The sequence below is a fragment of the Streptomyces sp. AM 4-1-1 genome (genome assembly GCF_029167625.1).
GTDB lineage: Bacteria > Actinomycetota > Actinomycetes > Streptomycetales > Streptomycetaceae > Streptomyces.
Genome location: NZ_CP119145.1, coordinates 1,204,120 through 1,261,790, shown reverse-complemented (window position 1 = coordinate 1,261,790; position 57,671 = coordinate 1,204,120). Strand labels below are relative to the sequence as shown.

48 protein-coding genes and 2 pseudogenes (2 of these 50 only partly in view) are annotated in these 57,671 nt (G+C 72.0%); 20 read left to right on the top strand and 30 right to left on the bottom strand.

The annotated features are described in order from the left end of the window. The 4 genes in view from opcA to tkt are tightly spaced (at most 33 nt apart) and all read right to left on the bottom strand, a layout consistent with a single transcriptional unit that may run on beyond the window. Positions 1–737 carry the 5' portion of a glucose-6-phosphate dehydrogenase assembly protein OpcA gene (gene opcA, locus PZB75_RS05230; protein ID WP_275534108.1) on the bottom strand. The gene continues 352 nt to the left of window position 1, outside the view, so 737 of the gene's 1,089 nt are visible here — the first part of the coding sequence; its start codon is at positions 735–737; its stop codon lies beyond the left edge, outside the window. After that, positions 734–2,266 (bottom strand): glucose-6-phosphate dehydrogenase, encoded by a 1,533-nt coding sequence (gene zwf, locus PZB75_RS05225; protein ID WP_275534107.1) that lies wholly within the window; start codon positions 2,264–2,266, stop codon positions 734–736. Before zwf ends, opcA begins: the two co-directional genes overlap by 4 nt. Before the next feature lie 5 nt (positions 2,267–2,271). Further along, entirely contained in the window at positions 2,272–3,390 is a 1,119-nt protein-coding gene (tal, locus tag PZB75_RS05220) for a transaldolase (protein ID WP_275534106.1), read from the bottom strand. A gap of 33 nt (positions 3,391–3,423) precedes the next feature. Further along, positions 3,424–5,526, bottom strand: a complete 2,103-nt coding sequence (tkt, locus tag PZB75_RS05215; protein ID WP_275534105.1) for a transketolase — start codon at positions 5,524–5,526, stop codon at positions 3,424–3,426. 284 nt (positions 5,527–5,810) lie between these two features. On the opposite strand from tkt, the gene PZB75_RS05210 reads away from it, so the two are divergent. Then, positions 5,811–6,764, top strand: a complete 954-nt coding sequence (locus PZB75_RS05210) for a heme o synthase (protein ID WP_275534104.1) — start codon at positions 5,811–5,813, stop codon at positions 6,762–6,764. A 99-nt stretch (positions 6,765–6,863) separates the two neighbouring features. Continuing rightward, a complete protein-coding gene (locus tag PZB75_RS05205) occupies positions 6,864–7,220 on the top strand; it encodes a hypothetical protein (protein ID WP_275534103.1) in 357 nt (118 codons plus the stop codon). A gap of 38 nt (positions 7,221–7,258) precedes the next feature. On the opposite strand, the gene PZB75_RS05200 is transcribed toward PZB75_RS05205, so the two are convergent. From PZB75_RS05200 to PZB75_RS05190, 3 genes are all read right to left on the bottom strand, one after another. Continuing rightward, positions 7,259–8,275, bottom strand: a complete 1,017-nt coding sequence (locus PZB75_RS05200; RefSeq protein WP_275534102.1) for a COX15/CtaA family protein — start codon at positions 8,273–8,275, stop codon at positions 7,259–7,261. 120 nt (positions 8,276–8,395) lie between these two features. Further along, positions 8,396–9,163 (bottom strand): ABC transporter permease, encoded by a 768-nt coding sequence (locus PZB75_RS05195; RefSeq protein WP_275534101.1) that lies wholly within the window; start codon positions 9,161–9,163, stop codon positions 8,396–8,398. After that, positions 9,160–10,086, bottom strand: a complete 927-nt coding sequence (locus PZB75_RS05190; protein ID WP_275534100.1) for an ABC transporter ATP-binding protein — start codon at positions 10,084–10,086, stop codon at positions 9,160–9,162. Before PZB75_RS05190 ends, PZB75_RS05195 begins: the two co-directional genes overlap by 4 nt. 162 nt (positions 10,087–10,248) lie before the next feature. Here PZB75_RS05190 and PZB75_RS05185 point away from each other — a divergent pair, with 162 nt between their 5' ends. Genes PZB75_RS05185 through PZB75_RS05150 form a run of 8 tightly spaced genes read left to right on the top strand, consistent with a single transcriptional unit; the run spans position 10,249 to position 16,837 of the window. Beyond that, positions 10,249–11,010, top strand: coding sequence for a metalloregulator ArsR/SmtB family transcription factor (locus PZB75_RS05185; RefSeq protein WP_275534099.1), 762 nt, complete (start codon positions 10,249–10,251; stop codon positions 11,008–11,010). Further along, a complete protein-coding gene (gene sufB / locus PZB75_RS05180) occupies positions 11,007–12,428 on the top strand; it encodes a Fe-S cluster assembly protein SufB (protein WP_275534098.1) in 1,422 nt (473 codons plus the stop codon). The genes PZB75_RS05185 and sufB overlap by 4 nt, the downstream gene beginning before the upstream one ends. 60 nt (positions 12,429–12,488) lie before the next feature. After that, the gene (gene sufD, locus PZB75_RS05175) at positions 12,489–13,670 is read left to right on the top strand and encodes a Fe-S cluster assembly protein SufD (protein WP_275534097.1); all 1,182 of its coding nucleotides are present in this window, start codon (positions 12,489–12,491) and stop codon (positions 13,668–13,670) included. Continuing rightward, a complete protein-coding gene (locus tag PZB75_RS05170) occupies positions 13,670–13,999 on the top strand; it encodes a non-heme iron oxygenase ferredoxin subunit (protein WP_275534096.1) in 330 nt (109 codons plus the stop codon). Before sufD ends, PZB75_RS05170 begins: the two co-directional genes overlap by 1 nt. A 7-nt stretch (positions 14,000–14,006) precedes the next feature. Then, positions 14,007–14,771 carry a Fe-S cluster assembly ATPase SufC gene (gene sufC, locus PZB75_RS05165; protein WP_275534095.1) on the top strand — a complete coding sequence of 255 codons (765 nt, stop codon included), beginning with the start codon at positions 14,007–14,009 and terminating at the stop codon, positions 14,769–14,771. Continuing rightward, the gene (locus PZB75_RS05160) at positions 14,768–16,036 is read left to right on the top strand and encodes a cysteine desulfurase (RefSeq protein WP_275534094.1); all 1,269 of its coding nucleotides are present in this window, start codon (positions 14,768–14,770) and stop codon (positions 16,034–16,036) included. The genes sufC and PZB75_RS05160 overlap by 4 nt, the downstream gene beginning before the upstream one ends. 10 nt (positions 16,037–16,046) lie before the next feature. After that, positions 16,047–16,502: a Fe-S cluster assembly sulfur transfer protein SufU gene (gene sufU / locus PZB75_RS05155; protein WP_275534093.1), complete on the top strand. Its 456-nt coding sequence runs from the start codon at positions 16,047–16,049 to the stop codon at positions 16,500–16,502. Further along, positions 16,499–16,837 (top strand): metal-sulfur cluster assembly factor, encoded by a 339-nt coding sequence (locus PZB75_RS05150; protein ID WP_275534092.1) that lies wholly within the window; start codon positions 16,499–16,501, stop codon positions 16,835–16,837. Before sufU ends, PZB75_RS05150 begins: the two co-directional genes overlap by 4 nt. Before the next feature lie 93 nt (positions 16,838–16,930). Here PZB75_RS05150 and PZB75_RS05145 read toward each other — a convergent pair whose 3' ends face one another. Further along, a complete protein-coding gene (locus tag PZB75_RS05145) occupies positions 16,931–17,926 on the bottom strand; it encodes a hypothetical protein (protein ID WP_275534091.1) in 996 nt (331 codons plus the stop codon). A gap of 488 nt (positions 17,927–18,414) precedes the next feature. Between PZB75_RS05145 and dapD the strand changes: the two genes are divergently transcribed. Both dapD and PZB75_RS05135 read left to right on the top strand, forming a co-directional pair. Then, positions 18,415–19,404 (top strand): 2,3,4,5-tetrahydropyridine-2,6-dicarboxylate N-succinyltransferase, encoded by a 990-nt coding sequence (gene dapD / locus PZB75_RS05140; protein ID WP_275534090.1) that lies wholly within the window; start codon positions 18,415–18,417, stop codon positions 19,402–19,404. A 173-nt stretch (positions 19,405–19,577) separates the two neighbouring features. Further along, positions 19,578–20,291 (top strand): antibiotic biosynthesis monooxygenase, encoded by a 714-nt coding sequence (locus PZB75_RS05135; RefSeq protein WP_275534089.1) that lies wholly within the window; start codon positions 19,578–19,580, stop codon positions 20,289–20,291. A 22-nt stretch (positions 20,292–20,313) separates the two neighbouring features. On the opposite strand, the gene PZB75_RS05130 is transcribed toward PZB75_RS05135, so the two are convergent. Further along, a complete protein-coding gene (locus PZB75_RS05130; RefSeq protein WP_275534088.1) occupies positions 20,314–22,215 on the bottom strand; it encodes an endonuclease/exonuclease/phosphatase family protein in 1,902 nt (633 codons plus the stop codon). 198 nt (positions 22,216–22,413) lie between these two features. Between PZB75_RS05130 and PZB75_RS05125 the strand changes: the two genes are divergently transcribed. The 3 genes from PZB75_RS05125 to PZB75_RS05115 all read left to right on the top strand — a co-directional run bounded on the left by PZB75_RS05125 (position 22,414) and on the right by PZB75_RS05115 (position 26,349). After that, a complete protein-coding gene (locus PZB75_RS05125; protein ID WP_275534087.1) occupies positions 22,414–23,874 on the top strand; it encodes a hypothetical protein in 1,461 nt (486 codons plus the stop codon). 660 nt (positions 23,875–24,534) lie between these two features. Further along, the gene (locus PZB75_RS05120) at positions 24,535–26,016 is read left to right on the top strand and encodes an alkaline phosphatase PhoX (RefSeq protein ID WP_275534086.1); all 1,482 of its coding nucleotides are present in this window, start codon (positions 24,535–24,537) and stop codon (positions 26,014–26,016) included. Positions 26,017–26,118: 102 nt separating this feature from the next. Then, complete coding sequence (locus PZB75_RS05115) at positions 26,119–26,349, top strand: hypothetical protein (RefSeq protein WP_014156926.1); 231 nt, start codon at positions 26,119–26,121, stop codon at positions 26,347–26,349. A gap of 93 nt (positions 26,350–26,442) precedes the next feature. Here PZB75_RS05115 and PZB75_RS05110 read toward each other — a convergent pair whose 3' ends face one another. Both PZB75_RS05110 and PZB75_RS05105 read right to left on the bottom strand, forming a co-directional pair. Then, complete coding sequence (locus tag PZB75_RS05110; protein ID WP_275534085.1) at positions 26,443–27,663, bottom strand: TerD family protein; 1,221 nt, start codon at positions 27,661–27,663, stop codon at positions 26,443–26,445. 97 nt (positions 27,664–27,760) lie between these two features. Further along, positions 27,761–28,175 (bottom strand): annotated as a pseudogene (locus PZB75_RS05105) (penicillin-binding transpeptidase domain-containing protein); the annotation flags it as partial. Between the two features lie 401 nt (positions 28,176–28,576). Here PZB75_RS05105 and PZB75_RS05100 point away from each other — a divergent pair. Both PZB75_RS05100 and PZB75_RS05095 read left to right on the top strand, forming a co-directional pair. Next, positions 28,577–29,299 carry a DsbA family oxidoreductase gene (locus tag PZB75_RS05100; RefSeq protein WP_275534084.1) on the top strand — a complete coding sequence of 241 codons (723 nt, stop codon included), beginning with the start codon at positions 28,577–28,579 and terminating at the stop codon, positions 29,297–29,299. Between the two features lie 102 nt (positions 29,300–29,401). Further along, positions 29,402–30,463: an aminotransferase class V-fold PLP-dependent enzyme gene (locus PZB75_RS05095; RefSeq protein WP_275534083.1), complete on the top strand. Its 1,062-nt coding sequence runs from the start codon at positions 29,402–29,404 to the stop codon at positions 30,461–30,463. Between the two features lie 154 nt (positions 30,464–30,617). Here PZB75_RS05095 and PZB75_RS05090 read toward each other — a convergent pair whose 3' ends face one another. The 6 genes from PZB75_RS05090 to PZB75_RS05065 form a co-directional block, all read right to left on the bottom strand. After that, positions 30,618–31,691 carry a VOC family protein gene (locus PZB75_RS05090; protein ID WP_275534082.1) on the bottom strand — a complete coding sequence of 358 codons (1,074 nt, stop codon included), beginning with the start codon at positions 31,689–31,691 and terminating at the stop codon, positions 30,618–30,620. Positions 31,692–31,834: 143 nt separating this feature from the next. Beyond that, positions 31,835–32,728, bottom strand: coding sequence for an ectoine hydroxylase (gene thpD, locus PZB75_RS05085; RefSeq protein WP_275534081.1), 894 nt, complete (start codon positions 32,726–32,728; stop codon positions 31,835–31,837). A 3-nt stretch (positions 32,729–32,731) separates the two neighbouring features. Further along, on the bottom strand, positions 32,732–33,130 hold the full coding sequence (locus PZB75_RS05080; RefSeq protein WP_275534080.1) for an ectoine synthase: 399 nt from the start codon (positions 33,128–33,130) through the stop codon (positions 32,732–32,734). A 101-nt stretch (positions 33,131–33,231) separates the two neighbouring features. Continuing rightward, entirely contained in the window at positions 33,232–34,500 is a 1,269-nt protein-coding gene (gene ectB, locus PZB75_RS05075; protein ID WP_275534079.1) for a diaminobutyrate--2-oxoglutarate transaminase, read from the bottom strand. Between the two features lie 75 nt (positions 34,501–34,575). After that, positions 34,576–35,106, bottom strand: coding sequence for a diaminobutyrate acetyltransferase (gene ectA, locus PZB75_RS05070; protein WP_275534078.1), 531 nt, complete (start codon positions 35,104–35,106; stop codon positions 34,576–34,578). Between the two features lie 336 nt (positions 35,107–35,442). After that, the gene (locus PZB75_RS05065) at positions 35,443–36,549 is read right to left on the bottom strand and encodes an aminotransferase class V-fold PLP-dependent enzyme (RefSeq protein WP_275538592.1); all 1,107 of its coding nucleotides are present in this window, start codon (positions 36,547–36,549) and stop codon (positions 35,443–35,445) included. Positions 36,550–36,752: 203 nt separating this feature from the next. On the opposite strand from PZB75_RS05065, the gene PZB75_RS05060 reads away from it, so the two are divergent. Continuing rightward, positions 36,753–37,871, top strand: coding sequence for an amidohydrolase family protein (locus PZB75_RS05060; RefSeq protein ID WP_275534077.1), 1,119 nt, complete (start codon positions 36,753–36,755; stop codon positions 37,869–37,871). Positions 37,872–38,235: 364 nt separating this feature from the next. Next, positions 38,236–39,189: an SCO1860 family LAETG-anchored protein gene (locus PZB75_RS05055; protein ID WP_275534076.1), complete on the top strand. Its 954-nt coding sequence runs from the start codon at positions 38,236–38,238 to the stop codon at positions 39,187–39,189. 128 nt (positions 39,190–39,317) lie between these two features. On the opposite strand, the pseudogene cobC reads toward PZB75_RS05055, so the two are convergent. The 6 genes and pseudogenes from cobC to cobM form a co-directional block, all read right to left on the bottom strand. Next, positions 39,318–40,412: pseudogene (cobC, locus tag PZB75_RS05050) on the bottom strand (Rv2231c family pyridoxal phosphate-dependent protein CobC); the annotation flags it as partial. Continuing rightward, on the bottom strand, positions 40,384–41,298 hold the full coding sequence (locus PZB75_RS05045; RefSeq protein ID WP_275534074.1) for a sirohydrochlorin chelatase: 915 nt from the start codon (positions 41,296–41,298) through the stop codon (positions 40,384–40,386). The pseudogene cobC and the gene PZB75_RS05045, both read right to left, overlap by 29 nt. Positions 41,299–41,371: 73 nt before the next feature. Next, positions 41,372–41,959 carry a precorrin-8X methylmutase gene (locus PZB75_RS05040; RefSeq protein ID WP_275534073.1) on the bottom strand — a complete coding sequence of 196 codons (588 nt, stop codon included), beginning with the start codon at positions 41,957–41,959 and terminating at the stop codon, positions 41,372–41,374. Next, a complete protein-coding gene (cobJ, locus tag PZB75_RS05035) occupies positions 41,956–43,752 on the bottom strand; it encodes a precorrin-3B C(17)-methyltransferase (RefSeq protein WP_275534072.1) in 1,797 nt (598 codons plus the stop codon). The genes PZB75_RS05040 and cobJ overlap by 4 nt, the downstream gene beginning before the upstream one ends. Continuing rightward, a complete protein-coding gene (cbiE, locus tag PZB75_RS05030; protein WP_343286219.1) occupies positions 43,749–45,020 on the bottom strand; it encodes a precorrin-6y C5,15-methyltransferase (decarboxylating) subunit CbiE in 1,272 nt (423 codons plus the stop codon). The genes cobJ and cbiE overlap by 4 nt, the downstream gene beginning before the upstream one ends. A gap of 236 nt (positions 45,021–45,256) precedes the next feature. Then, positions 45,257–46,117, bottom strand: a complete 861-nt coding sequence (cobM, locus tag PZB75_RS05025; protein ID WP_275534071.1) for a precorrin-4 C(11)-methyltransferase — start codon at positions 46,115–46,117, stop codon at positions 45,257–45,259. Between the two features lie 130 nt (positions 46,118–46,247). Between cobM and PZB75_RS05020 the strand changes: the two genes are divergently transcribed. Then, complete coding sequence (locus PZB75_RS05020; protein WP_275534070.1) at positions 46,248–46,973, top strand: ZIP family metal transporter; 726 nt, start codon at positions 46,248–46,250, stop codon at positions 46,971–46,973. A 23-nt stretch (positions 46,974–46,996) separates the two neighbouring features. Here PZB75_RS05020 and cobI read toward each other — a convergent pair whose 3' ends face one another. The 7 genes from cobI to PZB75_RS04985 form a co-directional block, all read right to left on the bottom strand. Further along, complete coding sequence (cobI, locus tag PZB75_RS05015; protein WP_275538590.1) at positions 46,997–47,737, bottom strand: precorrin-2 C(20)-methyltransferase; 741 nt, start codon at positions 47,735–47,737, stop codon at positions 46,997–46,999. Between the two features lie 17 nt (positions 47,738–47,754). Further along, the gene (locus PZB75_RS05010; protein ID WP_275534069.1) at positions 47,755–49,137 is read right to left on the bottom strand and encodes a cobyrinate a,c-diamide synthase; all 1,383 of its coding nucleotides are present in this window, start codon (positions 49,135–49,137) and stop codon (positions 47,755–47,757) included. Between the two features lie 7 nt (positions 49,138–49,144). Further along, positions 49,145–49,744 carry a cob(I)yrinic acid a,c-diamide adenosyltransferase gene (gene cobO / locus PZB75_RS05005; protein WP_275534068.1) on the bottom strand — a complete coding sequence of 200 codons (600 nt, stop codon included), beginning with the start codon at positions 49,742–49,744 and terminating at the stop codon, positions 49,145–49,147. Then, complete coding sequence (locus tag PZB75_RS05000) at positions 49,744–51,792, bottom strand: putative cobaltochelatase (RefSeq protein ID WP_275534067.1); 2,049 nt, start codon at positions 51,790–51,792, stop codon at positions 49,744–49,746. Before PZB75_RS05000 ends, cobO begins: the two co-directional genes overlap by 1 nt. Before the next feature lie 73 nt (positions 51,793–51,865). Next, positions 51,866–55,540, bottom strand: a complete 3,675-nt coding sequence (gene cobN / locus PZB75_RS04995) for a cobaltochelatase subunit CobN (protein ID WP_275534066.1) — start codon at positions 55,538–55,540, stop codon at positions 51,866–51,868. Next, positions 55,537–57,078: a cobyric acid synthase gene (locus PZB75_RS04990; protein ID WP_275534065.1), complete on the bottom strand. Its 1,542-nt coding sequence runs from the start codon at positions 57,076–57,078 to the stop codon at positions 55,537–55,539. Before PZB75_RS04990 ends, cobN begins: the two co-directional genes overlap by 4 nt. Beyond that, positions 57,075–57,671: the 3' portion of a cobalamin biosynthesis protein gene (locus tag PZB75_RS04985; protein WP_275534064.1), read on the bottom strand. The gene runs 384 nt beyond the window's last position; the window shows 597 of its 981 coding nt (coding positions 385–981); its start codon lies off the right edge, out of view — the gene reads right to left on this strand; its stop codon occupies positions 57,075–57,077. The genes PZB75_RS04990 and PZB75_RS04985 overlap by 4 nt, the downstream gene beginning before the upstream one ends.

Sequence of the window (57,671 nt, the reverse complement as noted above, 5' to 3'; positions counted from 1 at the left end):
TCCTTCGTCTCCAGCCGTACGGCCGTCAGACCGGGACCGTCGGAGAACGTACGCGTCACCGGTACGTCGAGCCGGTCCGCGAGCCACATGCCGAGCAGTTCACAGCTCGGGTTCTCGCTCTCGCCCTCGACCGCCGCCGAGACGACCTCGACCGCGTGCTGGTCGAGCGCCGCCGCCAGCATGGAACGCCACGGCGTGATGCGGGTCCAGGAGAGGTCGGTGTCGCCGGGGCTGTACGTCTTGGCGCGCCTCGCCAGCTCGGCGATCGGCTCCGCCGCCGAGTAGGCGTCCGTGATCCGGCGCTGGGCGAGTGCGCCCAACGGGTCCTTCGCCGGCTCCCCGGGCGCGTCCTCCGGCCACCACACCACGACCGGGGCGTCCGGCAGCAGCAGTGGCAGGACCACCGACTGGGCGTGGTTGGCGAGTTCGCCGTGCAGACGCAGGACCACGGTCTCGCCGCTGCCCGAGTCGGAACCGACCTGGACCTCCGCGTCGAGCCGCGCGTCGCGCCGGCTGCGCGGTGAACGGCTGACCCGCTTGATCACCGCGATGATCCGCGACGGGTGCTCGCGGGAGGAGTCGGACGCCGCCTTGAGGGCGTCGTAGGCGTTCTCCTCGTCGGTGACGATGACGAGCGTCAGCACCATGCCGATGGCCGGTGCTCCCGCCGCGCGGCGGGCCGCCACCAGTGCCTGGTTGATCTTGCTGGACGTGGTTTCCGTGAGATCGATCTTCATGGCCGGCGCCAGCTCCGTCCGTCGCGTGCGAGCATCTCGTCCGCCTCGGCCGGGCCCCAGGTACCGGCCGGGTACCGGGCGGGCTTGCCGTGCGTGTCCCAGTACTTCTCGATCGGGTCGAGGATGTTCCAGGAGAGTTCGACCTCCTGGTGGCGGGGGAAGAGGTTGGCGTCGCCGAGCAGCACATCGAGGATGAGCCGTTCGTACGCCTCCGGGCTGGACTCCGTGAAGGACTCGCCGTACGCGAAGTCCATCGTGACGTCCCGCACCTCCATGGACGTGCCGGGCACCTTCGAACCGAAGCGCACGGTCACCCCCTCGTCCGGCTGCACCCGGATGACCAGGGCGTTGCCGCCCAGCTCCTCGGTCGCGCCGGACTCGAAGGGGAGGTAGGGGGCGCGCTTGAACACGACCGCGATCTCGGTGACCCGGCGGCCGAGCCGCTTGCCGGTACGGAGGTAGAACGGCACCCCCGCCCAGCGGCGGTTGTTGATCGTCAGCTTGATCGCCGCGAAGGTGTCGGTCTTCGACTTGGCGTCGATGCCGTCCTCCTCGCAGTAACCGAGGACTTCCTGACCGCCCTGCCAGGCGTGGTCGTACTGCGCCCGGACGGTGTGCTTGCCGAGGTCGTCCGGCAGCTCCACCGCCGTGAGGACCTTCAGCTTCTCGGCGACCAGCGCCTTCGGGTGGAAGGAGCCCGGTTCCTCCATGGCGGTGAGCGCGAGCAGTTGGAGGAGGTGGTTCTGGATGACGTCCCGGGCGGCGCCGATGCCGTCGTAGTAGCCGGCCCGGCCGCCGATGCCGATGTCCTCGGCCATGGTGATCTGGACGTGGTCGACGTACGACCTGTTCCAGACCGGCTCGAACATCGTGTTGGCGAACCGCAGCGCCAGGATGTTCTGGACCGTCTCCTTGCCCAGGTAGTGGTCGATCCGGAAGACCTCGTTGGGCGGGAACACGTCGTGCACGAGCTGGTTGAGCTCCTGCGCGCTGGCGAGGTCGTGGCCGAACGGCTTCTCGATGACCGCGCGCCGCCAGGAACCCTCCTTCTGGTCCGCCAGCCCGTGCTTCTTGAGCTGCTGGACGACCTTCGGGAAGAACTTCGGCGGTACGGACAGGTAGAAGGCGAAGTTGCCGCCCGTGCCCTGCGCCTTGTCGAGCTCCTGGATGGTGGCCTTCAGCGTCTCGAAGGCCTCGTCGTCGTCGAAGTTGCCCTGGACGAAACGCATCCCCTGGATGAGCTGCTGCCAGACCTCCTCACGGAACGGGGTACGGGAGTGCTGCTTCACGGCGTCATGGACGACCTGCGCGAAGTCCTCGTCCTCCCAGTCGCGGCGCGCGAACCCGATCAGCGAGAAGCCGGGCGGCAGTAGACCGCGGTTGGCCAGGTCGTAGACGGCGGGCATCAGCTTCTTGCGGGACAGGTCGCCCGTGACGCCGAAGATGACCAGGCCCGACGGCCCCGCGATGCGCGGGAGCCGCCGGTCCTGTGCGTCACGAAGCGGATTGGCTCCGGGAACACCAGACAAGATGGTCAGCCCTTCGAGGGGGCGAGGCGCTTGAGCTCGGCCTCGGTGGACTTGAGCAGGTCGGTCCAGGACGCCTCGAACTTGTCGACGCCCTCGCGTTCGAGCAGCCGCACCACGTCGTCGTACGCGATCCCGAGCTTCTCGATCGCGTCGAGGTCGGCGCGCGCCTGCTCGTACGTGCCGGCGACGGTGTTGCCCGTGATCCGCCCGTGGTCGGCGGTGGCCTCCAGGGTCGCCTCGGGCATGGTGTTGACCGTGCCGGGCGCGACCAGGTCGTCGACGTACAGGGTGTCCTTGTACGCCGGGTCCTTGACGCCCGTGGAGGCCCAGAGCGGACGCTGCTTGTTGGCGTGCGCCTTGTCCAGGGCCGCCCAGCGGTCGGAGGCGAAGACCTCCTCGTACGCCTGGTACGCCAGACGGGCGTTGGCGAGAGCCGCCTTGCCCTTGAGGCCCTCGGCCTCGGGGGTGCCCAGCGCGTCGAGCCGCTTGTCGATCTCGGTGTCCACCCGGGACACGAAGAACGAGGCCACCGAGTAGATCTTGGAGAGGTCGAGACCGCGTTCCTTGGCCTTCTCCAGACCGGCGAGGTACGCGTCCATCACCAGGCGGTAGCGCTCCAGCGAGAAGATCAGCGTGACGTTGACGCTGATGCCCAGGCCGATGGTCTCGGTGATGGCCGGCAGACCGGCCTCCGTCGCCGGGATCTTGATGAGCGTGTTCGGGCGGTCCACCAGCCAGGCCAGCTGCCTGGCCTCGGCGGTCGTGGCCCGCGTGTTGTGGGCCAGCCGCGGGTCGACCTCGATGGAGACCCGGCCGTCCTGGCCGTCCGTGGCGTCGAAGACCGGGCGCAGGATGTCGGCCGCGTCCCGGACGTCGGCCGTCGTGATCATGCGGATGGCTTCCTCGACGGTGACCTCGCGGGCGGCGAGGTCGGTGAGCTGGCGGTCGTAACCGTCGCCCTGCGAGATCGCCTTCTGGAAGATCGACGGGTTCGTGGTCACACCCACGACGTGCTGCTGGTCGATCAGCTCGGCGAGATTGCCGGAGGTGATCCGCTTGCGTGACAGGTCATCGAGCCAGATCGCCACGCCCTCGTCGGAGAGGCGCTTGAGTGCGTCTGTCATGAGAATGCATCTCCTACTGGTCGTATATGGGCGTCAGCGCGTGCCGTCGGCGAGAGATTCCCGGGCGGCGGAGGCCACGGCGTCGGCGGTGAAGCCGAACTCGCGGAAGAGGACCTTCGCGTCGGCCGAGGCACCGAAGTGCTCCAGCGACACGATCCGCCCGGCGTCCCCGACGTACTTGTGCCAGGTCAGGCCGATGCCGGCCTCGACGGCGACGCGTGCCTTCACGGACCGGGGCAGGACGCTGTCCTTGTACTCCTGGTCCTGCTCCTCGAACCACTCGACCGACGGCATCGACACCACGCGGGTCGGGACGCCGTCGGACTGGAGCTGCTCGCGCGCCTCGACGGCGAGCTGCACCTCGGAACCCGTGCCGATCAGGATGATCCGCGGCTCCGCGGTCTCCCCCTCGGGCCCTTCGGCCTCGAAGAGCACGTAGCCGCCCTTGGCCGTGTTCTCGTTCGCCTCGTACGTCGGCACGCCCTGACGGGTCAGTGCCAGACCGTGCGGGGCGCCCTCGCCGAACACCTTGGTGTGGCGGCGCAGGATCTCGCGCCAGGCGATGGCGGTCTCGTTGGCGTCGGCCGGGCGGACGACGTTGAGGCCGGGGATGGCGCGGAGCGAGGCCAGGTGCTCGACCGGCTGGTGGGTCGGGCCGTCCTCGCCGAGACCGATCGAGTCGTGCGTCCACACGTAGGTCACCGGCAGGTGCATCAGCGCGGAGAGCCGGACGGCGTTGCGCATGTAGTCGGAGAACACCAGGAAGGTGCCGCCGTAGACACGCGTGTTGCCGTGCAGCGCTATGCCGTTCATGGCCGCGGCCATGGAGTGTTCACGGATGCCGAAGTGGATCGTGCGGCCGTACGGGTCCGCGCCCGGCAGCGGGTTGCCCACCGGGAGGAACGACGACGTCTTGTCGATCGTGGTGTTGTTCGAGCCCGCGAGGTCGGCGGAGCCGCCCCACAGCTCGGGAAGGATCTCGCCGAGCGCCTGCAGCACCTTGCCGGACGCGGCGCGGGTGGCGACGGCCTGACCGGGCTCGAAGACCGGAAGCTTCTCCTCCCAGCCCTCGGGCAGCTCGCCCGCGGCGATCCGGTCGAAGTCGGCGGCGCGCTCCGGGGAGGCGGTGCGCCACGCGGCGAACGACTTCTCCCACTCGGCCCTGTCCTCGCGGCCCCGGTCCACCGCCCGGCGGGTGTGACCGATGACCTCGTCGGAGACCTCGAAGCTCTGCTCCGGGTCGAAGCCGAGGACCCGCTTGGTGGCCGCGACCTCGTCGCCACCGAGCGCCGAGCCGTGCGCGGCCTCGGTGTTCTGGGCGTTCGGCGCGGGCCAGGCGATGATCGAACGGGCCGCGATGAACGAGGGGCGCCCGGTCTCCGCCTTGGCGGCCTGGAGGGCCTGGTACAGACCGGCCGGGTCCAGGTCCCCGTCGGGCAGCTGCGCGACGCGCTGGACGTGCCAGCCGTACGCCTCGTACCGGGCGACGGTGTCCTCGGAGACCGCGGTCTCGGTGTCGCCCTCGATGGAGATGTGGTTGTCGTCCCAGAGCAGGACGAGGTTGCCCAGCTTCTGGTGCCCGGCCAGCGACGACGCCTCGGCGGCGATGCCCTCCTGGAGGCACCCGTCCCCGGCGACGGCCCAGACGGTGTGGTCGAAGGGCGAGGTGCCGGGCGCGGCGTCCGGGTCGAACAGACCCCGCTCGTAGCGCGCGGCCATGGCCATGCCGACGGCGTTGGCGACACCCTGGCCGAGCGGCCCGGTCGTCGTCTCCACACCCGCGGTGTGGCCGTACTCCGGGTGTCCGGGAGTCTTGCTGCCCCAGGTGCGGAAGGCCTTGAGGTCGTCCAGCTCCAGCCCGTACCCGGCGAGGTAGAGCTGGATGTACAGCGTCAGGCTGGAGTGCCCGGCCGAGAGCACGAACCGGTCGCGGCCGGTCCACTCGGGGTCGGCGGGGTCGTGCCGCATCACCTTCTGGAAGAGGGTGTAGGCGGCGGGAGCCAGGCTCATGGCCGTCCCGGGATGGCCGTTGCCGACCTTCTGGACGGCGTCCGCAGCGAGTACGCGGGCGGTGTCCACGGCCCGCTGGTCCAATTCGGTCCACTGAAGGTCTGAGGTGGTCGGCTTGGTGCTCACCCTGAGTCAGGGCTCCTCTCACTGTCGTAAACCGGTGACTGGTTACCGCACCGGGCGCTGCCGAGCCTACCTCCGACAGAACCCGTGATATCGCCTGCTTTCCAGGGTGCGTGCCACCCGTGGAGTTCGCCTCCCGGGTACCTGAGTCCCTTCCCCGGGACGGCGCTCCAACACGACCCACCCCGACGGAGAACGGACCATGACCAACGTCTACAGTGGTCTGGTTCGCGCAAGTATTTACCGGGCCCTCGCGCCCGGAGCTTGCTGGGATTTCTCTGTCAGGGGTGTGCGTGACGGCCGTCGAGTCCCGACCCGCAGGGGTCGCCTTGACTCCGAGCCCAGGGGGCCATCGCCCGTTCGGGGCCCGCGTCAAGGCATTCGTGGCGCTTACCAAGCCACGGATCATCGAGCTGTTGCTGATCACCACCGTTCCGGTGATGTTCCTGGCCGCTCAGGACGTGCCCAACCTGTGGCTCGTAGTCACCACGTGTCTCGGTGGATATCTCTCCGCCGGCGGCGCCAACGCTCTCAACATGTACATCGACCGCGACATCGACGCGCTGATGGACCGCACGTCGCAGCGCCCGCTGGTCACCGGCATGGTGAGCCCGCGTGAGTGCCTGGCCTTCGGCATCGGCCTCGCGGTCTTCTCCACCGTCTGGTTCGGCCTGCTCGTCAACTGGCTCTCGGCGGCCCTGTCGCTCGGCGCGCTGCTCTTCTACGTCATCGTGTACACGATGATCCTCAAGCGCCGCACCTCGCAGAACATCGTCTGGGGCGGCATCGCGGGCTGCATGCCGGTCCTCATCGGCTGGTCCTCGGTGACCAACTCGATGTCGTGGGCCCCGGTCATCCTCTTCGCCGTGATGTTCTTCTGGACGCCGCCGCACTACTGGCCGCTGTCCATGAAGGTGCGGGAGGACTACGCCCGGGTCGGTGTCCCGATGCTGCCGGTCGTCGCCTCCAACCGGGTGGTCGCCCGCCAGATCGTCATCTACAGCTGGGTGATGGTGGCCGTCTCGCTGCTGCTGACCCCGCTCGGCTACACCGGCTGGTTCTACACGGCGGTCGCGCTGCTCGCGGGCGGCTTCTGGCTCTGGGAGGCGCACGGCCTCCAGAACCGGGCGAAGGCCGGGGTGACCGGCGGGAAGCTCAAGGAGATGCGGCTGTTCCACTGGTCCATCACCTATGTCTCGATCCTCTTCGTCGCCGTCGCGGTGGACCCCTTCCTGCGCTGACCCTCCGCGATACGACACCTGCCGACGGGCGGGGTACGTGGCCGACGCCATGTACCCCGCCCGTCGCCCGTTGGACTACCCGTCGGTAGCATCCTGTGCATGGCAGAGATCCAGCAGGTTGACCAGGTGGCCGCGAGCAGGCGGGCCGCCCGCGACGCGCGCACGTCGGCGAAGCTCGCCAGGGAGATCGGCGCGTTCGCCGAGGCGCACGGCGGCGCGGAGGGCCAGCTCGCCCACCTGGGCCGAGCGGGCACCCGGATCGTCCTCGTCGGCGAGGACGGCGGCTGGGGCGACCTCGTCGCGCCCTCCCACGAGATCGCCCGGAGCGCCACGGAGCGGGCCGGGATCACCGTGCACGAGTCCCTGGACGGTGACTTCGCGGCGAAGATGCGCACGGGACCGTACGAATGGACCCGGATGGCCGGTATCCAGCTCGGCGGCCCCTCCAACGGCTGAACGGGCCCGTACCGCCGGCATGTGCGGGAGCCGTTCGCTCAGCCCGCCGCCACCGGCTCCTGGCTCTCGGCCGGGGTGGCGGGGCCGGCCGGCGCGACCGCCACCGGGCGCTCGCGCAGCGACAGCAGTACCCGGACGACCGCGATCCACATCAGACACGCGCCGAACATGTGCAGCCCGACCAGGAGCTCCGGGGTGTCCGTGAAGTACTGGACGTAACCGATCACACCCTGCCCCAGCAGCACCAGGAACAGCTCACGGGTGCGGCGGCGCGGCCCGTCCGGTGCGTCGACCGCCCTCAGCACGAACCAGAGCGCCGCCGTCAGGGCCACCACGACCCACGCCAGATCCGCGTGGAGCTGCGTGATCATCGTCCAGTCGAGCGGAATGCGGTGGACCTCGCTGGAGTCACCGGCGTGCCGGCCCGCGCCCGTCACGACCGTGCCGACCGCGATCAGCAGCCCCGCCGCCACCGCCAGCAGCCAGGTCAGCTGCGAGACCGCCCTGCCCACCAGCGGACGGGGCTCGCCGTCGCCCTCACCGACCCGCTGCCAGGTCACCACCGCCACCGAGAGCAGCGCGGTCGAGAGCAGGAAGTGCGCCGCGACGGTGTACGGGTTGAGTCCGACCAGCACCACGATTCCGCCGAGCACCGCGTTGCCCATGACGATCCAGAACTGCGCCCAGCCCAGCCTGGTGAGGGTGCGCCGCCAGGGTTTCGCGGACCGGGCGGCGATGATCGCCCAGCCGACCGCCGCGCACAGGACGTACGTCAGCATCCGGTTGCCGAACTCGATGACGCCGTGCAGGCCCATCGCACTCGTCGTGGTGAGGCTGTCGTCGGTGCACTTGGGCCAGGTCGGGCAGCCCAGACCGGAACCGGTCAGCCGCACCGCGCCGCCCGTGATGACGATGACGACCGCCATCACGACGGCGGACATGGCCGCCCTGCGGACGGTACGGGGGGAGGGAGTCCACCGCTCGGCGATGTGACGGAGCGGGTTCCGCACGGCTTGAGCGACTTCGGCTCGGGTCAGCTTGGGCACGCGCACCATCGTAAGCCGAGGCTTGTGCAAGCTTTCACGAGGGGGACGAGTGGGGTCGAATTCACCCCGGTACGGCGTACCGCGCGCGGCCGTCCCGCGCCGCCCCGCCGAGGGAGGGCGGGACCTTCGTCACTCCCAGCGGAAGAACCTGGCCGCCGCGCCCAGGCCGAGCACCGCCCACACCGCGAGAATCCCGGCCGCGCCCCACGGCATCGGGGCACCGTGCTGGAGCACGTCCCGCAGACCGTCCGACAGGGCCGAGATCGGCAGCAGTTCGAGCGCCGACCGCACCCCGTCCGGGAACTTGTCCAACGGCACGACGACCCCGCCGCCGACCAGCAGCAGCAGGAAGACGAGATTGGCCGCGGCCAGTGTGGCCTCCGCCTTCAGCGTCCCGGCCATCAGCAGCCCGAGACCGGAGAAGGCCGCCGTGCCCAGGACGAGCAGCAGGACGACGGCGAACGGGTTGCCGTGCGGCGACCAGCCCAGCGCGAAGGCGATCACCGTCAGCAGGACGACCTGGAGCACTTCGGTGACCAGCACCGACAGCGTCTTCGCCGTCATCAGCGCCCAGCGCGGCAGCGGGGACGCGCCGAGCCGCTTGAGCACCCCGTACCGCCGCTCGAACCCGGTGGCGATGGCCTGACCGGTGAAGGCGGTGGACAGCACGGCGAGCGCGAGAACGCCGGGGGCCAGGAAGTCGACCGGATCGCCCGCCCCGGTGTCCACGATGTCGACCGCGCCGAACAGCACGAGCAGCAGGGCCGGGATGACGACGGTGAGCAGCAGCTGCTCGCCGTTGCGCAGCAGCATCCGCGTCTCCAGCGCGGTCTGCGCGGCGATCATCCGGGGCAGCGTGGCGGCGCCCGGCCGGGGGGTGTACGTTCCGGCGCTCATGCGCGCAGCTCCTTGCCGGTCAGCTCCAGGAAGACGTCTTCGAGGGTGTGCCGCTCGACCGAGATGCCGTCCGCCATCACCCCGTGCTGGGCGCACCAGGAGGCGACGGTGGCCAGCAGCTGCGGATCGACCCGGCCGGTGATGCGGTACGCGCCCGGCGTGAGTTCGGCGGCCTCCGAGCCGTCCGGCAGCGCCTTCAGCAGGGAGCCGAGGTCGAGCGCGGGGCGGCCGGTGAAGCGCAGGGTGTTCTCGGCGCCGCCGCGGCACAGGGACTCGGGGCTGCCCTGGGCGATGACCCGGCCCGCGTCGATGACGGCGACGTCGTCGGCCAGCTCCTCGGCCTCGTCCATGAAATGGGTGGTGAGGATGGTCGACACGCCGTCGGCGCGCAGTTCCCGTACGAGATCCCAGGTGGACCGCCGGGCCTGCGGGTCGAGGCCCGCGGTCGGCTCGTCCAGGAACAGCAGCTCGGGGCGTCCGACGACCGCCATCGCCAGCGCGAGCCGCTGCTGCTGGCCGCCGGAGAGCCGCCGGTAGGACGTACGGCCGCAGCCGGCCAGACCGAGGCGCTCGATCAGGGCGTCCACGTCCAGCGGGTGCGCGTGGAGCTTCGCCATGTGGCGGAGCATCTCGTCGGCGCGGGCGCCCGAGTAGACGCCACCCGACTGGAGCATCACGCCGATCCGGGGACGCAGCCGGGGCGCGTCGGCGACCGGATCGAGGCCGAGGACCCGGACGGTACCGGCGTCCGGACGGCGGTACCCCTCGCAGATCTCGACGGTGGTGGTCTTGCCCGCGCCGTTCGGGCCGAGCACCGCGGTGACCGAGCCGGCCCGGACGTCCAGGTCGAGGCCGTCCACCGCGGTCCTGGTGCCGTACCGCTTGACCAGGCCGCGGACCTGGACCACGAGGTCGCTCTTCATGGCCGGTGAGTCTAGTGCCGGGGCCGGAGCCACCGGCCGGGCGGGGGCGGCGGTACAGGGCCGTCCCGCCCGGAAATTAGGTGACCCTAAGTGACGAAGCGCACCAAAGATCGTTCCGGACCGTTGTTGTCACTGTCGCCGGAATTACGCAACAATGGCGTTGTGAAATACGTGGGCGCGGCGTCGCAGTCCCCTCAGGGGGAGGCCGCGACCGGGTTGCGTTCGGATCAGTCCACCCGCAACCGGGTCGCGCGCTCCATCCTGGACCACGGCCCGTCCACCGTCACCGAGCTGGCGAAGCGGCTGGGTCTGACCCCGGCCGCCGTCCGCCGCCACCTCGACGCGCTCGTCACCGACGGCGTGGTCCAGGCCCGCGAGCAGCGCGTGCACGGCGCCAGGACCCGCGGCCGGCCCGCCAAGGCGTTCGCCCTGACCGACTCGGGGCGGGACGCCTTCGACCAGTCGTACGACAAGCTGGCGGCCGACGCCCTGCGCTGGATCGCGGAGACGGCGGGGGACGAGGCGCTGGTCGCGTTCGCCCGCGCCAGGTTCGCCGCCCAGGCGGAGACGTACCGCGCGGCGGTCGAGGCCGCCGGGCCCGACGGCCGGGCCGAGGCGCTCGCCAGGGCCCTGTCGGCCGACGGGTACGCTGCTACGGCTCGTAGCGCGCCGGCCCCCCAGCAGGGCGAGCAGCTCTGCCAGCACCACTGTCCGGTCGCGCACGTCGCCGAGCAGTTCCCGCAGCTGTGCGAGGCGGAGACGGAGTTCTTCTCCAGCCTGCTCGGGACGCATGTGCAGCGTCTGGCCACCCTCGCCCACGGCGACGGGGTGTGCACGACGTTCATTCCGCGCGGCGCGGCGCACCCCACCCCACAGACCACCACCTCATCATCCGCAAGCACGGCCGGGAGGAACCCCGCATGACGCTCCCCACGGAGACTGCCCACCCTGAGCTCGATGGCCTGGGCACGTACGAATTCGGCTGGGCCGACTCCGACGCGGCAGGCGCGGCGGCCAAGCGCGGCCTGTCCGAGGCTGTCGTCCGCGACATCTCGGAGAAGAAGAACGAGCCGGAGTGGATGCTCAAGCTCCGGCTCAAGGGACTGAAGCTCTTCGGCAAGAAGCCCATGCCGAACTGGGGCTCCGACCTGTCGGGCATCGACTTCGACAACATCAAGTACTTCGTGCGGTCCACCGAGAAGCAGGCCGAGTCCTGGGAGGACCTGCCGGAGGACATCAAGAACACGTACGACAAGCTCGGCATCCCCGAGGCGGAGAAGCAGCGCCTCGTCGCGGGCGTCGCGGCCCAGTACGAGTCCGAGGTGGTCTACCACCAGATCAACGAGGAGCTGGAGGCGCAGGGTGTCATCTTCATGGACACCGACACCGCGCTGAAGGAGCACCCGGAGCTGTTCAAGGAGTACTTCGGGACGGTCATCCCGGTCGGTGACAACAAGTTCGCGTCGCTGAACTCGGCCGTGTGGTCCGGCGGCTCCTTCATCTACGTGCCGAAGGGCGTGCACGTCGAGATCCCGCTCCAGGCCTACTTCCGGATCAACACCGAGAACATGGGCCAGTTCGAGCGGACGCTGATCATCGTCGACGAGGACGCCTACGTCCACTACGTCGAGGGCTGTACCGCGCCGATCTACTCGTCCGACTCGCTGCACTCCGCGGTCGTCGAGATCATCGTGAAGAAGGGCGGCCGCTGCCGCTACACGACGATCCAGAACTGGTCGAACAACGTCTACAACCTGGTCACCAAGCGAGCTGTGGCCTACGAGGGCGCGACCATGGAATGGGTCGACGGCAACATCGGCTCCAAGGTCACCATGAAGTACCCGGCCATCTACCTGATGGGCGAGCACGCCAAGGGCGAGACCCTGTCCATCGCCTTCGCGGGTGAGGGCCAGCACCAGGACGCCGGCGCCAAGATGGTCCACATGGCACCGAACACCTCCTCGAACATCGTCTCCAAGTCGGTGGCGCGAGGCGGCGGACGCACCTCGTACCGAGGGCTGATCGAGATCGGCGAGGGCGCGCCGGGCGCGAAGTCCAACGTGCTCTGCGACGCGCTGCTGGTCGACACGATCTCGCGCTCGGACACGTACCCGTACGTCGACGTCCGTGAGGACGACGTGTCCATGGGCCACGAGGCGACCGTCTCCAAGGTCTCCGAGGACCAGCTCTTCTACCTCATGAGCCGCGGACTCACCGAGTTCGAGGCGATGGCGATGATCGTGCGCGGCTTCGTCGAGCCGATCGCCAAGGAGCTGCCGATGGAGTACGCCCTGGAGCTCAACCGGCTGATCGAACTGCAGATGGAGGGCTCGGTCGGCTAACGGCCCCGCCCCCGAAGCAGCGACAGATTTCTGACGTAGGAAGAGAGCACAACGACAGCCATGGCTGAGGCTCAGAACATTCCGGCGGGGTCGACCACCGCCGGGTCCATCGCGGTGGCCGCCGAGTCGACCGTCGCCACGCGCATGAGCGCGCCCCCGTCCTTCGACGTCGCGGACTTCCCGGTCCCGCACGGCCGTGAGGAGGAGTGGCGGTTCACGCCGCTGGACCGGCTGCGCGGGCTGCACGACGGCACGGCGGTCGCCACCGGCGGCGGGATCAAGGTCGCCATCGACGCGCCTGACTCCGTGACCGTGGAGACGGTCGGCCGCGACGACGCCCGGCTCGGCCGGGCCGGTACCCCGGTGGACCGGGTCGCCGCGCAGGCGTACTCCGCGTTCGAGACGGCGTCGGTCGTCACGGTGCCCAAGGAGGCCGTGCTGACCGAGCCGGTCCGGATCACCGTGCACGGTGAGGGCGGCGTGGCGTTCGGGCACCAGGTCATCGAGCTGGGGGCGTTCGCCGAGGCCGTCGTCGTCATCGACCACACCGGTGACGCGGTGCTCGCCGCCAACGTCGACTACCTCGTCGGCGACGGCGCGAAGCTGACCGTCGTCTCCGTCCAGGACTGGGACGACACGGCCGTCCACGTCGGCCAGCACAACACGCTGATCGGCCGGGACGCGTCCTTCAAGTCGATCGTCGTCACCTTCGGCGGCGACCTCGTCCGTCTCCACCCGCGGATCGCCTACGCGGGCCCCGGCGGCGAGGCCGAGCTGTTCGGCCTGTACTTCACCGACAAGGGCCAGCACCAGGAGCACCGCCTCCTGGTCGACCACAACACCCCGCACTGCAAGTCCAACGCCGTGTACAAGGGCGCGCTCCAGGGCGACGACGCGCACGCGGTGTGGATCGGCGACGTCCTCATCCAGGCCAGGGCCGAGGGCACCGACACGTACGAGATGAACCGCAACCTCGTCCTGACGGACGGGGCCCGGGTCGACTCCGTGCCGAACCTGGAGATCGAGACCGGTGAGATCGTCGGCGCCGGTCACGCCTCGGCGACCGGCCGCTTCGACGACGAGCAGCTGTTCTACCTGATGGCCCGCGGTATCCCCGCCGAGGAGGCCCGCCGCCTGGTCGTGCGCGGCTTCTTCGCCGAGCTGGTCCAGCAGATCGGTCTGCCGGACGTCGAGGCCCGCCTCCTCGAGAAGATCGAGACCGAGCTGAAGGCATCCGTCTGATGGGCTTCGTCAAGGTCTGCGCGCTGGACGAGCTGGAGGACGACACCCCGAAGCGGGTGGAGATCGACGGCACGCCCGTGTCCCTGGTCCGCACCGAGGGCGAGGTGTTCGCGATCAACGACATCTGCTCGCACGCGAACGTGTCGTTGTCCGAGGGCGAGGTCGAGGACTGCATGATCGAGTGCTGGCTGCACGGATCGCGCTTCGACCTGCGCACAGGCAAGCCGTCCGGCCTTCCCGCGACGCGCCCCGTCCCCGTTTACCCCGTCAAGATCGAAGGAGACGACGCAGCGGCAGCCGTGCTCGTCTCCGTCACCCAGGAGTCCTGAGTCACCCATGGCAACGCTTGAAATCCGCGACCTGCACGTCACCGTCGAGGCCGACCAGGCCACGAAGGAGATCCTCAAGGGCGTCGACCTGACCGTGAAGCAGGGCGAGACCCACGCCATCATGGGCCCGAACGGGTCCGGCAAGTCCACCCTCGCGTACTCCCTCGCGGGTCACCCCAAGTACACGATCACCAGCGGCACGGTGACCCTCGACGGCGAGGACGTCCTGGAGATGTCCGTCGACGAGCGCGCCCGTGCCGGTCTCTTCCTCGCCATGCAGTACCCGGTCGAGATCCCCGGTGTGTCGGTCTCCAACTTCCTCCGCACCTCCGCCACCGCCGTCCGCGGCGAGGCGCCCAAGCTGCGCACCTGGGTGAAGGAGGTCCGGGAGACCATGGAGCGCCTCCAGATGGACCCGGCCTTCGCCGAGCGCAACGTCAACGAGGGCTTCTCCGGCGGTGAGAAGAAGCGCCACGAGATCCTTCAGCTGGAGCTCCTGAAGCCGAAGATCGCGATCCTCGACGAGACCGACTCCGGTCTCGACGTCGACGCCCTGCGCGTCGTCTCCGAGGGCGTCAACCGGGTCCGCGAGTCCGGCGAGGTCGGCACGCTGCTGATCACGCACTACACCCGGATTCTCCGCTACATCAAGCCCGACTTCGTCCACGTCTTCGCCCAGGGCCGCATCGCCGAGTCCGGCGGCGCCGAGCTCGCCGACAAGCTGGAGAACGAGGGCTACGAGGCATACGTGAAGGGTGGCGCTTCCGCGTGACTGACGCCCGACAGGGGCTCCCCGGCCTCCTCGACACCGAGGCGATCCGAAAGGACTTCCCGATCCTGGATCGCACGATCCACGACGGGAAGAAGATCGTTTACCTGGACAACGCGGCGACCTCGCAGAAGCCGCGCCAGGTGCTCGACGCACTCAACGGGTACTACGAACGGCACAACGCGAACGTCCATCGCGGTGTGCACGTGCTCGCCGAAGAGGCCACCGCTCTGTACGAGGGCGCCCGCGACAAGGTCGCCGCCTTCATCAACGCGCCGAGCCGCAACGAGGTGATCTTCACCAAGAACGCCTCGGAGTCGCTCAACCTCGTGGCGAACATGCTCGGCTGGGCCGACGAGCCCTACCGGGTGGACCGCGAGACCGAGATCGTCATCACGGAGATGGAGCACCACTCCAACATCGTGCCGTGGCAGCTGCTCTCGCAGCGCACGGGCGCGCAGCTGAAGTGGTTCGGCATCACCGACGACGGACGCCTCGACCTGTCCGAGATCGACGAGGTCATCACGGAGAAGACGAAGATCGTCTCCCTGACCCTCGTCTCCAACATCATGGGCACGATCAACCCGGTCGAGAAGATCATCCGCCGCGCCCAGCAGGTCGGCGCCCTGGTCTGCGTGGACGCCTCGCAGGCGGCCCCGCACATGGTGGTCGACGTGCAGGCGCTCCAGGCCGACTTCGTGGCCTTCACCGGCCACAAGATGGTCGGTCCGACCGGCATCGGCGTGCTGTGGGGGCGGCAGGAGCTCCTGGAGGACCTGCCGCCGTTCCTCGGCGGCGGCGAGATGATCGAGACCGTGTCGATGCACTCGTCGACGTACGCCCCCGCGCCGCACAAGTTCGAGGCGGGCACGCCTCCGATCGCCCAGGCCGTCGGCCTCGGCGCGGCCGTGGACTACCTCACCGCGATCGGCATGGACAGGATCGCCCGGCACGAGCACGCGATCACCGAGTACGCCGTGCGGAGGCTCCTGGAGGTCCCCGACCTCAGGATCATCGGCCCGGCGACGGCCGAGAACCGCGGCGCGACGATCTCCTTCACGCTCGGCGACATCCACCCGCACGACGTGGGCCAGGTGCTCGACGAGCAGGGCATCGCCGTCCGGGTGGGACACCACTGCGCACGGCCGGTCTGCCTGCGGTACGGAATTCCCGCGACGACGCGAGCGTCGTTCTATCTGTACTCCACGCCCGCCGAGGTCGACGCCCTGGTGGACGGTCTGGAGCACGTCCGGAACTTCTTCGGCTGAAGGTTGACTGGTGAAGCTTGATTCCATGTACCAGGAAGTGATCCTGGACCACTACAAGCACCCCCACGGGCGCGGTCTGCGGGACGGCGACGCGGAGGTGCACCATGTCAATCCGACATGCGGCGACGAGATCACGCTCCGGGTGAAGTACGACGGCGAGACCGTCGCCGACGTGTCGTACGAGGGCCAGGGCTGCTCCATCAGCCAGGCCAGCGCCTCCGTGCTCAACGAGCTGCTGGTCGGCAAACAGCTCGACGAGGCCCGGAAGATCCAGGCCGCGTTCCTGGAGCTGATGCAGTCCAAGGGACAGCTGGAGCCGGACGAGGCCATGGAGGAGGTGCTGGAGGACGCCGTCGCGTTCGCCGGTGTCTCGAAGTACCCGGCCCGGGTCAAGTGCGCGCTGCTGAGCTGGATGGCGTGGAAAGACGCGACGGCGCAGGCGCTGTCCGAAGGGAAGACGTCATGAGCGAGAACGAGACCCTGACCACCAGGCCGGCCTCCGAGGAGGAGGTCCGTGAGGCCCTGTACGACGTGGTCGACCCCGAGCTGGGCATCGACGTCGTCAATCTGGGCCTGATCTACGGCATCCACGTCGACGACGCGAACATCGCCACCCTCGACATGACCCTGACGTCCGCGGCCTGTCCGCTGACCGATGTCATCGAGGACCAGGCGAAGTCCGCGACCGACGGCATCGTCAACGAACTGCGGATCAACTGGGTCTGGATGCCCCCGTGGGGCCCGGACAAGATCACGGACGACGGGCGCGAGCAGCTGCGCGCGCTGGGCTTCAACGTCTGAGCACCCGCGCGGCCGGGACCCCGCCGCCCGGTCCGCACGGCCGTGCCCGCCAGGAAACCTGGCGGGCACGGCCGTGTCCGGTCGTCGTCGCCCCTACCGGGGCGGGTCCGACGCGGCGGCCTCGATGAGGACCGGTGCCAGATCCTCGGTACGGATGCGCCGGTCGACATAGAGCAGGCCGGTGACGAGCGGCGGGAGGACCGACGTGGCGAACTGGCTGACCAGCAGGCCCACCGCCATCACGATCAGGTAGCCGCCCATGGCGAACATGACCGACACCGGGTCCGGGTCGGGGCCGAGGCCGGACATGCCGGCCGCGCCGGGGAGCATGCCGAAGAAGCTGAACGGCAGCTGGACGAAGTAGCTCACGGCGCTCGCCACGATCCCGGCCAGCGCCGTGATCCCGAAGACCCGCCACCATTCCCCGCGCACCAGCAGGGCCGAACGACGCAGCGCCGCGACCGGGCGCTGCTCCTCGAACACCGCGGCCGTGGGGGCCAGCGAGAACTTCACCGCGAGCCAGACCGAGAGCGGACCGGTCGCCGCAGCGCCGAGCAGACCGACGGAGATCAACAGCACCGGGGTCGCGTCGTTGTCCATGGAGATGACGGCGATCATCGTCGCGACGACCGCGCCCATCAGGAGCAGCACCGGTACGAACACGATCAGGCACACCAGGAGCACGGTGCCGATCACGGCCGGGAGGCGGGACGTGGCCCGGCGCCAGACGGCACCGAAGGTCACCGGCCGGCCCAGCACCGCGTCCTGGAGGACGGCGGGCACGGCCGCGTACATCATCGCCGTGCTCACCATGGCCACGAGCGCGCAGACGAGCCAGACGACGCCGAAGGCGACGACCAGCGGGACGATCTGCTCCGTGGTGGGGTCCTCGTCGCGGCCGAGGTGGATGACCGCGTGCAGTTCGCCGCTGACCGACGCGTACGCGATGAGGATCGCCGTGGCGACCAGGACCGCCACGGCGCCGTACACCACCGCGCCGATGCCGAACAACTGCTTCCAGTAGCGGCCCACCGTCGCGAAGGCGCCGTTGAATATCGCCCCGAGGTCGAGGGGCGCGAGGGGTATCACCCCCGGCTTGGGCGGCTGCGGTGTCCAGCCGCCCCAGCCCCACCCCGGCCCCGGGGGCCCCGGGGGTCCTCCGTACGGCGGTCCTCCGTGCGGTGCGCCTCCCGGAGGCCCGCCCCCGTACGCGCCGCCGCCCCACCCTGCGTCCTGCGTCACTGCCGCTCCGTTGTGTGCGTGCCGTGTGTGCTTGTCGTGTGTGCTTGTCGTATGTGCTTGTCGTATGTGCTGGTCGGGACACCGTAGCGTCACCGGACGGGGCCGTCGGCGCTGCGCTTCGCCGGATCGGCGGCCGACCGGGGCGGAGGCCCCGCGTCCGGGCGGAGTCCCCGTGGGGCGGAGGGCGGCGGGCGGTCGGCGGCGGGCTGATGGCGATGGAGGGGCGGTCGGAGGCGGGGCCGGGCCGGGGCTGGGGAGTGGTCCGGGCGTCGGTGCCGTGACCGCCCGGCGAGACCGGTTGGCTCCGGTGGTGTCCCGGCGGTTAGGTTTCTGTCATGACCGACACGATCTCCGTACGCACCACCGGCGCCGTCGCCGCCGGGCTCGCCACCATCGCCGGTGACGGCACCGTCCTCGACACGTGGTTCCCCGCCCCCGAGCTCACCGCGGAGCCCGGCCCGGCCGGAACCGAACGGCTGGACCCCGACACCGCCGTGAATCTCCTCGGCGAGGGCGCCGCCAGGGCCACCGGTGTGGACGCCCGCCGAGGCGTCGAGGTCGTCGCCGTCCGCACGGTCATCTCCTCGCTCGACGACAAGCCGCTCGACGCGCACGACGCGTATCTGCGTCTGCACCTGCTCTCGCACCGCCTCGTCCGGCCGCACGGGCAGAACCTCGACGGGCTCTTCGGCCTCCTCGCCAACGTCGCCTGGACCTCGCTCGGTCCGGTCGCCGTCGACGACCTGGAGAAGGTGCGGCTCAACGCCCGCGCGGAAGGTCTGCACCTCCAGGTCACGTCCGTCGACAAGTTCCCCCGGATGACGGACTACGTCGCGCCCAAGGGCGTGCGGATCGCCGACGCCGACCGGGTCCGCCTCGGCGCGCACCTCGCCGCCGGAACCACCGTCATGCACGAGGGCTTCGTCAACTTCAACGCGGGCACCCTGGGCACATCGATGGTCGAGGGCCGGATCTCCGCGGGTGTGGTCGTCGGTGACGGCTCCGACATCGGCGGCGGCGCCTCCACCATGGGCACCCTCTCCGGTGGCGGCACGGAGCGCATCGTCATCGGGGAGCGCTGCCTGATCGGCGCCGAGGCGGGCGTCGGGATCGCGCTCGGTGACGAGTGCGTCGTCGAGGCCGGTCTGTACGTCACGGCCGGTACGCGGATCACGCTGCCGGACGGGCAGATCGTCAAGGCCCGGGAGATCTCCGGCGCCTCGAACATCCTCTTCCGCCGCAACTCGGTCACCGGGACCGTCGAGGCCCGCCCGAACAACTCGGTCTGGGGCGGCCTGAACGACATCCTGCACAGCCACAACTAGCTTTCTCCGTCCGTCGATCCGGGCCGGGCGGACGCGTGCGCCCGGCCCGCGCGTCCTCCGTGGGCCGGCCGTGGCGCGCCGCCCCTTCGTGCTGTTGACCTCGATCGGACTTGATGTTCCAGCATGGCCATCAGCGGCGCACCGCAGGAGGGCGTCGGTGAGGAGGCGGCGTCATGGTGGCCACACAGCTCAACTCCCGTCCGGATCTGCTGCGTTCCGATGTCGGACTGGTCAAGGTCAGTACCTGGGACGTCGGTACCCCCGAGCGTCAGCGGCAGACGGTCGAGGCGATCCGGGCGGCGTGGAGCGGTCGTGAGTGGCCGGAGCTGGGGCCGCTCTCGTACACCGTCCATGTCGGGGAGGACGGCAGGACGCTGCTCCACTACAGCCAGTGGGCCGGTGACGCGGTCCACCAGGAGTTCGTGCGGAACGAGTCCAACGGGCGCGGCGAGCGGAACGCCGAGATCGACGCCGCCGTGCCGGGGATCGAACGGCTCTCGTTGCACTCGTACGAGCTGTACCGCTCGGGGATGCGTGAGAAGGCGCCGGAGCCGGGCTGCGTGGTGATCGTCGACATCGTGTTCGACGGCCCCGACAGGGCGCGGCAACGCGACTGGGTGGACACCGTGTTCGAGGCCCTGGGCACCGATCCGGCACCGGCACCCGGCGGGATCTCGGCACACCTGCACGTCGGCGTCGGCGGGGACCGGGTCCTCAACTACGCGGAGTGGGAGAGCGCCCGGGCCCACGTCGACGCGCTGGCCGCGCCCGGTGCCGGGATCGGGTCCAGGACGCCGCAGTGGGAGCGGGTGCGGACGTACCCGGGGTTGACCGGCGGAGGTGTGCGGCGCTACACGCCCGCGCTGAGCTTCGGCGCGGGCGGGTAGCCGGACACGGGCCGGGGACCGGTCAGGGGCGGAAGCGGATCACCTGGGGGTCGTGGTCGCTGTTCTGGTCCGCGAACTCGGCGTTGATGTGCACGCTGTCGTACGTGAAGTCCTTGATCGAAGGACTCGTCAGGATCTGGTCCAGGACCTGGGAGTTGCCCTGGTAGACGTACGAGTAACGCTCCGCCCTGGGCAGTGACTCGACGGCCGGGTACAGGACGCGGCCTGCGGTCAGCGCGTCGGTCGTGCCGGAGAACTCGAAGTCGTTGATGTCGCCCATGACCAGCACGTCGGCGTTCCGCTGGACGCTCAGCAGCTTCTTGACAAAGGTGTTGACGGTCCGTGCCTGGGCATGGCGCCGGATCTCCGACGAACGCGTCGGCGGCTGGTGGTGCGAGGTGATGGCCTCGTCGCCGCCCTTGGACGCGAAGTGGTTCGCGATCAGGAAGACCGTGCGGCCCCGGAAGGTGAACTCGCCCGCCAGCGGCTTGCGGCTGTCGGTCCATGCCGGGTCGGACGGGGCGACGCGACCGGGGGAGAGGGTGAGGGCCGCGCGCCCCCGGTCGCGCACGACATCGGTCGCGGTCGTCGCGTCGCCGCCCGCGCGCTCCGTGAACGACACCCGCGCCGGGTTGAACAGGAACACCTGCCGGATGTTGCCGCCCGGCTCGCCGCCGTCCGCGTCGTTCACCGGGTCGATGCCGCGCCACTCGTACGCGGGACCGCCCGCCGCCACGATCGCCGCCGTGAACTTCCGCAGCGTCTCCTCGGCGGAGACCGTACCGTCGTCCTTCGGGCCGTTGTCGTCCTGGATCTCCTCCAGCGCCACGATGTCCGGCGACGCCAGGTTGCGCACGACCGCCCCGGCCAGCGCGTCGAACTTCTCCCGCGGGTCGCCCGGGTCGAGGTTCTCGACGTTGTACGTGGCCACCGCCAGCTCGCCCGCGCGCTGCCCGCGCGTCGTCCCGGGCCGCGGCCCGCGGTCGGACACCGTGCCCAGGATGCGGGCGGTGAGGGTGTAGCCGCCGTACTGGTTGAAGTCCAGCGGCCCTTCCGCACCGCCCGTCAGCACATCGCCGACGTCGGCCTTCGGGAAGGGCTGCTCGGCGAGTGGTACGAGCGACTGGATCTGCACGCGGCCGGTGTTCTGCGCGGTGTACGAGCCGTAGACCGTGCCGCCGCGCCGGTTCGCGTTCTCGTGCGGCTTGACCGTCACCCACAGCTCGGCGTGCGCGTCGGTGGCGCCGACCACGCGGGACGTGCCGACGCGGACGTTCATGCCCTCCAGCGACTCGTAGCGGTCCAGGGCGTAGCGGGTGGGGGCCAGCCGCAGCCCGTTGACGGAGCCGCCCGCCGCGGGATCGCCCGCCGGGGCGTACCGGGACGGCACCGACCCTTCGGAGAGGGTGACCGGCGCGGGCAGGGCGTTGCCGGACGAGGTCACGGTGACGTCCGGCTTGGTGATCTGGGTGAGCGACTGGTTGCCGGAGGCGAGGCCGCCCGGGACGTACTCGGTGACCGTGCCGGAGACGTTGACCGCGTCACCCACCGCGACGGTGGGCGTGGAGCTGGTGAACACGAAGACGCCCTCGCTGGTCGCGGGGTCGGCGTCCGGGCGCGGGTCCTGGAACCAGAAGCCCTTCGAGCCGTACGTCCGGACGCCTGTGACGATGCCCTGGACCCCGGCGACCGGCTGTCCGGCCAGCGGGGACGTCCGGGTGGTGCCCTGGATGTCATGGATGCGGACGGGGGTGGTGACGGCTTCCCGCGCGGTGACGGTCTCCCGTGCGGTGACGGGGGACGCGGTGGTGGTCGCGGACGCGGTGGTGGCCGCGCCGGTCAGCAGACCGGCTGCCAGGGCCACGGCGACGACGGCGGAGACGGTGGTGGTTGCGGTGGTGGTTCCGGGAAATACGGCAGGCATCGCGGACTCCGCGGGATTCGAGGGTGGAGTGGGCGGTGGAACAGAGGTCTACGCGCGTCAATCTCTTGCCTGCGCACCGGAGTTGTCAAGGTCTTCCAGATGGACGGCGGCCGGCCGTCGGGTGAACCGGGTGGCATGGGGTGAAATACGTCTACGCTGGGCAGCCTGAATTCTGTATGCCCCGAGGAGAACCACCTGATGTCCGCAGAGCGCCCCACCCTGCCGCCGGTGCGGCTGCACACAGAGGCCGAACTGGCACGGGACGCGCTCGCCTCCCCGCTGCTCGCCCGCGCTGTCGAACTCGCCCGCTGGGCCGGGCCGACGACCCGGGTCGGCGCGGGCGGCGAACTCGTCGAGGCACAGCTGCCCGCGGCGGCCGAACACCTCGGTCTCACCGCGGACGAGGACGGCGCGGCGTACGCGAGTGAGGCATGGCGGGTCGCGGTCGACGCCGGTCTCGTCGAGTTCGAGGAGCCGGAGGACGCCGACGGGGACGACACCGACGACACCGAGGGCACCGTCACGGCGGGCGAGAACCTTGCCCTGCTGGCCGGGGGCTCGCCGCAGGACATCCTCTCCATCTGGCTCGACGGGCTGGAGACCGTGTACGCCGACGCCACCGCGCCCGTCTTCGAGGACTTCGCCGATCTGATCGGTGAGGACGGCTCGGTCGACTTCGACGCCCTGGACTGGGACCCGGAGGCGGAGGCGGAGTTCCTCGACGGAGTGCTGGGCAATCTGTATCTGCTCTCCGTCGCCGACGGCGAGGTGGGCGAGGGACCCGTACCGCTGCCCGCGCTCGCCGCGTCGATGATCGTCCCCGACGACATGGGCGAGCCCACCGACGACATCCTGGAGCAGGTGTCGGAGGCGATGATGCGGCTCGACGACCAGTTCCGGGTGCTGGAGCCGATCGGGATCGTCGCGTACCGACCGGTGGACGAGGCGTTGATGACGGGGGAGGCCGAGGAGCCAGGTTCGGCCGGTGAGGACGACGTCACCCGGTACGGCATGGTGAAGCTGACCCCGCTCGGGCTGTACGGGATCAGGGCCCGCATGCTGGAGGCCGGCGTGGACGCGCCGCTGGTCGGCGACCTCGCGGACAAGGGGGCGGACGTCCTTCTCGACAGCGTCGCGTACTACCCGGAGGGCGCCGCCCAGGCCGAGGTCGAGCAGTGGCTCGCCGGCCGCGAACCGGCGGCCGCCGCGGCCGAACTGCTGGGAGCGGCACGGGGGACGGACCGGTCGGCGCCGGTCCGCCGGCTCCACTGCCAGCAGGCGCTGTCCCTGGCCGGCCCGGAGGCGGAGCCCGCCGTGCGCGCGGTGCTGGACGACCCGGAACTGGGCGGACTGGCCCGGGTCTGGCTCGCGGAGCGCGGCGCGGCCGATGTGCCCGCGCCCTCCGAGACGATGGTCTTCTGGCTGGCCGTCGACACGATCGCCGCCCAGTTGGAGGCGGACGGGGATCTGGAAGAACTCCAGGAGCTGGTCGAGGGGTTGACGGGACAGCACAGCGGCTTCTTCGAGGAGGCGTGGCGGGTGGAGCACCCGGCGACCGCCGAGGTGCTGGAGGCGATGGGACGGCTGCACAGCGACCGGAAGTCGGCGAAGGACGCGCGAAAGGCCGCGTTCAAGGCGCGCTCGCGCACCGGAGGCTGACGGCGGGGCCGCTCCGGCGCGTCGAAGGCACTCGACGGTTCGGGGCTTCGACGGCTCGAAGCGCTCATGGCGAGAGGTGCCGACGGCTCGAAGCGTCCACGGCGAGGTGTGTCGACGGTTCGGAGTGTCCGCGGCGAGAAGTGTGGACGGCCTGAAGCGTCGACGGCTCGAAGCGTCGAGGGTCCGAAGCATCGGCGGCTCGAAGTGTCGGCGGCTCGAAGTGTCGAAGGCCCGACGGTCGATGTGGGACCGGCACGGGGCAGGGCAGGGGTGTGAAGGTGCTCGACGGCGCCTTCACACCCCTTTCGGGTCTCCGGGTGCCGAATCGGTGTCGATCGAGGGCCGGGACCGGCCCAGGGGCAGGACAGGTCGAGGGACAGGACCGGTCGATGGCCGCGACCCGGTTCGAGGGCCCGCCTTCGGTAGCTGGCGCGGCCCGGCGGCGTAACACCGGCGGCGTAACACCGGTGGTGGAGTGGATGACCGAGGCGGAGGCCGAGGCCGAGGCGGCCCGGAGGCGACCGCTCCTGATGGCGAAGGTCACCGCTCCGCGTCATCCGCCGTTCAACCGGCGTTGGCACAGGGGCGCGAGCGTATGAGGCCCAACCCCGTCGGTCCCATCGGTCCCGCCCCATCGGCCCCACCGCCCAGGAGTCCGTGATGCCTTTCACGCGCAGGGAATTCACCAGACAGTCCGCTCTCACCGGAGCGGGCATCGCCCTCACCGGCACCGTGGCCGCGCTGGCCTCCGCCCCCGGCGCCCTCGCCGCCCAGGACACGAGGCACGGCGGCGGGCACGATCACGACAGCGGCCATGGCCACGGCGGCGGGCACGGTCACGGGCACGAGCCCGGGTACGGGCCGCTGCTCCCCGATCCCAAGGGCATTCTGGCGCTGCCCGCCGGATTCTCGTACCGCGTCATCACCCACAGTGGCGTCACCAGGCTGGAATCCGGCGAGTACACCCCCTCCAACCACGACGGCACGGCGGCCTTCGAGGGGAGCCGCGGGGTCACCCTGCTCGTCAACAACCATGAGCTGAGCGGCGTCCGCGCCGACTGGGAGCACCCGGTTCCGCTCACCGACGGGCTCGTCTACGACCCGGTCGCGGCCGGTGGCTGCACCGTCGTCGAGACCCGCAAGGACGGCCGGAGCGCCGAGTGGGTCGGCATCGCCGGGACGTCCACCAACTGCGCGGGCGGCAGCACCCCCTGGGGCACCTGGCTCACCTGTGAGGAGACCGAGGACCGGGCGGGGAGGAACGGGCTGCTCAAGGATCATGGTTACGTCTTCGAGGTCGACCCGTACGACCGTCGGGCCAATCGCTCACCCCGCCCGGTCAAGGCATTCGGCCGGTACGCCCACGAGGCCGTCGTCATCGACCCCAAGCGCGGCCACGCCTATCTGACCGAGGACGCGTCCGGCCCCAACGGACTGCTGTACCGCTGGGTCCCGCCGCACGGCTTCGAGCACGGGCGCGGCAGGCTCCGGGGCCTCGCCGACGACGCGGGCGTCCTCCAGGCGTTCAAGTGCTTCGACGCGGGCGGCCGTTTCGTGGACGACCTGTCGCGCGCCACGAGGACCGGCACGGTGTATGGAGTGGACTGGGTCGACGTGCCCGACCGGGACGCGCGGACCGTCTCCGTGCGCAAGCAGTTCGCTGACAAGGCCGTCACCCGCGCGCGCAAGCTCGAAGGCATGTGGTGGGGCGACGGCGGGACGTACATCGTCTCGTCGTTCGCCCGGGGCGAGAGCCCGGTGCAGCACGACGGGCAGGTCTGGTTCTACGACCCCAGGCGCCGCACGCTGACCCTGAAGGTGCTCCTCGGCGTCAACCCCGACCCGTCGAAGGACGGTGCCTTCGACGGACCCGACAACATCACCGTCTCCCCGTACGGCGGTCTGGTCATCGCCGAGGACGGCGACGGCGTGCAGCACCTCTTCGGAGCGACCGACAGCGGCCGTACGTATCCGATCGCGCGCAACGAACTCAACGCGGGCACTCCGCAGAAGCCCGAGTACAGCGAGTTCACCGGGGTCACCTTCTCGCCCGACGGGAAGACGCTCTTCGCCAACATCCAGACGCCGGGCATCATGCTCGCCATCACCGGACCGTGGAAGCGGGGGGCGAACCGGGACTGACGCCTTGCGGGGCCCGGGGGACGGTGAGAAAACCGGTGCCGGTGTGCCGCGGGAATCGGACGGGCATGGCGCCCGGCGCTCGGGAGGCGCATACTCAAGGTAATGAAACAGTCAGCCGGCTCCCGGCGCCACCTGCCTTCCAGTCCCTTCAACCGCCCGGCCCAGGCGGCCCCACCGGTCGAGTGCTTCGATGTGGGCGACCGGGTGTCGCACGACCAGTTCGGACTCGGCCGAGTCCTCGCTGTCGAGGGCGACAACGACGCAGTGCTCATCGACTTCTCGGGGCGACAGGGGAGGATTTTGAGCCCGTACTCCAAGCTGACCAAGCTCTGAGACAGGCGCCGAGCACGCGCCGCGTCCGCCACACTCCCGAGATCCGGGGCACCTGTCCACCAGCAGGTGCCCCGGACGCGGTTCCAGGGCGTGTCAGAGCGCCTGGGCGGCGGGCGCGACCAGGTCGCGTGCCGTGCGCGACTTCACGAACTGACCCAGGGCCGTCATCTCCCACTCCCCGGAGAACTGCCTGATCAGCTTGGCCATCATCACGCCGGTACGCGGTTCGGCGTCCGTCAGGTCGAAGCGGACCAGCTCCTCGCCGGTCTCCACGTCGATGAGCCGGCAGTACGCCTTCGCGACCGCGGTGAACTTCTGGCCGGTGAACGAACTGACCGTGAAGACCAGACCGGTCGCCTCCGGGGGAATCCTGCCCAGGTCGACGACGATCGTCTCGTCGTCCCCCGAGCCCTCGCCCGTGAGGTTGTCCCCCGAGTGCTTGACCGCGCCGTTCAGGATCGAGAGCTTGCCGAAGTAGCAGCTGTCCAGATGATTGCGGTTCGCGCCGTAGGCGATCACCGAGGCGTCGAGGTCGATGTCCTTGCCGCGGAACGCGGGCTCCCAGCCGAGGCCCATCCGGACCCGGGACAGCAGCGGCTTGCCGCCCTTCACCAGGGAGACGGTCTCGTTCTTGCGGAGGCTGACCCGGCCCTTGTCGAGGTTGATCCTGCCCGGAGCGACGGGCGGGGCGGGCGGGGCGGATGGCACCGGGGGAGCGGCGAGCCTGGGGTCGACGGGCGCGGCCGGCGCCACCGGAGCGGCGGGCGCCGGAGCAGGGGCCACCGGGGCGGCGGGCGCCGGGACGGCCGTGGGCTCCTCGACCGACACACCGAAGTCCGTGGCGATCCCCGCCAGCCCGTTCGCATAGCCCTGGCCGACCGCGCGGGCCTTCCAGACGCCGTTGCGCAGATAGACCTCGATGACCACGAGCGCCGTCTCGGTGCCCAGCTGGGGCGGGGTGAAGGTGGCGAGCACCGCGCCGTCGTCGGCGTTGCGCACCGTGGCGGTGGGCTCGATGCCCTGGAAGGACTGGCCCGCCGCGTCCGGGCTCGCCGTGACGACGATCTTCTCGATGCCGGACGGAACCGCGGCGGTGTCCACCACGATCGCGTCGGGGGCGGTCCCCCCGCCGGACCGGTGGGTCACACCGGGACCCGAGGGCTGGTTGTAGAAGATGAAATCGTCGTCGGAGCGCACCTTGCCGTCGGCGGTGAGCAGCAGGCCCGAGACGTCGAGCCGCACCGGAGCGGCGACGTCCACCGCCACACGGGCGACGGGAAGAGGGATGTTCGAGCCGGGGGTCATATCGGTCATGCACGAGGTAACGAACGACCCGGCTTTGCCGTTCCCTTACCTTTCGGAGCCGGAGCCGGAGCCGGCCCCCGCCCGGCCGTACGGACGGAGCGGGACCTCAGTCCGCCGCGAGTGCCGCCTCCATCATCTTCCGCGCGATCGGCGCCGCCAGGCCGTTGCCGCTGACCTCCGAACGCGCCGACCCCGAGTCCTCGACGACCAGCCACCGCGACCTCCCTGCCGCTGGAGCCGTCCTTCGCGTACGAGGTGAACCACGCGTACGGGGTGTTGCTGTTGTCGACCCCGTTCTGCGCGGTACCCGTCTTGCCGCCCACCTCGACGCCGGGAATGCGCGCATTGGTCCCCGTACCGTCCTCGACGACCGTGACCATCGCGTCGCGCAACTGCTCGGCGGTCGACTCCGAGACCACCCGCCGGGTGTTCCCGTCGGCGAAGTCCTCCAGGGTGTCGCCGTTCCCGTCCACCACCTTCGAGACCATGTGCGGCGCCGCCAGCTCGCCGCCGTTGGCGAGCGGCCGCCTGTCGTCTCCTTCGAACCGGTGACCGGGGAACCGGCCACGATGATGTCACCGAGCGGATGCGCGTACCGTGCGATCACGTTCCGCCGGTTGTGGTCGTCGTCTGTGAGAGCCCTGGCCTCGTACGCCTGCACCCAGGTCGCCCGCGCCAGCAGGCGAGGACCAGCAGCAGGCTGAAGACCGAAGCACGCCTGATCCTCTTGTTCGTCCCGTGCAGGGGACGAGTGGCCCGTGCCGCCGTGTTCCCGTCCGGGGCGCGTTCTCACCGACTTCTCACCTGCTCCCTCCCTCCCCGGGCGTCGGTGACCGGGAAGGGGAATGACCGGCCCCGGTCACGCGTTGCCCCGGGGAGCGGAGGACGCCTCCGCCCGGAAGAGTCTGGAGAGAAGAAGAGAATGCGCGTCGAGATCTGGAGCGACATCGCTTGTCCGTGGTGCTACATCGGCAAGGCCCGCTTCGAGAAGGCACTCGCCGGGTTCGCCCACCGTGACCAGGTCGAGGTGGTGCACCGCTCCTTCGAACTCGACCCGGGACGGGCCAAGGGCGACACCGTACAGGTCCTCGACATGCTGGCGCGGAAGTACGGCCGGACCCCGGAGGAGGCGCGTTCCATGGAGGCGAACGTCGCGGCCAACGCGCACGCCGAAGGACTCGGCTACCGCACCGAGGGCCGTGACCACGGCAGCACCTTCGACATCCACCGCCTGCTCCATCTGGCCGCGGCCCGGGGCCGTCAGGACGAACTGCTGGGGCTCGCCTACCGGGCGAACTTCGCCGAGGAGCGCTCGGTCTTCGACCCGCAGGTGCTGGTCGAGCTGGCCGTGGCGGCCGGACTCGACGCCGGGGAGGCGCGCGCCGTGCTCGCCGATCCGGACGCCTACGCCGAGGAGGTACGGGCCGACGAGCGTGAGGCGTCCGAACTCGGGGCCAACGCCGTGCCGTTCTTCGTGTTCGACCGGCGCTACGGGATCTCCGGCGGGCAGCCCGCCGAGGTCTTCGCCCAAGCCCTGGAACAGACGTGGAAGGACCGCCCGCCGGCCTTCGTCGGGGACGCCGGCGCCGCGGCCTGCGACACCGACGGGTCCTGCGAGGTGCCGCGGCCGGGCGGGACTGTCTGACCGGACGAGTCCGGCCACGCGCGGGGCGCTCCCGGAAACTGCCCGGGGGCGCCCCGCCCTTCCGTGATTGACGCCCCGTCGCCGGGCGCTCAGGCTGGTCCCATGGAGACCTCTTCGCTCATCCAGGTGGCACGCGCCGAGTTCGCGCCCCGGAACACGTACCTCAACACGGCGACCTGCGGACTGCTGCCCCGCCGCGCGGCCGAAGCGGTGAAGGCACTCGCCGAGGAGAACGCCGTGGGCAGCACGGCCGGTTCGGGGAGTTTCGAGGCCGTGGACGTGGTGCGGACCGCCTTCGCCCGGCTGGCCGGGGTCGGCGCGGACCGGGTCGCCATCGGAAGCTCGGTCACCGGCCATGTCGGACTGATCGCGGCCTCGTTGCCGCCGGGCGCCGAAGTCCTGTTCCCTGAGGGGGAGTTCTCCTCGGTGGTCAGCTCCTTCGCGAGCAGGGGCGACCTCAGGACGCGATACGTGCCGCTGGAGGCGCTGGCCGAATCGGTACGGCCGGACACCGCGCTCGTCGCGTTCTCCGCCGTGCAGTCCGCCGACGGGCGGGTCGCCGACCTGGCCGCGGTGCGGGCGGCCGCGGCCGTGCACGGAGCCCGCACCCTCCTCGACGCCACCCAGTCCGCCGGGTGGCTCCCGCTGGACGCGGGGGCGTGGGACTACACGGTCACCGGCGGCTTCAAGTACCTGCTCTGCCCGCGCGGCGTGTCGTTCCTGACCGTCACCGAGGACGCGCAGGAGGCCCTGCGGCCCCTGGCGGTGGGCTGGGTGGCGGCCGACGACCGCGCGAACAGTCTCTACGGACCGGTCGGCCGGCTTTCCACGGCGGCCCGGCGTTACGACGACTCACCGGTCTTCCTCGCCCACTACGGCGCCGAGCGGTCGCTCGCCCTGCTGGCGGAGGTCGGTGTCGAGGCGGTGTACGCCCACAACACGGGCCTCGCGGAACGCCTCCGTACGGGCCTCGCCGCGCTCGGCCACAAGACCGTCCCCGAGAAGTCCGCGACCGTCGCGGCACCGGGACTCGGCAGCCGTGAACCGGAGCTGTCCCGGGCCGGCGTCCTGGCCGCGGACCGGGCCGGAAACCTGCGGGTGTCGTTCCACCTGTACAACACCGAGGCCGACGTGGACCGGGTGCTGGACGTCCTCGCGGGCTGAGCGGACCGGACGGACCGCGTGGACAGGACGGACCGCGTGGACAGAACGGCGGCCCGCATGCGCCCGCCTGCGCGGACCCGCCCGCGCCCGACCGACCGCCCGCGCCCGCCCGTCCACGCCCCGGTCCGGCCCCGTATCGCTCCCGGACGTCCGCTCAGGCCGAGTCCAGCGGAGCGCTGTGCCAGCGCCATGAGGTGACGCGGGGCTGGCCGGGCAGGTCGGCGCGGCCGGTGGCCCAGCGCAGCACGGTCCAGCGGACGGACGCCGCCCCTGTGCCCCCGCTTCCGGCCTCGGCCCCGTGGCCCCTGGCCTCGCCCTTCGGTGCGTCCGGGAAGAGCCGGGCCAGCACCCGGTCGCAGAGCGCGTCGGGCGGCGTCCAGCCGATGCCGAGGCCCTGGGCGATGTCGTCCGTGTGCAGCAGGGTCTCCACGATCCCCATGGCGGCGAATCCCTCCGGATCGGCCACCCCGAAGCTGTGGTGCGCGCGGACACCGGGCGACGCCGTGCGCACCATCGCGGTCAGCAGGGCGCCGTTCGCCTCCACCGTCCGCAGCAGACCGGCGACTCCGGCGGCCGGGTCCGCGAACACCGCGTTCGACGGGCCGCCCTCGCGGGCCGGAGCCCAACGGAACGGCACGTCGTGGTCCAGCGGGGGCCTGCGCGGGCCCAACTGCGCGGCATAGGCGAAGAGATCGTCCCCCAGATGCTCCGCCGTCTCCCAGCAGCTCCACGCAAGGGTCCCGGCCGGGACGGTCCAGTCCGCGGCCGCCGCCTCGGCGAGCGTGTCGACGGCCAGTCGTACCGCCGTCGCCACGTCGTCCGGGGTGACCGGTGGCCGTGAACCGGTCAGTGCGGCGCGTTCGGCGGCGCCGCACTCCACGCAGAACTCGTTGCCCTCAGGATCTGCCAGGGTCGCCCATCCTCGCCCGTCCGGCCGGCGGTGGTCGCCGACCAGGGTCGCTCCGAGGGCCAGCAGCCGCTCGACCTCCTCGTCCCGGGTGCGGTCCTGCGGCTGGAGGTCGAGATGCAGACGGTTCTTGAGGCCCTTCGTCCTCGGGTCCGGTACGGCGACGAACAGCAGCGCGGCGCCGGGGGACTCGACGAGCGCCTCGGGATCACCGGGCCGGTCGTCGTCGGAGAGCGGGGCGTTCAGCGCCTCGGCCCAGAACGTGCCCAGCCGGTAGGCGTCGGTGCAGTCGATGGTCACATGGCGTACGTGTGAAGTCATGGGCCTCACTCTCGCCGGGCGCCGGGGACGGAAGCCAACGGGTTGTCGCGACGACGGGGTGGGGCGGCACGGTTTCCCGTACCGCCCCACCCCGTCATGACCGCATCACGCGGCGTGTCACCTCACCCGGTCACCCCGGACGCTCACCTCACCGGGGTGAAGTCGCGCGCCCCGATGAACTCGGGGCGTCGGATCGGCGCCGCGAACGGTTCCCGCGCCGCGTTCTCCACGCTGTTGAAGACGATGAAGACGTTGCTGCGCGGGTACGGGGTGATGTTGTCGCCCGAGCCGTGCATCGCGTTGCAGTCGAACCAGGTCGCCGAACCGGGCCTGCCGGTGAAGAGCCTGATGCCGTGCCGGTCGGCCATGCGCGTCAGCGCCTCGTCGGACGGGGTGCCGGCGTCCTGCATCTGGAGGGACTTCTTGTAGTTGTCCTTCGGCGTCTCGCCCGCGCAGCCGAGGAACGACTTGTGCGAGCCGGGCATGATCATCAGCCCGCCGTTGGTGTCGTAGTTCTCGGTCAGCGCGATCGAGACGGACACCGTCCGCATGTTCGGCAGGCCGTCCTCGGCGTGCCAGGTCTCGAAGTCGGAGTGCCAGTAGAAGCCCGAAGCCCCGAACCCCGGCTTCACGTTGATCCGGGACTGGTGGACGTACACGTCGGAGCCGAGGATCTGCCGGGCCCGGCCCACGACGCGCTCGTCGGCGACCAGCCGGGCGAAGACCTCGCTGAGCCGGTGGACCTCGAACACCGACCGTACGCTCTGTGACTTCGGCTCGATGATCGAGCGCTCGTCGGCCCGCACCGAGGGATCGGCGATCAGCCGCTCCAGTTCGTCGTGGTAGCCGGCGACCTCGTCCGGCTCGATCAGCTGGTCGACGGTGAGGAAACCGTCGTGCTCGAAGCTCTGGAGATCCTTCGCGGCGATCGGGCCCGCAGCGCCGGGCGCGGACCAGACGACCGGGTCCTGGCGGGGAGTGGTCATCTCGGCGGCGCCACGCGTGGGGTACAGATCGGCGCGTACATCGGTGGTCATGGTTCAGCCCTCCTCGGTCAGCAGCGGGTAGACGCCGTTCTCGTCGTGGTCCTCCCGTCCGGTGACGGGAGGGTTGAACACGCAGACGCAGCGGAAGTCCGTCTTGGGCCGCAGCGTGTGGTGCTCGTGCCCGTCGAGCAGATACATCGTGCCGGGGGAGATCCAGTGCTTCTCGCCGGTGTCGTCGTTGGTGAGTTCGGCCTCGCCCTCGGTGCACAGCACGGCCTCGATGTGGTTCGCGTACCACATCGACGTCTCCGTGCCCGCGTACAGCACGGTCTCGTGGAGCGAGAAGCCGACCTTCTCCTTGGCGAGCACGATGCGCTTGCTCTCCCAGGTGCCCGAGGCGGACCTCACATGCCGGTCGGTGTTCTCGATGTCGCTGAACGAACGGACAATCACGGTGAGTTGGTGCCTCTCTCTGCTCTGTGGTGTGTCGCTGTATCGATGCGTCCCCGGGCCGGGCCGGGAGACGCGGTCTCCCGGCCCGGCAGGGGGAACGGTCAGGCGGTCTCCCGGACGGAACGGGCCAGCGTGCGCAGGCCCTCGTCCAGCTCTTCGGGGGTGACGGTCAGCGGCGGCAGCAGCTTGACGACCTCGCTCTGCGGACCGGAGGTCTCCACCAGGAGCCCCAGCTCGAAGGCGCGGCGGCACACCTCCACCGCGCGGGCGGGGTCGGCGAACTCCATGCCCCAGACCAGGCCGCGGCCACGGAACCGGGCGCCGAGCCGGGAGTGCTCGTCGCAGATGGCCAGCAGCGCCTGCTCGACCTGCTCGCCGCGGACCAGGGTCTGCTTCTCCATCTGGCCGTCCGCCCAGTAGGCGTCGAGGGCGGCGGTGGCGGTCACGAACGCGGGGTTGTTGCCGCGGAAGGTGCCGTTGTGCTCGCCCGGCTCCCAGACGTCCAGCTCCGCGTTGAACAGGACGAGCGCCATGGGCAGCCCGTAGCCGCTGATGGCCTTCGACAGGACGACGATGTCCGGGGTGATGCCGGCCTCCTCGAAGGAGAAGAAGCCGCCGGTTCGGCCGCAGCCCATCTGGACGTCGTCGACGATCAACAGCATGTCGCGGCGGTGGCACAGATCGGCCAGCGCGCGCAGCCACTCCGGACGGGCCACGTTGATGCCGCCCTCGCCCTGCACGGTCTCCACGATCACCGCGGCGGGCTTGTTCAGACCGGAACCCTGGTCCTCCAGCAGCCGCTCGAACCAGAGGAAGTCCGGCACCTGGCCGTCGAAGTAGTTGTCGAACGGCATCGGCGTGCCGTGCACCAGCGGGATACCGGCGCCGGCCCGCTTGAAGGCGTTGCCGGTGACGGCGAGCGAGCCCAGCGACATGCCGTGGAAGGCGTTGGTGAACGAGATGATCGACTCACGCCCCTTCACCTTGCGGGCCAGCTTCAGCGCGGCCTCGACCGCGTTGGTGCCGGTCGGACCGGGGAACATCACCTTGTACGGGAGGTCACGCGGGCGCAGGATCGTGTTCTGGAAGGTCTCCAGGAACGCCCGCTTGGCGGTGGTCGCCATGTCCAGGCCGTGGGTGATGCCGTCGCGCTCGATGTAGTCGATCAGCGCGCGTTTCAGCACCGGGTTGTTGTGGCCGTAGCTGAGCGTGCCGGCGCCGGCGAAGAAGTCGAGGTACGAGTGGCCGTCCTCGTCGGTCAGGCGGCTTCCCTGCGCGCGGTCGAACACCGCGGGCCAGCTGCGGCAGTAGCTCCGTACTTCCGACTCCAGGGTCTCGAAAACACTCAGGGCGGGCGGGGTGATGGTCACAGGGCATCTCCTGATCGAGAAGGGGGCGGGGGCTCCGGGCGACGGCGGGCCCCGGTCGGGGGCCCGGCCCCGGGGCTATACGTGGAAGGGACCGATCCGGTGGAGGACTTCCGGCAGATGGGTGTCCTCGGGGAACAGCTCGCCGTCGAACAGCACCTCGCGCTCCAGGGCCACGCCGTGGCGCCGGGCGTACGAGGTGAACAGCCGGTCCGACGCGGCGTTGTCCGGCGTGATGGTCGTCTCGACCGAAACCAGGCCCTGGTCGGCGGCGACCCGTGCGGTCAGCGCGTCCAGCAGCTTGGCGGCCAGACCCTGCCCGCGGTGGCCGCTGTCGACGGCGACCTGCCAGATGACCAGGGTCTCGGGGCGGTCGGGGCGGATGTACCCCGTCACGAAGGCGACCGGGGAGCCGGTCTCGTCGCGGGCGACCACGGAGGTCGCGGCGAAGTCACGGCACCACAGCAGATAGCTGTACGAGGAGTTCAGGTCCAGGACCTCGGAGTCGCGGGCGATGCGCCATATCGCGGCCCCGTCCTCCACTCGTGGGGTGTCGATGGTGAGGTATTCGCTTCGGGCACGTGCAAGGTCTGCTGGTGCTGCGGTCATGCGAATTGAATTTACCCAGCAAATTCTCAAATTGCATCGAGGCAGAGGGTTGGGTGAGCCGGACCGTTGTGTTATCACGCGGGCGCGTGCTCCCGCGCGATTTGCCTGCATTATCTCGGTATTTGACCCGAATTAAACCGGCATAACGCCCCCCGGTGTGGAGTCGGTCACAAGGTGGTAACTCTCCGGAGGGCCGTCCGAATTAAGCAGATTGACCTTTCATAGGCCGTTGACGGAACAACTTCGAACTGAGGCGTTTAGGTTTCCCGAAAGCGGGCAGAAGAATGCGGGAAGCTGCTCTCGTAAAGCAGCTTCCCGCATTAATGAATTATTAATTCATTCGCTCGGCCAGGTGTCCGAAACGGCCTTGCGGGCAGCTTCGAGGTCGACCCGCCGACCGGTGTCCGCCAGCGCCGCGCCCAGCGCGGCGAGCGACGACAGCACCGTGCCCCGGGTCGCGTCCTTCCCGTAGTGGTTGACCCGGATCATCTCCTTGGCCAGTGCGCCGCCGCCCGCGATCAGCGGCAGCGACGGATCCGCGGCGAGCGCCTGGGTGACCAGCTCCGACGCGTCGGTCCCGTCCGGGGCGCGGAGCGTCGTCGCGACCGGTGCGGCGTCGGCGGCGTCCCGGACGTACGGTTCGAGCCCGCCGCCGAGCGCCGACGCGCCGGCCCGCGTCGCGGCGGCGGCCAGGGCGTGCCGCGCCATCAGCGCGTCGAGCCCCTCCGACTCGATCCGCTCGACACACGCCTCCAGCGCCAGCATCTCCAACTGCGCGGGGGCGTGCGGCAGGGCCTTGCGGCCACCGTCGATCCAGCGCTCCTTCCAGTCGAGGAGCGAGAGGTACGAACGGCGCGGGGCCCGCGGGTTCGCCGTGAGCCGGGCCCAGGCGCGTGGGCTCACCGAGACCGCGGACACTCCGGCGGGACCGCCCATCGCCTTCTGCGCGCCGATCACGCACAGGTCCACGCCCCAGGCGTCCGGCAGCAGTGGCTCGGCGCCCACCGAGGCGACGGCGTCCAGCATGAACAGCGCGCCGTGCGCCCTGACCACCTCACCGATCTCCGCCACCGGGTTGGTGTTCCCGGTCGCCGCCTCGGCGTGCACCAGCGAGACGAAGTCGATCTCCGGACGAGTGGCCAGCGCCTCGGCGACCTGATCGGCGGTGACCGCGGTGTGGAACGGCACCGTCAGATCGACGACGGTCGCGCCGCAGTCCCGCAGCCAGTTCCCGAAGGTCTGTCCGTACGGGCCGGTCACCACGTTCAGCGCGGTCGAACCGGGTGCCGCGCCGCCCCGGACGCAGCCTTCGAGGGGCAGCAGCGCCTCGCCCTGCGTGATGACGACGTCCTGCTCGGTGGCGAGGAGGGAGGCCACCCGCCGCTCGATCGCGGCGAAGTGCGCGGCGGTGAGCGGGGCGAGGTCGAGGAAGGGGTGCGTCACGGTGGTGCTCTCTTCGGATCGGTCCACGGTTCGACGGGCGAACTCTTTTCCGTCGAGCGTAACGGTCCACCCACGGCGGGTGAGCGGACCGGCGGGCGCCGTCGCGGGGCGCCGGGAGCCCGCTCCCCGCCGTGGGGGAGCCCGTGGGAGCCGTCCGGCGGGCGGCTCCCGGGCGCGCGTACCCGCCTCGTACAGTGCTCCGCATGAGCGATCACAGCGGGCGGAGGGCGGCCGGGGAGTTGCGGGTGCTGCGGGTGAAGGGGCGGGTCCTGGTCGGTCCGCAGGAGGTCAGGGACGAGGTCTGGGCGGTCGACGGGCGGATCACGTACGAGCGGCCGGCCGGCGCGGACGACGCGGTGACCGTCACCGGCTGGGCGCTGCCCGGACTGGTCGACGCGCACTGCCATGTCGGCCTCGACGCGCACGGGCCGGTCTCCTCGGCGGTCGCCGAGGAGCAGGCCGTCACCGACCGGACGGCGGGGACGCTGCTGATCCGGGACGCGGGGTCGCCCTCCGACACCCGCTGGATCGACGACCGGGAGGACCTTCCGAAGATCATCAGGGCCGGCCGGCACATCGCCAGGACCCGCAGATACATCCGCAACTACGCCCATGAGATCGAACCGGGCGACCTGGTCGCCTACGTCGCCCGCGAGGCGCGGCGGGGCGACGGCTGGGTGAAGCTGGTCGGGGACTGGATCGACCGGGAGGCCGGGGACCTGACGGCCTGCTGGCCGCGCGGCGAGGTCGAGGCGGCCATCGCGCAGGCGCACCGGCTGGGCGCCAGGGTCACCGCGCACTGCTTCGCCGAGGACTCGCTGCGCGATCTGGTCGAGGCCGGCATCGACTGCGTGGAGCACGCCACGGGTCTCACCGAGGACACCATCCCGCTCTTCGCGGAACGCGGCGTCGCGATCGTGCCGACGCTCGTCAACATCGCCACGTTCCCCGCGCTCGCGGCGGGCGGCGAGCGGAAGTTCCCCCGCTGGTCGGCGCACATGCGGCGGCTGCACGAGCGCAGGTACGACACCGTGCGCGCGGCGTACGACGCCGGTGTCCCGGTGTTCGTCGGCACCGACGCGGGCGGTTCGCTGGCCCACGGTCTGGTCGCGGCGGAGGTGGCGGAACTGGTGAAGGCGGGCATCCCGGCCGCGGAGGCGCTCTCCGCGACGACCTGGGGGGCCCGGCGCTGGCTCGGCCGGCCCGTCCTCGAAGAGGGGGCGCCCGCCGACCTGGTGGTCTACGACGAGGACCCGCGAGCGGACGTGCGGGTCCTGGGGGCGCCGCGCCGGGTGGTGCTGAACGGGCGCGTCATCGGCTGACACCGCCCATCCCCTCGCCCTCACCGGGAGCGGCGTGGTGTTGACGGACCGGTGACCGGGACGCGGCTCTCTCGTTGCAGCACCTTCGCCAGGACCCCGGTTCAGGGCGCGCACACCTCGGTCCGGTCAACACTCGTACCACAGGCTCGGCGAAACGGGTGATGCCGAGGGGCGTGCGTGGAACGCGTGTGCAGAGAGAATCGAATACGGTCGCGAAAACCCCCCTTTGGGGTGAACTCACGTCATGTGTCTGCTGGTTCACCCTCTGTGCGTAAAGATTTCGGGGTCGAGGCCACCGGTGCCCGCGATGTCCCCCTTCGGACGGCGCCGGTGGCTCCATGTCTCCTGTGAGGGTTCCACCATCTTGAACAGCAACATCTTCCGTCCGGCCGCCCTGGCGTTCGCCGCCGCACCCGTCGCCCTGCTGGTCGCGGTCCCGGCCCAGGCGGCCCCGGCCACCGTCGCCGCTCCGGCCACCGCCCCGGCCGAGGGCGGTGGCGGCCGGGCGAGCGCGGTCGTGCTCCGTACCGGACTCGACGTCTCGCTCCTCAACAAGACGGTCGACGTACCGCTCAGGGTCGCGCTCAACGAGGTGCAGGCCCCGGCGAGCGCCGAGAAGACCGCGCTGACCGTGCGGTTGGACGGTGTGGACCAGGGGAGGCCGTTCAGCGTGCTGCGCGCCGACGTGGCCACCGCGAAGGCCACCGTCGACGCGCGCGGGGCCGAGGGGCACACCGACCTCGTGAAGGCCCGGGTCCATGTGCCGGGGCTGCCGCTCCTCTCGCTCGTCGAGGTCGAGCAGGTCACCTCCAAGGCGGTGTGCGCGGTCGGCGGGAAGCCGGTCGCCGACGCGAACGTGCTCGGGCAGGTGACGGTCCTCGGCAAGCGCGTCACGCTCACCGCGGGCGGCACCACCGAGGTCAGCGTTCCCGGGGTGGGCGAGGTGACCCTCGACCTGTCGAAGAGGACCACCACCTCACGCACCGCGGCGGCCGCCGCCCTCCGGCTGAAGGTCTCGGTGAACCCGCTGAAGCTCAACGTCGCGGACGTACGGGGCGAGATCACACTGGCCGAGGCGACCTGTGAGACGCCCGAGGAGGCCGGGAAGCCGGTCGACGACAAGGGGGAGGGCGGCGGTACGAAGCCCCAGACCGCTACCGACCCGACACCGGTGGCCGCCCCGGCCCCGGACGTCGCCGAGAACCTCGCGGAGACCGGTGGCAGCTCGAAGACGCCGTACATCGCGGGCGGCGCCGCCCTGCTGCTGGCGGTCGGCGCGGGCGCCATGGTGGTGACCCGCCGCCGCGCCCGGAACTGACGCGACGGCGGACGGACCCGAAGGGGAGAACCGGGGGAGACCCGGGGAGAGACCCGAGGGGGCGGAGAGGGCGGCGTTCCGGCGGAGGAGCGCCGCCCCCTCCGGGGGTGTCGGCCTTACCGGGGCCGTCAGCCGCTGCCGGTGGTCGGCAGCGCCTGGAGCGCCTTGTCGAGCGCTTGGAGGAATCGGTTCGTCGTGGTCCTGTCCCGGACCGCGAGCCGCAGCCACCCCGGTCCCAGCCCCGGGAACGTGTCACCGCGCCGCGCCGCGAACCCCAGCGCCCGCAGCCGCTCCCGGACCTCGGCCGCCCGCTCCAGCCGGACCAGGACGAACGGGCCCTCGGCCGGCTCCACCACCCGTATCTCCGGGAACTCCGTCAGGCCCGCCACCAGATGGGCCCGGTCGACCGCGACCCGCCTCGCCGCACCGGCCGCCTCGGCCAGCGCCCGGGGCTCCACGCACGCCTCGGCCGCCACCAGCGCCGGGGACGACACCGGCCACAGCGGCTGCGCCCCGGCCAGCGTGGCGACCGTCTCCGGGTCGGCCACCGCGTAACCGACCCGCAGCCCGGCCAGCCCCCACGTCTTCGTGAGGCTCCGCAGCACCACGAGCCCGGGGATGTCCGTGCGTCCGCACAGCGCCTCACGCTCGTCGGGCACCGCGTCCATGAACGCCTCGTCGACCACCAACGTGCGGCCGGGGCGGGCCAGTCGCTCCAGCGTCCCGGCCGGGTGGAGCACCGACGTGGGGTTCGTGGGGTTGCCGATCACCACCAGGTCGGCGTCCTGGGGGACGGCCGCCGGGTCCAGCCGGAAGCCGTCCCCGGCGCGCAGCAGCACGCGTTCCACCTCGTGCCCGGCCGCGCGCAGCGCCGCCTCCGGCTCGGTGAACTGGGGGTGTACGACGACCGGGCGGCGGACCGGCAGCGCCCGTGCGATCAGCACGAACGCCTCCGCCGCGCCGGCCGTCAGGAGCACGCGTTCCGGCGGCAGTCCGTGCCGCGCGGCGACCGCCGCACGGGCGGTCCGGTCATCCGGGTAGACGGCCAGTGAGTCGAGCGATGCGGCGATTCGTTCCTTGAGCCAGTCCGGCGGGGTACCGGTACGGACATTGACGGCGAGATCGGTCAGATCCCCGTCCCGTACCTCCGCGTCACCGTGGTGCCGCAGGTCGTGCCCGCCGATGTGGGGGGTCTCAGTGGGTGTGTGCATGCTCGCCATGGTGAGGGTGGTGGTGATGGCCGTCGTCGTCGGGGTGGAAGTGCGGCTGCTGGACGAGTCCCACCTTGTCCTCGAAACCGGGCATGGCGATCCGGTACACGCACGAGTCGCAGTTCATCCGCAGATCGCCCTCCACCGCCTCCTGGTAACGCTCCATCACCAGACCGACCAGCTCCTCGGCGGCCCCGATCACCTCGGCCGGGCGGACCTCGGTCCCCGGGTGCGCGGCGGACCACTCCTCTGTCTGGTGCCGGACCCGGTCCGGGAGGACGCCGGTGAACAGGAAGTACGGCAGGACGACCACCCGTCGGGCACCCAGCCGCACGCACCGGTCGAGTCCGGACGGCACGTCGGGGGCCGCCAGCGACACGAACGCCGTCTCGACACCCGCGTAACCCCGGCCCTCCCACAGCAGGCGCGCGGCCTTGTACACCTCGGAGTTGGCGTCCGGGTCGGTCGAGCCCCGGCCGACCAGCAGCACCGTCACCTCGGAGCGGTCCGTGTCGCCGATGACCTCGTCGATCCGCCGCTCCAGCACGGACAGCAGCGCCGGATGCGGGCCGAGCGGGCGGCCGTAGGTGTACGAGATGCCGGGGTGGCGCTCCTTCTCACGGGACAGCGCGGCCGGTATGTCGCCCTTGGCGTGGCCGGCGGACACCAGCATCAGCGGGACGGCGGCGAAGCGGCTGACGCCGCGCCCGACCAGCTCGGCGACCGCGTCGCCGAGCGGCGGCGGTGACAGCTCGATGAAGCCGCCCACGACGGGCAGTTCGGGGTGGCGGCGGCCCAGTTCCCGGACGAAGTCGCGGAAGGCGGCGGCTCCGCCCTCGTCCCGGGTGCCGTGACCGGCGACGAGCAGGGCGGGCGGGGTGGATGACGGGGTGCTCACTGGTTCTCCTCGGAGAGTGGGGGTGAATGGGGTGAGGTGGGGGCGGGGGACGGCGGGGGCCCGCGCCCGTGGGTCAATCGCTCGTCCCGGGGCCGGCCGGGTGGTACAGCAGGGCGTTGAGGGCGGCGGCGGCGACCGCGGAGCCACCCTTCTCGGAGACGTTGCTGACGGCGGGCAGACCGCTCGCGCGCAGCGCCGCCTTGGACTCGGCGGCCCCGACGAAACCGACGGGCAGTCCGATGACGAGGGCGGGCGCCGCGTCGAGCACCAGCAGCTCCTCCAGCGCGGTGGGCGCGCAGCCGATCACCCAGACCGCTCCGGGGCCGACCTGCTCGTACGCCAGCCGCACCGCGTGCGCGGACCGGGTGAGGCCGGGCCCCGAGCGGGCCTCCTTGAGGCGGCACACCGTCTCGCGGCGGGTGATGCCCGCGGCGACCATCTCGACGTCGGTGACGACGGCCGCCCCGGCGTGCAGCGCGGCGTGCGCGGCGACCAGGGACGCCTCGTCGCAGACCAGGTCGTCGGCGTAGCCGAGATCGGCCGCCGAGTGGATGACCCGCTCCACGACGGCCCGGGTCAGCGGCGCGAAGTGCGAGGTGTCCAGGCGGGCGCGCAGCCGGCGGAACGACTCCTGCTCGATGGGATGGACGATCCGGTTCACTTCGCGTCCTCCCGCCCGGCGGCCGTCGAGTTCTGCCAGCGGTAGCCCCGGGGCGTCACCATCCGCCCCGCGATCTCCCGCGTCGCCGTGTTGCCGACGGTCACCACCGTCATCATGTCGACCGTCGCCGGGTCCAGCGCCGCCAGGGAGGTGACCCGGCCGCTCCCGTCGGGGCGCGAGGCGTTGCGTACGACACCGACCGGCGTTGTCGGCTCCCGGTGCCCGGCCAGGATCGCCAGGGCCTTCGGCAACTGCCAGTCACGGCCCCGGCTGCGCGGGTTGTAGAAGGTCACGACGAGGTCGGCCTCGGCCGCCGCCCGCACCCGCCGCTCGATGACCTCCCACGGCGTGTGCAGATCGGACAGGCTGATCGACACATGGTCGTGGCCCAGCGGGGCGCCCAGGATCGCGGCGGCGGCCAGCGCGGCCGTCACCCCCGGTACCCCCACCACGTCGATGTCGGCGCCCGCCTCGGCGAGCGCGGGCGACGCCATCGCGTACACCCCCGCGTCACCGCTGCCGATCAGCGCGACCGCGTGGCCCTCGCGCGCCTCGGCGACGGCCGTGCGGGCCCGCTCCTCCTCGGCGCCGAGCCCCGACTCCAGGACCCTGGTGCCCGGCCGCAGCAGATCCCTGATCTGGTCGACGTACTGATCGAGCCCGACCAGCACCGAAGCGCGCCGCAGCTCCTCACGGGCGCGCGGCGTCAGCAGATCGCGGGCGCCGGGGCCGAGACCGACGACGGCCAGCCGCCCGCGCGGTGCCCGGCGGGCCACCGCGCAGGTGGCCATCGCGGCCCGTCCCTCGGGGCTCGACTTCCGCTTGGGCACCAGGAGTTCGTCGGCGTGGGCCAGCGCCGCGGCCTCCGCGACCGACGGTGTGCCGACGGCGGCCAGCGGCGCCCCGGACGGGTTCGGCACGTCGATCCCCGCCAGTACGTCCGCCGGGTACGTGCGCAGCGGCACCCCGAGCCGCGCGGCGGCCTCGACGACGCCCGCTTCGTCCGCCTTGGCGTCGACCGTCGCCAACTCGGCGACGGAGAGCGGTGAGAGACCCGCGTCGCGCAGCGCCGACGCGACGAGCTCCAGCACCTCGGCGGCAGTGACGCCACGGCTCGCGCCCACGCCGACGACCAGCGAGGCGGGCCGCAGCACCGCTTCCCGGTCGCCCGGTCCGACGATCCGGTCGGTGATCCGCAGCACGGCCCGACTCCGCGTCGCGGAAGGCGAGTCGGGTGAGGAGGACGGGTCGGGTGACGACGGCGAGTCGGCCGAGGATCGCGAGTCGGGCGAGGGCGGTGTCACGTTCGCCGGGAGCGGCGGCAGCGGCCACACCGCGTCCGCGCGCAGTTCCACCGGCTCACCGTCCAGGACCGCCCGCGTCACCGCGGCGACCGCGCCCTCCACCGGGAGCCCCAGGGTGTCCAGGCCCGGCACGTCCACCGCGTCCGTCGCCGTGGTGATCACCGGGGCGCAGCCCAGCACCTCGGCCACCGCGTGCGCCAGCGCGTTGGCGCCGCCGCCGTGGCCGCCGAGCAGCGCCACCGCGTGCCGTCCCGCCTCGTCGACGCAGACGACACCCGGGTCCGTGGCCTTGTCCGTGAGCAGCGGGGCGATCAGCCGCACCGTCGCCCCGGCGGCCAGGAAGCACACCACCTGCTCGCACTCCGTGAACGCCCGCCGCACGGCCTCGCGCACCGGACCCTCGTACACCAGGGTGCGGCCCGGCCAGGCCGCGGCCAGCCGGTCGCGGGCGACGGTGCCCGCCGCAGTGGCGGATATCAGGCCGATCACTGGTTCGCTCCTTCATTCGCACGGGCCGCGGGGCGGTCGCCCCACAGCAGGAAGACCGGGTTGGCCGCGGCGAGCCGGGTCACCCCGCCCGGCAGCGGGGCCAGCCGGGACGACTGGAGGAGTACGCCTTCGGCGGCGAACCCGGCGGCGGCCAGCGCGGACCGCACCTCGGGCACCCGGTCCAGGGCCGCCAGCGCGACCACCACCGTGCGCCGCGCCCGGTGCGCGCACGCCGTGACGATCGCGGGCAGATCCCCTCCGCCGCCCCCGACGAACACCGCGTCCGGGTCGGGCAGCGCGGACAGCGCTTCCGGGGCCGAGCCGTGGACCGCGCGCACGTCCACTCCGTGCGCCGCCGCGTTCGCCCTGATCCGTTCGACGCCGTCGGCGGCCTTCTCCACGGCGACGGCGGCGGCGCCCAGCCGCGCGCACTCCACCGCGACCGAACCCGATCCGGCACCGATGTCCCACACCAGGTCGCCGGTGCGCGGTCCGAGCCGGGCCAGCGCCAGCGCCCGTACCTCGAACTTGGTGATCATCGAGTCGCGGTGCTCGAACTCCGCCTCGTCCAGCGCCCACCGGCCGGTGCGGACCGGGCCCGCCACCGTCCGTACCGGCGACAGCGCCCGCCGCTCGTCCAGGCACAGCACCACGCTCACCGGGTCCGGCCAGTCGCGGGCCACCGCCTCCCGGGGCGTCAGCCGCTCCAGGCGCTCCCGCTCCGGATCACCGAGCGCCGTCGCCACCACCAGGGTCCGCCCCGGCGCCGAGTGCGCCAGACCGGCCGCCAGCTCGGCGGGCCCGGCGCCCGGCCCGGTGAGCACCGCCACCTTCGGGTGGGCCAGACAGGCGTTCACCGCCGTGCGCGGGTCCCGGCCGTGCGCGCTCACCACGACGGCGTCGTCCCACGCGAGCCCCAGCCGGGCGAACGCCACCGCGACCGACGGCGGGCCGGGCCGCACGTCCAGCGCGTCGGGCCCGAACCGCTCGGTCAGGGCCCGGGTGATCCCGAAGAAACCGGGATCGCCGGAGGCCAGCACGACGATCCGGGCGCCCGGATCGCGCAGCTGCTCCCCGATCCGGTCGAGGGCGGGCGCCAGTGGCCCGAGCACGAGCCGCTCCGCCGCCGGGGGCGGGTCGGCGGCCTCCAGGTGCCGCCGGGCGCCCACCACCAGCGTCGCCGTGGCGAGCGCGGCGCGGGCCCCGGGGGAGAGCGGCGTGCCCGTACCCGTACCGAACACCCCGATCCGCGCACCCGGCGCGGGCACCGGGGGAGCGGGAGAGTGGGCGGGGGCGGGGGCGGGGGAAGCGGAGGCGGGGGCAGCCGGTGAAGAAGGGGACACGGGAGAGGGAGCGGGGGCGGGAGAGGTTGGGGGAGCGGCAGAGTCAGCGGAGGCGGCAGAGCCTGCTGATGCGGGAGAGGCCGGTGGAGTGGGGGAGCTTGCGGATGCGGAAAAGGCCGGTGGAGCGGCAGATTCAGCGGAGGCGGGAGACGCCGGGGAGGTCATGACGTGGACCGCCGGGCGCGCAGTTCGCCGCGGGCCGCCTTGTCCGCCTTGCGGAAACCGTGGAAGTGACCCGGGTGGTAGAGGTGCGAGCGCGTCCCCGACGCGGACAGCGCGGGACCCACCAGGAACAGCGTGTGCTTCCACAGCCGGTGCTCCTTGACCGTGGCCTCCAGGGTCTCGATCGTGCAGTGCAGGATCAGCTCCTCGGGCCAGGTCGCCTGGTACGCGATCACGACCGGGGTGGCGGTCGGATAGCCGCCCTCCAGCAGTTCCTGAGTCAGCTGCCCGGACCGCGCCGCCGACAGGAACACCGCCATCGTCGTGCCGTGCCGTGCGAACTCCCGGACCTCCTCGCCCGGCGGCATCGGCGTCTTCCCGCCGCCCAGCCGGGTCAGGATCACCGACTGCGCGACCTCCGGGATCGTCAGCTCCCGCCCGGCGATCGCCGCGACCGCCGAGAACGACGACACGCCCGGCACGATCTCCACCGCCACGCCCAGCTCCGCGCACCGGTCGACCTGTTCCTGGGTGCCGCCCCACAGGGCCGGATCACCGGAGTGGATTCTCGCCACCCGCAGTCCCTCGGCGGCGGCCCGCTCGTACACGGCGACGACCTCCTCAAGGGACATCCGCGCCGAGTCCAGGATCTCCGCACCCTCCCGGGCGTGCTCCAGGACCTCCTCCTGCACCAGGCTCGCCGCCCAGATGACGATGTCGGCGTCCGCGATGGCGCGGGCGGCCCGGAAGGTCAGCAGATCGGCGGCGCCGGGGCCGGCACCGACGAAGGTGACCTTGCCGTCGGTGCGCGCCGGGGCGCTCGGGGCGGCTCGGCCTGCGGTGTCGGCTGCTTCGGACATGGCTCGGGGGTCCTTTCGGGGACGGGCATACGGGCGGGGCGTACGGGGGTGTACGGGACGGGCGGGACGGGGCGGGGAGGGCGGCGGACCGGAGATGCGGGCACCGGGGTCAATCGGCTAGCAAGAGCCCATGGCAGTGTTCGTCGCGCTCGGCGCGTTCCTGATGACCCTGGCCGGTGGCTGGGTCGCCCAGCGCGTCACCGACCGCCGCCACCTGGTGCTGGGGTTCGCGGGCGGGCTGATGCTCGGCGTGGTCGGTCTCGATCTCCTGCCGGAGGCGGTCGACGCGGCGGGCGACGACATCTTCGGGGTCCCGGCGGCCCTGCTGCTGTTCGTGGGCGGCTTCCTCGTCGCCCACCTGGTGGAGCGGCTGCTCGCCGTGCGTCAGGCGGCGCACGGCGCGGGCGACGAACGGGTGCCGCAGGTGGGGCTGACCGCCGCGGCGGCGATGGTCGGCCACAGCCTCGCGGACGGGGTGGCGCTCGGCGCCGCGTTCCAGGTCGGCGGCGGCATGGGCGCCGCCGTGGCGCTCGCCGTCATCACCCATGACTTCGCGGACGGGTTCAACACGTACACCCTGACCAGCCTGTACGGAAACGCCCGCCGCAAGGCCCTGCTCATGCTGGCCGCGGACGCGCTCGCACCGGTCGTGGGCGCCGCGACCACCCTGCTCTTCACCCTCCCGGCCGAACCGCTCGGCTGCTATCTCGGCTTCTTCGGCGGAGTGCTCCTCTACCTCGCCGCGGCCGAGATCCTGCCCGAGGCGCACCACGACCACCCGGCCCGCTCGACGCTGCTGTGCACCGTCGCCGGGGTGGGCTTCATCTGGCTGGTGGTGGGCATCGCGGGGGAGTGAGCGCCGCGCCACCCGGGCCACGGTCACAACTTGCCGCCACGGCCGCCGTGCCGGGGCGCGGGCGCGATCAGCGTCGACAGATACGGCAGCGGGCCCTCGGCCAGCTCCGCCGCCGGACGGATCGACTCCTCCGCGAGTCCGAGCGCCGACCCCCACACCGCGCCCTCGGTCCGGCCCGTCTCACGCAGCGCCGTCGCCACCTCGGCGGCCAGCCGCCCGAACTTGTACGCCACGACCGTCCCCGGCCCCTCCAGGGCCTCCTTCAGCGCGGCGGACCCGGCCGTCACCGGCACCAGTGTCAGCGGCTCGGTGCCCTCGGTCAGCACCGCGCCGCTGCGCGCCGCGAGGTCCTGCATCGCCGTGATGCCGGGGACGGTCGTGACCTCCGTGCCCGGCAGCAACTCGCCGACGGTCTGCGCGAGATACGTGAACGTCGAGTACACGTTCGGGTCGCCGATCGTCGCGAACGCCACCGAGCCCCGGGCCCGCAGCAGTTCGACGACCCGGCCGCCCGCCGCGTCCCACGCCGCCTCCCGGCGGGCCCGGTCGGTCCGCTCGTTCAGCGCGAACACCACCCGGACGACCTTCGACGCGTCGACGTAGTGCAGCACGGTCGCCTCGGCCCGTCCGCGCTCGCCGGTGTCCATCACGGGCACGACCACCACGGCGGCGGCGCGCAGCGCGTTCACCCCCTTGACGGTCACCAGTTCCGGGTCGCCGGGGCCCACCCCGACCCCCACGAGGCTGTTCACTGCCCGGTCCATCTCTCGCACCTCGTGGTTCATCCCTCGCACCTCTCGACGAAACGGCGGGCCGTACCCGGCGCCGCCGCCCAATGCGTATGCAGATAGCTCGCGTGCACGCCCCGCCGTACGAAGCCCTCCACCCGCCGCTCCGGCGACCGGATTCCCCAGGCGGGGGACGGCCCCGCGCCGGGCTCCAGCACCGTGCGGTGGAACTCGTGCCCGCGCGACCGGGTGCCGGCGACGGCCAGCACGCTGTCCGAGACGGCCACCGCGTCCCGGTAGCCGAGTGTCAGCCGCGACGACATCCGGGCCTCGGCGTCCAGCACCCCGCACATCGGCAGGCCGTCGAGCGAACGCGCCAGATAGAGCAGCCCCGCGCACTCGGCGGCCACCGGGGCCCCGGAGCGGGCCAGCGCGGCGACGGCCGCCCGCAACGGCTCGTTGCCGGACAGCTCGGGCCCGTACACCTCGGGGAAACCGCCCCCGACGACCAGACCGCGGGTACCGGGCGGCAGGGACTCGTCCCGCAGCGGGTCGAACGGCACGACATCGGCCCCGGCGGCGGCGAGCAGTTCCGTGTGTTCGGCGTACGAGAACGTGAAGGCGGCCCCGGCGGCGACGGCCACCACCGGACGCCCGGACGCGCCCGGCACCCCGCCACCGCTGTCCCCGTCCCCGGCCCCGGCCACCGCCTGCGCCGGGTCCCACGCCGGGGTGTCCAGCCGGGGCGCGTTCCGTGCCAGCGCCAGCAGGGCGTCCAGGTCGCACCCGGCCCGCACCCGGTCCGCCATCGCCGCGACCGACGCCACCGCGTCGTCCCGCCGCTCGGCCACCGGCACCAGACCCAGATGGCGCGACGGAGTCCCGACCGGCCCGGCCCGGCGCAGCGCCCCGAGCACCGGCACCCCCGACTCGTCCAGCGCCTCGCGCAACAGCGCCTCGTGCCGGTTTGAGCCGACCTTGTTCAGGATCACCCCGCCGATCCGCATCCCCGGGTCCCACGAGGCGAATCCGTGCACCAGCGCCGCCACCGACCGGGACTGCGACGAGGCGTCCACGACCAGCACCACCGGGGCCCGCAGCAGCTTCGCCACCTGCGCGGTGGACGCCAGCTCGCCCTCGCCCGACGCCCCGTCGTACAACCCCATCACCCCCTCGACGACCGCCAGGTCACAGCCCGCCGCACCATGCGCGAACAGCGGTGCGATCAGCCCGGGACCGCACAGGTACGCGTCGAGGTTGCGGCCCGGACGGCCGGTCGCCAGCGCGTGGTAACCGGGGTCGATGTAGTCGGGCCCGACCTTGTGCGGGGACACGGCGAGGCCCGCCGCCGCGAAGGCCGCCATCAGGCCCGTCGCGACGGTCGTCTTGCCACTGCCGGAGGAGGGCGCGGCGATCACCAGACGCGGAACGTTCACCGCACACTCACCATTCGATGCCCCGCTGGCCCTTCTGACCGGCGTCCATCGGATGCTTCACCTTCGACATGTCGGTCACCAGATCGGCGGCCGCCACCAGCTCCGCCGGCGCGTTGCGCCCGGTGATCACCACGTGCTGGGTCCCGGGACGGTCGCGCAGCACCTCGATCACCTCCGCGGTGTCCACCCAGCCCCAGTGCATGGGATACGCGAACTCGTCGAGCACGTACAGCGTGTACCGCTCGGCGGCCAGATCGCGCTTGACCTGCTCCCAGCCCTCGCGGGCCGCCTCCTCGTTGTTCAGCTGCCGGTCGCGCTGCACCCACGACCAGCCCTCGCCCATCTTGTGCCAGTCGACCGTGCCGCCCTCGCCGCTCGCGCCGAGGACCTTCAGCGCGTTCTCCTCGCCGACCTTCCACTTCGCCGACTTCACGAACTGGAAGACCCCGATCGGCCACCCCTGATTCCAGGCGCGCAACGCCAGCCCGAAGGCCGCCGTCGACTTCCCCTTGCCGATGCCCGTGTGCACCACGAGCAGCGGACGGTTGCGGCGCTGACGCGTGGTGAGCCCGTCGTCCGGCACACTCGCCGGCTGTCCCTGCGGCATTACGCGGCCCTCCCGGCTGCCTGGACGTCCTTGACCAGTCCGGCGATCGAGTCGGCCCGCAGCTCGTCGAGCGTCACGGCCGTCCCGCCCAGCTCACGCGCCAGGCTCCCGGCGAGCCCGAGCCGCACCGGCCCCGACTCGCAGTCCACGACCACCGACGCCGTCCCCTCGGCCTGGTGCAGCCGGCCGGCCCGCGCCGCCAGCGCCACCGGCGCGGGCCCGCCCGTCGCCCGCCCGTCCGTCACCACGACCAGCAGCGGCCGCCGCGACGGATCGCGCAGCCGCTCCACCCGCAGCACGTCGTGCGCCTTGAGCAGCCCGGCCGCCAGCGGGGTGCGCCCGCCGGTCGGCAGCGTCTCCAGCCGGGCGGCGGCGGTGTCCACCGACGACGTCGGGGGCAGCACCACCTCGGCGTCCCGGCCCCGGAACGTCACCAGCCCCACCTTGTCCCGCCGCTGGTACGCGTCCAGCAGCAGCGAGAGCACCGCGCCCTTCACCGCGCTCATCCGCTGCCGGGCCGCCATCGACCCCGACGCGTCCACCACGAACAGCACGAGGTTGCCCTCACGCCCCTCGCGGGTCACCTGCCGCAGATCGTCCCGCCGCACCACCAGCCCGCGCCCGGACCGGCCCCGCGCCCGCTGATGCGGCGCGGCGGCCACCACGGTCGCCGCCAGGTGCAGCTTCGTCAGCGCCCCCCGGGGCCGTCGTGCCCCGGTCGTCCTGCCGTGCTCGGTACGCGCCCGGGAGCGCCGTCCCGCCGCGCCCTCGCCCAGACCCGGCACGCTCAGCGTCTTCGTGCGGAACGGCTCGGCGGACCGTACGGCCCGCTGCTCACCGCCACCGCCGGACGGCCGTCCCTGACCGGCCTCGCCCTGCTCGGGTTCGGGCCGCGCGGGCGTGTCGCCCTCGCCCTCCTCGGCCTCCGGCTCGGCCCCGGGCGGGGTGTCGGGTCCCTCGCCGCCGGCGTCGCCCCGCGGCGGCCGGCCGCCGCCGTCGGGCCCGCCGTCCCCGTCGGGGTCCGGGTCGTCGTCCTCGCCGCTGTTGCGCTCCAGCGTGTCGTCGAGCTTGTCCTCGTCGAGGCCCGGCGCGTCGAACGGATTGCGGCGGCGGCGGTGCGGGAGCGCCAGCAGGGCGGCCTGCCGCACGTCCTCGGCGAGCACGTCGCCGCGCCCGGCCCACGCGGCCAGCGCGGTCGCGGTACGCGCCATCACGATGTCCGCCCGCATCCCGTCGACCTCGAAGGCCGCGCAGGTCGCCGCGATCTGCCGCAACGCCCCGTCGCCCAGCCTGACCCGGGGCAGCAGGGCCCGCGCGGCGACGATCCGGTCCCGCAACGCCCGTTCCTCGTCGGCCCATCGGGCGGCGAACGCCTCGGGGGCGTCGTCGTACGCCAGCCGGCGCCGCACCACCTCGACCCGCTCGTCGGTCTCCCGGGACGCGGCGACCTCGACGGTCAGCCCGAACCGGTCGAGCAACTGCGGGCGCAGCTCGCCCTCCTCGGGGTTCATCGTCCCGACGAGCAGGAACCGGGCGGCGTGCCGCACCGAGACGCCCTCGCGCTCCACGTACGAGGCACCCATGGCGGCGGCGTCGAGCAGCAGGTCCACCAGGTGGTCGTGGAGGAGGTTGACCTCGTCGACGTAGAGGATGCCGCGGTGCGCGTCGGCCAGCAGCCCCGGCTCGAACGCCTTCACGCCCTCGGCGAGCGCCCGCTCGATGTCGAGCGCCCCGACGAGCCGGTCCTCCGACGCGCCGACCGGCAGCTCCACCGTCCGCGCGTCCCGCGACACGCCCGTACCCGCCTCGTGGGGGCCGTCGGGACACGCCGGATCGGGCGACGCCGGGTCGCAGGAGAACCGGCAGCCCGCGACGACATCCACCCGCGGCATCAGCGCGGCCAGGGCGCGCACCGCCGTCGACTTGGCGGTGCCCTTCTCACCCCGCACGAGCACGCCGCCGACGGCCGGGCTGATCGCGTTCAGCAACAGCCCGAGCCGCAGATCGTCCTGCCCGACTATCGCGGTGAAGGGGTACGGGGTACTCACAAGGCCTCCTCGGTCGAACGTTCCATCCACGCGGCGCGGCCCGCCGCGGCCGTGCGCACCACCGGCACCGCCCTCATTCGTCGCCCTCCAGATCGCCTTCCAGCTCCAGATACGTCGCCCGCAGCCGCTCCAGCGTCTCCGCGTCCGGCTCCGCCCACAGCCCGCGCTCGGCCGCCTCCAGCAGCCGCTCCGAAATACCGCGCAGCGCCCACGGGTTGGACTTCCGCATGAACGCCTGGTTCTCGGGGTCGAAGACGTACTCCGCCGACAGCTTCTCGTACATCCAGTCGTCGACGACGCCCGCCGTCGCGTCGTACCCGAAGAGGTAGTCGACGGTCGCGGCCATCTCGAAGGCACCCTTGTAGCCGTGTCGCCGCATGGCCGCCATCCAGCGCGGGTTGACCACCCGGGCCCGGAACACCCGGTGCGTCTCCTCGCTCAGGGTCCGCGTCCGGACCTGGTCCGGCGTGGCGCTGTCACCCACGTACGCCTCGGGCGACTCACCCGTCAGATGCCGCACCATGGCGACCATCCCGCCGTGGTATTGGAAGTAGTCGTCCGCGTCGACCAGGTCGTGCTCGCGGGTGTCGACGTTCTTCGCGGCCACCGCGATCCGGCGGAACGCCGTCTCCATGTCCCCGCGCGCCGCCCGCCCGTCGAGGCCGCGCCCGTACGCGTAACCGCCCCAGACCGCGTACACCTCGGCCAGGTCCGCGTCCGAGCGCCAGTTGCGGGCGTCGATCAGCGGCAGCAGCCCCGCGCCGTACGCCCCCGGCTTCGAGCCGAAGATCCTGGCCGTGGCCCGGCGGCGGTCGCCGTGCTCCGCCGTGTCCTCGTCCGCGTGCGCCCGTACGTAGTTGACGTCGGCCGGTTCGTCCAGCTCCGCCACCCTCCGTACCGCGTCGTCGATCAGCCCCACCACGTGCGGGAACGCGTCCCGGAAGAACCCGGAGATCCGCACCGTGACATCGATGCGCGGACGGCCCAGCTCGGCCGCCGGAACCACCTCGAAGCCGGTCACCCGCCGCGACGCGTCGTCCCACACCGGGCGGCACCCCAGCAGCGCCAGGATCTCCGCGATGTCGTCGCCCTGCGTACGCATCGCGGACGTGCCCCACACCGTCAGACCGACGGACTTCGGGTAGTCGCCCGTGTCGGCGAGGTACCGGGCGATCAGCGAGTCGGCCAGCGACTGCCCGACCTCCCACGACAGCCGGGACGGAATCGCCTTCGGGTCCACGGAGTAGAAGTTGCGCCCGGTCGGCAGCACGTTCACCAGACCGCGCGTCGGCGAACCGGAGGGACCGGCCGGCACGAAACCACCGTCCAGCGCCAGCAGGATGTGACCGATCTCGTCCGTCGTCCGCGCCAGCCGCGGCACGACCTCCTCGCACGCGAAGCCCAGCACGGCGACCGCGTCCGGGAGTTCGACGCCCAGCACCTCACGCACCAGGCCCGCGACGGCCGTCACGTCCCAGCCGCACTCCTCCATGCCCTCCGCGAGACGGCGGCACAACCGCTCCAGCAGGTCGATCGCGTCGGCGCCCGTCCTGGCCGGGCCGTCCACCAGCGCGGTCAGCCCGGCGGGCACCTTCACCGCCGCGCCCGGCTCCGCCAGCAACTCCTTCTCGCCGAACCCGAAGTGCTCGGCGATCGACGCCCGCAGCCCCGGCAGCGCGTTCGCCTTGCCGCCCCACACCTGCGAGGCCCGCAGCACCGCCAGCACCAGGTTGACCCGCGCCTCGTCGACCGGGCCGCCGCCCAGGATGTGCAGACCGTCGCGGATCTGCACGTCCTTGATCTCGCAGAGGTAGCCGTCGATGTGCATGACGAAGGAGTCGAAGTCGTCGTCGCCCGGCTGTTCGTCGACATGCAGGTCGTGGTGGAGCTCGGCGGCCTTCACCAGCGTCCAGATCTGTGCCCGTACCGTCGGGGCCTTGGCCGGGTCCAGATCGCTCACCAGGGCGTACTCGTCGAGCAGTTGCTCCAGCTTGGCCAGGTCCCCGTAGGTGTCGGCGCGCGCCATCGGCGGTACGAGGTGGTCCACCACGGTGGCGTGCCCGCGCCGCTTGGCCTGGGTCCCCTCGCCGGGGTCGTTCACGATGAACGGGTAGACCAGCGGGAGTTCACCGAGTACGGCGTCGGGACCGCAGCCCGCCGACAGACCGAGCCCCTTGCCCGGCAGCCACTCCATCGTGCCGTGCTTGCCCATGTGCACGACCGCGTCCGCGCCGAACGTGTTCTCCAGCCAGCGGTACGTCGCCAGGTAGTGGTGCGACGGCGGCATGTCCGGGTCGTGGTAGATCGCGATCGGGTTCTCGCCGAAACCGCGCGGCGGCTGGATCAGCACGACGACGTTGCCGAACTGGAGCGACGCCAGCACGATGTCGTCGCCGTCCACGTAGAGGCCGCCCGGCGGCTCCCCCCACGCCTCCAGCATGGCGTCGCGCATCCCCGGCTCCAGCTTGTCGAACCAGGCCCGGTAGTCGGCGAGCGGCACCCGCGCGGGCGCCGCCGCCAGCTGCTCCTCGGTGAGCCATTCGACGTCGTGGCCACCGGCGTTGATGAGGCGGTGGATCAGCTCGTCGCCGTTGTCGGGGTGCCCGTCGACCCCGTAACCGGCGTCCCGCAGGGCGTCCAGCACACGGATCGCCGACGCAGGGGTGTCCAGCCCCACCGCGTTGCCGACCCGGGAGTGCTTCGTCGGGTAGGCGGTGAAGACCAGCGCCAGCTTCTTCTCGGCGTTCGTCCGGTGCTTCAGCACGGCGTGCCGCACCGCGATCCCGGCGACGCGCGCGGCCCGTTCGGGGTCCGCCCGGTACACCGGCACCCCGTCGGGACCCTGCTCCTTGAAGGAGAAGGGGACGGTGATCAGCCGGCCGTCGAATTCGGGGATCGCGACCTGCATCGCCGCGTCCATCGGCGAGACCGCCGCGTCCGACGCGTCCCAGGCCGCCCGGGACGACGTCAGGCAGAGCCCTTGCAGCACCGGTACGTTCAGCTCGGCCAGCGCTCCGATGTCCCACGCCTCGTCGTCGCCGCCGGCCGAGGCGTCCGACGCGCGGGTGCCGCCCGACGCGAGGACGGTCGCGATCAGCGCGTCGGCCCGGCCCAGCAGCTCGTACAGCCCGGCGTCGGCCCCGCGCAGCGAACCGCAGTACACCGGGAGGGCGTTGGCGCCGCGCGCCTCGACCGCGTCGCACAGCACGTCGACGAACGACGTGTTCCCCGCGAGTTCGTGCGCCCGGTAGAAGAGGACACCGACGGTCGGGCGGCCCTCGGTGAACGCGCGGTCGCCGCGCAGCCCCCATTCGGGCATCTTCTGCGGCTCGGCGAAGCCGTGCCCGGTGAGCAGCACCGTGTCGGACAGGAACCGGGACAGCTCGACGAGGTTGCCGGGGCCGCCCTCGACGAGATAGCGCAACGCCTCCGCGACGACCCCGGCCGGGACCGACGACTCGGCCATCAGCTCCGCGTCCGGCACGCTCTCGCCGCCCAGCAGGACGGTCGGTATCCCGGACTCCCTCAGCACCGCGAGCCCGTCCTCCCAGGCGCGCTTGCCGCCGAGGAGGCGGACCACGGCGACCGCTGCCCCCTCGATCAGCGCGGGCAGCTCCGCGCGGGCGTCGACCCGGGTCGGATTGGCGATCCGGTAGGGCGCGCCCGACGCGCGGGCCGCGAGCAGGTCCGTATCGGCGGTCGACAACAACAGCACGGTCGTGGTGGGAGTGCTGGGGGTGCTGCTCATGCGCGTGCTCCAGGGGCTCCGGGGGCGATGAAGGGAAGTCCGGCGGGCGGGCCCGACTCGATGAGCCGCAGCAGCGCGCCGGTGTCCGCGTGTTCTTCGATGAGGTCGCCGAGGCGGTCCAGCTGTTCCTCGCGCAGCGCGGCGAAACAGGTGTCGGGCGCCGGGACGAAGCGCCGGCCCGCCGCGCGGGCCACCTCGGTCAGGAAGCGGCGCCGGAAGGTGTCGCTCTCCAGCGAGCCGTGCCAGTGGGTGCCCCACAGGGCGCCCACCCGGCAGCCGTCCAGCGGTGTGCCCCGGCCGTCGGTGATGAACGGCTCGCCGCCGTGCACGGTGGCGACACCGTGATGGATCTCGTATCCCTCGACGGGCGCGCCGAGCGCCTCGCCGACGGGCCGGGCGAGGGTCTTCTCGCGGTCGAACCTGACCCGCACGGGCAGCAGCCCCAGCCCGTCGACCAGTCCCGCGCGGGACTCCACGTCGTCCTCGACGCGCTCGCCGAGCAGTTGGTAGCCGCCGCAGACACCGAGGACCGGACGGCCCTCGGCGGCCCGCCGCACCAGCGCGTCCGCGAGACCGCGCTCGCGCAGCCACGCCAGCGCCCGGACGGTGCCCCGGGTGCCGGGCACGACGACGAGATCCGCGTCGGTCAGCTCCTCGGCGCGGTCCACGAACCGCACGACGACGCCGGGTTCGGCGGCCAGGGCGTCCACATCGGTGAAGTTCGACATCAGCGGTACGGCGCAGACGGCGACGCGCAGCACCTCCTCACCGTGCGGCGGCGCGACGGCCGACTCGCGCACGGCGCCGCGCAGCGACACCCGCAGTCCGTCCTCCTCGTCGATGCCCAGACCGTGCGCGAAGGGCAGCACCCCGTACGTCCGGCGGCCGGTGAGTTCGCGCAGCATGTCGAGGCCGGGTTCGAGGAGCGACACGTCACCGCGGAACTTGTTGACCAGGTACCCCGCGATCAGGGCCTGGTCCTCGGCGCCGAGCAGTGCCGTCGTACCGAAGAACGAGGCGAAGACGCCGCCCCGGTCGATGTCGCCGACGACGACGACCGGGAAGCCCGCGGCCCGCGCGACGCCCATGTTCACGATGTCGGTGCGCCGCAGATTGATCTCGGCCGGGCTGCCCGCCCCCTCGCAGATCACGGCGTCGTACGTACCCCGAAGCTGCTCCAGACAGTCCACGACCGTGCCGAACAGGGCCTCCTGACGGCCTCCGTGATACCCGCGCGCGCTCATCTCGCCCACCGGCCTGCCCAGCAGGACGACCTGGCTGGAACGGTCGCCACCGGGCTTGAGGAGCACCGGGTTCATCAGCGCGGTCGGCTCGACGCGGGCGGCCTGCGCCTGCATGGCCTGGGCGCGTCCGATCTCGGCGCCCTCGCGGGTGACGAACGAGTTCAGCGACATGTTCTGCGCCTTGAACGGGGCGACCTTCACCCCCTGGCGCACCAGCCAGCGGCAGATGCCCGCGGTGACGACGCTCTTGCCCGCGTCCGACGTGGTTCCGGCGACCAGCAGTCCGCCGCTCATATGGATGTCCGTCCCGAGGAGAGCCGGGGGCGGGCGGTGGTGCGCCGCCCCGCGAGGAGCCGGCCGGCCACGCACACCCCGAGGGCGAGCACGGTCACCCGGCGCGAGAGCCGCACCGCGCGTTCGATGTCGGGCACGCCGACGGGGCGGCCGGCGCCGCCGTTGAGCACGGGCCGGTGCTCGACCCGGCCCGCGTAGGAGAGGGTGCCGCCGAGCCGGACACCGAGCGCGCCCGCGAAGGCGGCCTCGACCGGACCGGCGTTGGGACTCGGGTGGCGGCCCGCGTCCGCGCGCCAGGCGTGCGCGGCGGCGCGCGGACGGCCGCCCGCCACCACGGCGAGCGCGGCGGTGAGGCGGGCGCCGGGCCAGCCCGCGACGTCGTCGAGGCGGGCCGACGCCCAGCCGTACCTGCGGTGGCGCGGTGACCTGTGCCCCACCATGGCGTCGAGGGTGTTGACGGCACGGAATCCGACGAGTCCGGGCACCCCGGCCAGCGCGCCCCACACCAGGGCGCCGACGACGGCGTCGGAGGTGTTCTCGGCGACGGACTCCACGACGGCGCGGGCGATCCCGGGCGCGTCGAGGGACTGCGG

Coding starts and splice junctions, on each gene's coding strand:
- tal (WP_275534106.1), bottom strand. CDS start 3,390: ATGACAGACGCACTCAAGCGCCTCTCCGACGAGGGCGTGGCGATCTGG.
- PZB75_RS05205 (WP_275534103.1), top strand. CDS start 6,864: ATGGCAGAGATCCAGCAGGTTGACCAGGTGGCCGCGAGCAGGCGGGCC.
- PZB75_RS05200 (WP_275534102.1), bottom strand. CDS start 8,275: ATGGTGCGCGTGCCCAAGCTGACCCGAGCCGAAGTCGCTCAAGCCGTG.
- PZB75_RS05195 (WP_275534101.1), bottom strand. CDS start 9,163: ATGAGCGCCGGAACGTACACCCCCCGGCCGGGCGCCGCCACGCTGCCC.
- PZB75_RS05190 (WP_275534100.1), bottom strand. CDS start 10,086: ATGAAGAGCGACCTCGTGGTCCAGGTCCGCGGCCTGGTCAAGCGGTAC.
- sufB (WP_275534098.1), top strand. CDS start 11,007: ATGACGCTCCCCACGGAGACTGCCCACCCTGAGCTCGATGGCCTGGGC.
- sufD (WP_275534097.1), top strand. CDS start 12,489: ATGGCTGAGGCTCAGAACATTCCGGCGGGGTCGACCACCGCCGGGTCC.
- PZB75_RS05170 (WP_275534096.1), top strand. CDS start 13,670: ATGGGCTTCGTCAAGGTCTGCGCGCTGGACGAGCTGGAGGACGACACC.
- sufC (WP_275534095.1), top strand. CDS start 14,007: ATGGCAACGCTTGAAATCCGCGACCTGCACGTCACCGTCGAGGCCGAC.
- PZB75_RS05150 (WP_275534092.1), top strand. CDS start 16,499: ATGAGCGAGAACGAGACCCTGACCACCAGGCCGGCCTCCGAGGAGGAG.
- dapD (WP_275534090.1), top strand. CDS start 18,415: ATGACCGACACGATCTCCGTACGCACCACCGGCGCCGTCGCCGCCGGG.
- PZB75_RS05135 (WP_275534089.1), top strand. CDS start 19,578: ATGGTGGCCACACAGCTCAACTCCCGTCCGGATCTGCTGCGTTCCGAT.
- PZB75_RS05130 (WP_275534088.1), bottom strand. CDS start 22,215: ATGCCTGCCGTATTTCCCGGAACCACCACCGCAACCACCACCGTCTCC.
- PZB75_RS05125 (WP_275534087.1), top strand. CDS start 22,414: ATGTCCGCAGAGCGCCCCACCCTGCCGCCGGTGCGGCTGCACACAGAG.
- PZB75_RS05120 (WP_275534086.1), top strand. CDS start 24,535: ATGCCTTTCACGCGCAGGGAATTCACCAGACAGTCCGCTCTCACCGGA.
- PZB75_RS05115 (WP_014156926.1), top strand. CDS start 26,119: ATGAAACAGTCAGCCGGCTCCCGGCGCCACCTGCCTTCCAGTCCCTTC.
- PZB75_RS05110 (WP_275534085.1), bottom strand. CDS start 27,663: ATGACCGATATGACCCCCGGCTCGAACATCCCTCTTCCCGTCGCCCGT.
- PZB75_RS05100 (WP_275534084.1), top strand. CDS start 28,577: ATGCGCGTCGAGATCTGGAGCGACATCGCTTGTCCGTGGTGCTACATC.
- PZB75_RS05095 (WP_275534083.1), top strand. CDS start 29,402: ATGGAGACCTCTTCGCTCATCCAGGTGGCACGCGCCGAGTTCGCGCCC.
- PZB75_RS05090 (WP_275534082.1), bottom strand. CDS start 31,691: ATGACTTCACACGTACGCCATGTGACCATCGACTGCACCGACGCCTAC.
- thpD (WP_275534081.1), bottom strand. CDS start 32,728: ATGACCACCGATGTACGCGCCGATCTGTACCCCACGCGTGGCGCCGCC.
- ectA (WP_275534078.1), bottom strand. CDS start 35,106: ATGACCGCAGCACCAGCAGACCTTGCACGTGCCCGAAGCGAATACCTC.
- PZB75_RS05060 (WP_275534077.1), top strand. CDS start 36,753: ATGAGCGATCACAGCGGGCGGAGGGCGGCCGGGGAGTTGCGGGTGCTG.
- cobM (WP_275534071.1), bottom strand. CDS start 46,117: ATGTCCGAAGCAGCCGACACCGCAGGCCGAGCCGCCCCGAGCGCCCCG.
- PZB75_RS05020 (WP_275534070.1), top strand. CDS start 46,248: ATGGCAGTGTTCGTCGCGCTCGGCGCGTTCCTGATGACCCTGGCCGGT.
- cobI (WP_275538590.1), bottom strand. CDS start 47,737: ATGGACCGGGCAGTGAACAGCCTCGTGGGGGTCGGGGTGGGCCCCGGC.
- cobO (WP_275534068.1), bottom strand. CDS start 49,744: ATGCCGCAGGGACAGCCGGCGAGTGTGCCGGACGACGGGCTCACCACG.
- cobN (WP_275534066.1), bottom strand. CDS start 55,540: ATGAGCAGCACCCCCAGCACTCCCACCACGACCGTGCTGTTGTTGTCG.
- PZB75_RS04990 (WP_275534065.1), bottom strand. CDS start 57,078: ATGAGCGGCGGACTGCTGGTCGCCGGAACCACGTCGGACGCGGGCAAG.